This window comes from Halopseudomonas salina (assembly GCF_014637955.1).
Lineage (GTDB): Bacteria > Pseudomonadota > Gammaproteobacteria > Pseudomonadales > Pseudomonadaceae > Halopseudomonas > Halopseudomonas salina.
The window spans coordinates 795,464-836,512 of record NZ_BMFF01000001.1; the positions used below are offsets into that span (position 1 = coordinate 795,464).

General features: G+C 55.3%; 43 protein-coding genes and 1 pseudogene (1 of these 44 running past the window's edge). 8 read left to right on the forward strand and 36 right to left on the reverse strand.

The genetic code is table 11. The features are described from left to right. The 11 genes and pseudogenes from IEV54_RS03765 to pyrC all read right to left on the reverse strand — a co-directional run. Nucleotides 1-306: the 5' portion of a nitrate reductase gene (locus IEV54_RS03765; RefSeq protein ID WP_150277169.1), read on the reverse strand. 2,403 nt of this gene lie to the left of the window's left edge; 306 of the gene's 2,709 nt are visible here — the first part of the coding sequence; its start codon is at nt 304-306; its stop codon lies beyond the left edge, outside the window. A 71-nt stretch (nt 307-377) separates the two neighbouring features. Next, nucleotides 378-1,577 (reverse strand): annotated as a pseudogene (locus IEV54_RS03770) (NAD(P)/FAD-dependent oxidoreductase); the annotation flags it as partial. 312 nt (nt 1,578-1,889) lie between these two features. Beyond that, nucleotides 1,890-3,560, reverse strand: coding sequence for a bifunctional protein-serine/threonine kinase/phosphatase (locus IEV54_RS03775; RefSeq protein WP_150277167.1), 1,671 nt, complete (start codon nt 3,558-3,560; stop codon nt 1,890-1,892). A gap of 3 nt (nt 3,561-3,563) precedes the next feature. Then, complete coding sequence (locus tag IEV54_RS03780; RefSeq protein WP_150277166.1) at nt 3,564-4,775, reverse strand: nitrate/nitrite transporter; 1,212 nt, start codon at nt 4,773-4,775, stop codon at nt 3,564-3,566. 188 nt (nt 4,776-4,963) lie between these two features. Next, nucleotides 4,964-5,542, reverse strand: coding sequence for an ANTAR domain-containing response regulator (locus tag IEV54_RS03785; protein ID WP_150277165.1), 579 nt, complete (start codon nt 5,540-5,542; stop codon nt 4,964-4,966). A 31-nt stretch (nt 5,543-5,573) separates the two neighbouring features. Next, the gene (locus tag IEV54_RS03790; RefSeq protein WP_150277164.1) at nt 5,574-6,791 is read right to left on the reverse strand and encodes a CmpA/NrtA family ABC transporter substrate-binding protein; all 1,218 of its coding nucleotides are present in this window, start codon (nt 6,789-6,791) and stop codon (nt 5,574-5,576) included. A 151-nt stretch (nt 6,792-6,942) separates the two neighbouring features. After that, nucleotides 6,943-7,371, reverse strand: a complete 429-nt coding sequence (locus IEV54_RS03795) for a universal stress protein (RefSeq protein WP_150277163.1) — start codon at nt 7,369-7,371, stop codon at nt 6,943-6,945. Nucleotides 7,372-7,382: 11 nt separating this feature from the next. Next, the gene (locus tag IEV54_RS03800; RefSeq protein ID WP_150277162.1) at nt 7,383-9,974 is read right to left on the reverse strand and encodes a TRAP transporter permease; all 2,592 of its coding nucleotides are present in this window, start codon (nt 9,972-9,974) and stop codon (nt 7,383-7,385) included. Nucleotides 9,975-10,055: 81 nt separating this feature from the next. Then, a complete protein-coding gene (locus tag IEV54_RS03805; RefSeq protein ID WP_150277161.1) occupies nt 10,056-11,030 on the reverse strand; it encodes a TAXI family TRAP transporter solute-binding subunit in 975 nt (324 codons plus the stop codon). Between the two features lie 211 nt (nt 11,031-11,241). Further along, nucleotides 11,242-11,910: a ribonuclease T gene (rnt, locus tag IEV54_RS03810; protein WP_223825413.1), complete on the reverse strand. Its 669-nt coding sequence runs from the start codon at nt 11,908-11,910 to the stop codon at nt 11,242-11,244. 25 nt (nt 11,911-11,935) lie between these two features. Then, nucleotides 11,936-12,970, reverse strand: coding sequence for a dihydroorotase (gene pyrC / locus IEV54_RS03815; protein WP_150277160.1), 1,035 nt, complete (start codon nt 12,968-12,970; stop codon nt 11,936-11,938). A 135-nt stretch (nt 12,971-13,105) separates the two neighbouring features. On the opposite strand from pyrC, the gene IEV54_RS03820 reads away from it, so the two are divergent. The 4 genes from IEV54_RS03820 (at nt 13,106) to IEV54_RS03835 (ending at nt 16,772) form a co-directional block, all read left to right on the forward strand. After that, complete coding sequence (locus tag IEV54_RS03820) at nt 13,106-13,957, forward strand: flagellar protein MotY (protein ID WP_150277159.1); 852 nt, start codon at nt 13,106-13,108, stop codon at nt 13,955-13,957. A gap of 96 nt (nt 13,958-14,053) precedes the next feature. Beyond that, nucleotides 14,054-15,271 carry an argininosuccinate synthase gene (locus IEV54_RS03825; RefSeq protein WP_150277158.1) on the forward strand — a complete coding sequence of 406 codons (1,218 nt, stop codon included), beginning with the start codon at nt 14,054-14,056 and terminating at the stop codon, nt 15,269-15,271. 220 nt (nt 15,272-15,491) lie between these two features. Continuing rightward, complete coding sequence (gene gloA / locus IEV54_RS03830; RefSeq protein WP_150277157.1) at nt 15,492-15,884, forward strand: lactoylglutathione lyase; 393 nt, start codon at nt 15,492-15,494, stop codon at nt 15,882-15,884. Nucleotides 15,885-15,902: 18 nt separating this feature from the next. Further along, a complete protein-coding gene (locus tag IEV54_RS03835; RefSeq protein ID WP_150277156.1) occupies nt 15,903-16,772 on the forward strand; it encodes a nitrate- and nitrite sensing domain-containing protein in 870 nt (289 codons plus the stop codon). Here the strand turns inward: IEV54_RS03835 and IEV54_RS03840 are convergent. Beyond that, nucleotides 16,759-18,087: a deoxyguanosinetriphosphate triphosphohydrolase gene (locus tag IEV54_RS03840; RefSeq protein ID WP_150277155.1), complete on the reverse strand. Its 1,329-nt coding sequence runs from the start codon at nt 18,085-18,087 to the stop codon at nt 16,759-16,761. The two genes, IEV54_RS03835 and IEV54_RS03840, sit on opposite strands and share 14 nt — an antisense overlap. Nucleotides 18,088-18,244: 157 nt before the next feature. On the opposite strand from IEV54_RS03840, the gene IEV54_RS03845 reads away from it, so the two are divergent. Then, nucleotides 18,245-18,508: a glutaredoxin family protein gene (locus tag IEV54_RS03845; protein ID WP_150277154.1), complete on the forward strand. Its 264-nt coding sequence runs from the start codon at nt 18,245-18,247 to the stop codon at nt 18,506-18,508. 2 nt (nt 18,509-18,510) lie between these two features. Beyond that, a complete protein-coding gene (locus IEV54_RS03850; protein ID WP_150277153.1) occupies nt 18,511-18,963 on the forward strand; it encodes a YcgN family cysteine cluster protein in 453 nt (150 codons plus the stop codon). Nucleotides 18,964-19,215: 252 nt separating this feature from the next. Here the strand turns inward: IEV54_RS03850 and IEV54_RS03855 are convergent, their stop codons facing one another. The 12 genes from IEV54_RS03855 to metG form a co-directional block, all read right to left on the reverse strand. Then, nucleotides 19,216-19,944, reverse strand: a complete 729-nt coding sequence (locus IEV54_RS03855) for an MlaA family lipoprotein (protein ID WP_373286420.1) — start codon at nt 19,942-19,944, stop codon at nt 19,216-19,218. A gap of 26 nt (nt 19,945-19,970) precedes the next feature. Beyond that, nucleotides 19,971-21,266 (reverse strand): serine/threonine protein kinase, encoded by a 1,296-nt coding sequence (locus IEV54_RS03860; protein WP_150277151.1) that lies wholly within the window; start codon nt 21,264-21,266, stop codon nt 19,971-19,973. An 89-nt stretch (nt 21,267-21,355) separates the two neighbouring features. Next, complete coding sequence (locus IEV54_RS03865; protein ID WP_150277150.1) at nt 21,356-21,574, reverse strand: DUF2061 domain-containing protein; 219 nt, start codon at nt 21,572-21,574, stop codon at nt 21,356-21,358. 191 nt (nt 21,575-21,765) lie between these two features. After that, complete coding sequence (locus IEV54_RS03870) at nt 21,766-21,948, reverse strand: PA3496 family putative envelope integrity protein (RefSeq protein ID WP_150277149.1); 183 nt, start codon at nt 21,946-21,948, stop codon at nt 21,766-21,768. A gap of 111 nt (nt 21,949-22,059) precedes the next feature. Continuing rightward, nucleotides 22,060-22,692: an endonuclease III gene (gene nth / locus IEV54_RS03875; RefSeq protein WP_150277148.1), complete on the reverse strand. Its 633-nt coding sequence runs from the start codon at nt 22,690-22,692 to the stop codon at nt 22,060-22,062. 7 nt (nt 22,693-22,699) lie between these two features. Then, nucleotides 22,700-23,413 (reverse strand): electron transport complex subunit E, encoded by a 714-nt coding sequence (locus IEV54_RS03880; protein WP_150277147.1) that lies wholly within the window; start codon nt 23,411-23,413, stop codon nt 22,700-22,702. After that, the gene (gene rsxG / locus IEV54_RS03885) at nt 23,406-24,059 is read right to left on the reverse strand and encodes an electron transport complex subunit RsxG (RefSeq protein WP_150277146.1); all 654 of its coding nucleotides are present in this window, start codon (nt 24,057-24,059) and stop codon (nt 23,406-23,408) included. The genes IEV54_RS03880 and rsxG overlap by 8 nt, the downstream gene beginning before the upstream one ends. A 2-nt stretch (nt 24,060-24,061) precedes the next feature. Further along, on the reverse strand, nt 24,062-25,129 hold the full coding sequence (gene rsxD, locus IEV54_RS03890) for an electron transport complex subunit RsxD (protein ID WP_150277145.1): 1,068 nt from the start codon (nt 25,127-25,129) through the stop codon (nt 24,062-24,064). Continuing rightward, on the reverse strand, nt 25,129-27,483 hold the full coding sequence (gene rsxC / locus IEV54_RS03895; protein ID WP_150277144.1) for an electron transport complex subunit RsxC: 2,355 nt from the start codon (nt 27,481-27,483) through the stop codon (nt 25,129-25,131). Before rsxC ends, rsxD begins: the two co-directional genes overlap by 1 nt. Next, complete coding sequence (gene rsxB, locus IEV54_RS03900) at nt 27,483-28,061, reverse strand: electron transport complex subunit RsxB (RefSeq protein ID WP_150277143.1); 579 nt, start codon at nt 28,059-28,061, stop codon at nt 27,483-27,485. Before rsxB ends, rsxC begins: the two co-directional genes overlap by 1 nt. 2 nt (nt 28,062-28,063) lie before the next feature. Then, nucleotides 28,064-28,648 (reverse strand): electron transport complex subunit RsxA, encoded by a 585-nt coding sequence (rsxA, locus tag IEV54_RS03905; protein ID WP_150277142.1) that lies wholly within the window; start codon nt 28,646-28,648, stop codon nt 28,064-28,066. Nucleotides 28,649-28,687: 39 nt separating this feature from the next. After that, a complete protein-coding gene (gene metG, locus IEV54_RS03910; RefSeq protein WP_150277141.1) occupies nt 28,688-30,745 on the reverse strand; it encodes a methionine--tRNA ligase in 2,058 nt (685 codons plus the stop codon). Between the two features lie 318 nt (nt 30,746-31,063). On the opposite strand from metG, the gene IEV54_RS03915 reads away from it, so the two are divergent. Next, complete coding sequence (locus IEV54_RS03915) at nt 31,064-32,539, forward strand: ice-binding family protein (protein WP_150277140.1); 1,476 nt, start codon at nt 31,064-31,066, stop codon at nt 32,537-32,539. Nucleotides 32,540-32,638: 99 nt separating this feature from the next. On the opposite strand, the gene IEV54_RS03920 is transcribed toward IEV54_RS03915, so the two are convergent. Both IEV54_RS03920 and IEV54_RS03925 read right to left on the reverse strand, forming a co-directional pair. Continuing rightward, a complete protein-coding gene (locus IEV54_RS03920; protein WP_150277139.1) occupies nt 32,639-33,121 on the reverse strand; it encodes a YehS family protein in 483 nt (160 codons plus the stop codon). A gap of 117 nt (nt 33,122-33,238) precedes the next feature. Further along, nucleotides 33,239-33,487, reverse strand: coding sequence for a DUF3297 family protein (locus tag IEV54_RS03925; RefSeq protein WP_150277138.1), 249 nt, complete (start codon nt 33,485-33,487; stop codon nt 33,239-33,241). A gap of 178 nt (nt 33,488-33,665) precedes the next feature. On the opposite strand from IEV54_RS03925, the gene IEV54_RS03930 reads away from it, so the two are divergent. Beyond that, nucleotides 33,666-34,103, forward strand: coding sequence for a DUF3010 family protein (locus IEV54_RS03930; RefSeq protein WP_150277137.1), 438 nt, complete (start codon nt 33,666-33,668; stop codon nt 34,101-34,103). A gap of 52 nt (nt 34,104-34,155) precedes the next feature. Here the strand turns inward: IEV54_RS03930 and IEV54_RS03935 are convergent, their stop codons facing one another. The 10 genes from IEV54_RS03935 to IEV54_RS03975 all read right to left on the reverse strand — a co-directional run bounded on the left by IEV54_RS03935 (nt 34,156) and on the right by IEV54_RS03975 (nt 40,955). Continuing rightward, nucleotides 34,156-34,569, reverse strand: coding sequence for a GFA family protein (locus tag IEV54_RS03935; RefSeq protein ID WP_223825412.1), 414 nt, complete (start codon nt 34,567-34,569; stop codon nt 34,156-34,158). A gap of 89 nt (nt 34,570-34,658) precedes the next feature. Next, complete coding sequence (locus IEV54_RS03940; protein WP_150277135.1) at nt 34,659-34,973, reverse strand: HigA family addiction module antitoxin; 315 nt, start codon at nt 34,971-34,973, stop codon at nt 34,659-34,661. Nucleotides 34,974-34,983: 10 nt separating this feature from the next. Beyond that, complete coding sequence (locus IEV54_RS03945) at nt 34,984-35,406, reverse strand: hypothetical protein (RefSeq protein ID WP_188434307.1); 423 nt, start codon at nt 35,404-35,406, stop codon at nt 34,984-34,986. A gap of 400 nt (nt 35,407-35,806) precedes the next feature. Then, nucleotides 35,807-37,300, reverse strand: a complete 1,494-nt coding sequence (zapE, locus tag IEV54_RS03950) for a cell division protein ZapE (protein ID WP_150277134.1) — start codon at nt 37,298-37,300, stop codon at nt 35,807-35,809. Between the two features lie 377 nt (nt 37,301-37,677). Further along, nucleotides 37,678-38,274, reverse strand: coding sequence for a hypothetical protein (locus tag IEV54_RS17315; RefSeq protein ID WP_229734500.1), 597 nt, complete (start codon nt 38,272-38,274; stop codon nt 37,678-37,680). A gap of 86 nt (nt 38,275-38,360) precedes the next feature. Further along, nucleotides 38,361-38,720, reverse strand: a complete 360-nt coding sequence (locus IEV54_RS03955; protein ID WP_188434308.1) for a hypothetical protein — start codon at nt 38,718-38,720, stop codon at nt 38,361-38,363. An 80-nt stretch (nt 38,721-38,800) separates the two neighbouring features. After that, nucleotides 38,801-39,238 carry a hypothetical protein gene (locus IEV54_RS03960; protein ID WP_150279447.1) on the reverse strand — a complete coding sequence of 146 codons (438 nt, stop codon included), beginning with the start codon at nt 39,236-39,238 and terminating at the stop codon, nt 38,801-38,803. Nucleotides 39,239-39,313: 75 nt separating this feature from the next. After that, complete coding sequence (locus IEV54_RS03965) at nt 39,314-39,667, reverse strand: hypothetical protein (protein ID WP_150279446.1); 354 nt, start codon at nt 39,665-39,667, stop codon at nt 39,314-39,316. Nucleotides 39,668-40,112: 445 nt separating this feature from the next. Continuing rightward, on the reverse strand, nt 40,113-40,430 hold the full coding sequence (locus IEV54_RS03970) for a hypothetical protein (RefSeq protein WP_150279445.1): 318 nt from the start codon (nt 40,428-40,430) through the stop codon (nt 40,113-40,115). A gap of 90 nt (nt 40,431-40,520) precedes the next feature. Continuing rightward, nucleotides 40,521-40,955, reverse strand: a complete 435-nt coding sequence (locus IEV54_RS03975) for a hypothetical protein (protein WP_150279444.1) — start codon at nt 40,953-40,955, stop codon at nt 40,521-40,523. Nucleotides 40,956-41,049: the final 94 nt, after the last annotated feature.

Here is a 41,049-nt window from a genome sequence, read left to right on the forward strand (position 1 = left end):
AGCGACGCTGTCGGGGCCGAAGTCAGTAATCGTCTGGCCGAAAACCCGGGCGGCATGCTGCATGGCGGTATCCCAGTCGGTGCGGCTGCGCGCCATGCCCTTGCCCAGGCGCAGTTCCGGATAAAGGGCCCGTGCGGCCGGGTCGCCGGTTTTGTGCAGTGTTGATCCTTTGCTGCATAGTCGTCCGTAATTGGCGGGATGGGCGGGATCGCCGGTGACGCCATGAATGGTGTCTGCGTCATGCTCGATCAGCACGCCGCAACCGACGCCACAGTAGCAGCAGGTAGACGCTGTTGTGCGGCGCATCAGGCGGCAATCCCTACTTCAGACGGTGTGGCTTGGGAATTGGTATCACTGATGATGTTATGACAGACCGTTTTACCGAACATCAGAGCGTCACGAATCTTTCTGATGTTCCTGCGCTCCTTTATTAACTCAAGGTACCAGGTCGCATCAGCGGTATCTCCGAACAGGCAGGCGCCGATCAGAATGTCATCCTGGATGACCAGTTTCCGGTAACTGCCGGTGAGCTGGTCTGAAAGCGTGATGGCTTCGCAATTCTCACTTGCGCCGAAATCCCCCGTCGAGAACAGATCGATACCGGTAACCTTGAGTTTGGTGGCGGTGACCGAGCCCTGATAACGACCGTAGCCCAGCATCGCCAGATGGTTGGCACAGACCCGGGCCTGTTCGAACAAAGGCGCGACCAGTCCATAGGCAATGCCCCGGTGATTGGCGCATTCGCCGATAGCGTAAATTTTTGGATCGTAGGTCTGCATTGTGTCGCTGACCAGAATCCCCCGTTCACAGGCCAGTCCTGCGCTTTGCGCGAGTTCTGTGCGGGGGCGCACACCAGCGGCCATCACCACCAGATCGGCGCGTATTTCGCTGCCATCCTTGAAACGAACCGCAGCAACCCGGCCCTTACCGTCATCGATCAGCTCGCTGGTAAATTGCGGCAGGAGGAAGCGGATACCGCGTTGTTCCAGACTGCTCTGCAGCAGCTGCGCGGCGGTCAGATCCAGCTGACGGTCGAGCAGGCCTTTACCGATGTGCACCACAGTGACGTTCATCCCGCGCATGTTCAAACCGTTTGCCGCTTCCAGGCCGAGCAGTCCGCCACCGATGACTACCGCATGGGAGCGGGTTCTGGCAGTGCCCACCATCATCCGCGTGTCGGCAATGTCGCGATAGCCGATCACGCCAGCAAGATCGTTGCCTGGAATGGGTGGCATGAATGGGTTGGAGCCGGTTGCGAGTAGCAACCGGTCATAACCGGCTTCGGTGCCATCGTCCGCGGTCACCAGACGGCGCCGGCGATCGATGTTTACCACGCGTCTGCCTGTGTGCAGGGTCACGCCATTGTCTCGATACCAGTCCAGGTCGTTGAGAATGATGTCTTCGAAGCTCTGCTCTCCGGCTAGTACTGGTGAAAGCATGATGCGGTTGTAATTCGGATGTGGCTCGGCGCCGAATACAGTGATGTCGTACATGTCTGGCGCCAATTTGATCAGCTCTTCCAGGGTACGTACCCCGGCCATGCCGTTACCTACCATTACCAATTTGAGTTTCTGCATTCTCTGCCCCTTTTCGTGAGCGCAAAACAAAAAGGCGTCCCACCGCGCTATGCGGTAGGACGCCTTTGTCCGGTCCCCGATCGGTCGGGTAGCAGGCTGTCGCCGTTGACAGCTGCTGTATGTGAGTGGTGCCGGTACTTCGCAAAGCACCTTTGAGTGTACATATGCACAGGCTATGCCATCAGGCTTTAGACCATAAATCAAAGGCTTATGTGATTTGGAATAGCTGTTTTGCACTTGATTGTGGCGCTGCGCACTGGGCCGGTGCGCTGGTGACGCATGGGTGGTGTCAGGGAATGGCAATGGTCGTTTTCAGTAAAGCATCACCCCCAATAGCGCCAGATTCATGATCAGGGCGCCGATGGCGATTGCGCGCCATACCAGCAACGGCTCGCGTTCAAGCAGCGGCATGTGCTCGGTCTGCACGCTGTGGCGATCTCCCTGCTCCAATGCCAGCAACCACTGCTCGGCAGTTTCGTAGCGTCTGTGCGGATCGGGTTCAACGGCTTTGAGCAGGCATGCATCCAGCCAGGTGGGGAGATCATGCCGGTAGCGGCTTGGTGGGGTGGGTCGGGTAAACCGTGGGTGCTGGAATGCTTCGATCTCACCATAGGGGTAATGGCCGGTGATCAGGTAATAAAGGGTTACCCCGGTACTGTAGATATCCTGTTGCGGGCTGGGTTCGGCACCGCTGAATAGCTCAGGGGCGATGTAGCTGGGCGTGCCCGGGGGCTGGTGATTGGGCTCCCAGGTAGAAAGCCCGGGGCAGAACGCCATGCCATAATCCAGCAGTCGTAACACTCCATCTTCGCCACGGTGCAGGTTGTCGGGTTTGATATCGCGGTGCAGCAGATTGCGGCGGTGCATCATACCAACGGCGCGCACCAGCTCGGGGGCGAGTGTCTGTATCTGAGCCAGACTGAGCAGACCTTGCTCGCGCTTTTGCCTCTCCAGCGTTTTGCCAGGGTAGTCGCGCATCACGTAATACAGATGACGCCTGCCGGGCAGCGGATGCAGTTCTGGTACCTGTTGGGCTGCGCAGCGCCGCATGAACCATTCCTCCAGCACCAGATCGCGGTGGGCGCAGTTGTTGTCATGATGCTGTGCGGGCAGGGTTTTCAACAGCCAGCTCTGTTGTTGCGGATCTTTCACCCGATACACTATCGATTGGCGAGATTCTGCGAGTACCGCCTCAATATGCCAACTTTCAAACTGCTGTCCCGACCTGAGCCTGGGCGGCAGCGCGCGTTCGTTCAGTGGCACCAATGCGTCTGCCAGGCTGGTCTGCGGCAACTCCTCGATGCAAACCAGCAGGGCACTGGCGTTGTCCTGGCTACCGGCATCGTGGGCCAGTTGTATCAGCTGGCTGCAAGCCGTGGCCGGGTCTTCGTTGGCCATCATGCAGCGACCAATGCACGTATCGTCACTGGTCGACCAGACGCCGTCACTGACCACCAGCAAACGATCACCAGCACGCAACTCGCCCTCCAGATAATCCATCACCAGGTGCTCGTCCAGGCCAAGCGCTCGTTTGAGCACGTGCTGCATGCCAGGCTGTTCCCACACATGGTCGCTGGTCAGGCGTCGCAATTGGCCGTTACGAAGCAGATAGGCTCGGCAGTCACCTATGTGTGCAATGGTGTAGCGTTGGCCCCTCAATACCAGGGCGGTCAGGGTAGTCAGTAGCGGCTGCCCGCCACCGTTGGCCCGCAGCCATCGGTTGTGGGCTTTCAATAGCCGCTCCAGCGCCTGGGTTACCGACCAGGTTTCCGGGGTGGAGTAATAATCAAGCGCCAACGCCTGCAATGTGGCACGGGCCGCCAGACCCCCGTCCGGGCACTGGCTGACACCATCGGCAACAGCCATCAGGTGCCCCTTGCTGACCGCAAGGTGGGGCGCCGGCGTGACTATGCGAATAGCATCCTGGTTTTCCTGACGAGGCCCGGTGGCGCTGGATTCGCCGACACGCAACTGCAGGGTCATTGTTTATATCCGTGCCGTGGTCATGGCCGAAGATCCCCAGGTGGTCCGCCAGCGGCGCTTTACACCCACCAGCCCGAGCAGGGCAAGCAGACCCAGTGCGGCGAACATCCATAGCCCCAGTTGATAGTCTCCCGTGTGCTGTTTGATCGTGCCCAGGCCTGCGGCCAATACAAAGCCGCCAACACCACCTGCCATACCGATAAGACCGGTCATCACACCGATTTCGCGGTGGAAGCGCTGTGGCACCAGCTGGAATACCGCGCCGTTTCCTGCTCCCAGGCCCAGCATTGCAGTGACAAAAAGCGCTAGTGCGGCGACCGAACTGGATAAATTGAAACCCACCAGTGCGATGCACACTGAGGCTGTCCCGTACATACACAGTAGTGATCGAATACCGCCGATCCGATCCGCCAGTGCGCCACCAAGCGGACGCATCAGGCTGCCGGCCATGACGCAGGCAGCGGTGTAATAACCGGCAATCACCGGATTGAGCCCGTACTGGTCACTGAAATAACCGGGCAGCGCGCTGGCCAATCCAATAAAGCCGCCAAAGGTAATGCTGTAGAAAAACATGAACCACCAGCTGTCCTTGTCGTTCAGCGCGATCAGATAATCGCTGCCTGTTTTGGGCTTGGGGCGGTCAGGTGCGTTTTTTGCGATCAGTGTGAAGATAATCAGCGTCGCGACCAATGGAATTAGTGCCAGACCGAATACATTCTGCCAGCCGAACAGGTAAGCAAGCCCCGGCGCGAAAAGCGCCGCCAGCACCGTGCCGGAATTGCCCGCGCCGGCGATTCCCAGAGCCTTGCCTTGATGCTCTGGCGGATACCACTGGGAAGCCAGGGGCAAAGCCACGGCAAATGCAGCGCCGGCGAAGCCCAGACCCAGGCCCAGCAGCAGCGTGTCGTGGTAACTGTCTACCCCGATCAGCCATGCTGCACTGAGGCTTACGATCACCACTAGCTGACCAATTATGCCCGCGCTCTTGGGTGACATGCGGTCTGCGAGAAAGCCCATCAGTAGTCGCAGCAGGGCGCCAGCCAGAATGGGTGTTGCGACCATCATGCCCCGTTCCTGTGCAGTCAGGCTCAGATCTGTCGCGATTTGCACAGCGAGAGGGCCCAGTAGATACCAGACCATGAAGCTGAGATCGAAATAGAGAAATGCCGCAAACAGGGTGGGGGTATGGCCGGCCTTCCAGAAACTGTTGTTCATCGATTAGTCCTCAATGTGTGCGCTGATCGCTATTTCAGGGCGCTTGCCCAGTGTCAGTAGGCAAAAAAAAACGCCATCCCCATTCCAGAACCGGGGTTCTGAACGGAGATGACGTCGTTGTCTTGGGGCAACCGCCATTGGCTACCTGCGTGATATGAAGCAGGATGCATGCCAGTTGGGTTAAAAGTTCAATTGCCGAGCATTTCGCTCATCGCTATGATCTGCTCGGCTACCTGACAAAGCTTCTGCTGACGGCTCATGGCCTGGCGGCGCATCAGGGTGTGAGCTTCTGCCTCGTCGCAGTTTTTCATCTTCATGAGCAGGCCCTTGGCCTTTTCGATGCGTTTGCGTTCATTGAGTTGTCGTTCGCGCTCCTGCAATTCCGTGCGCAGCCTCTGATCGGTCTCGAATCGGGCCATCGCCACGTCGAGAATTGCGCGCAGTCGCGTGCTCTGAATGCCCTCGACAATATAAGCGCTGACCCCGGACTGAATAGCCATACGCATCACGCCCTGGTCGTGCTCATCGGTGAACATCACGATAGGACGGGGCAGATCGCGTGTCACCATACAAACCTGTTCCATTACGTCGCGTCCTGGTGAGTCACAATCGATCAACACCACGTCGGGCTTGCACTCCTGGACCCGGGCGGGCAAATCCACCGAGAGTCCGGACTCATCGAGTACTTCAAACCCAGCCTCACTGAGCGAGTCGCGCAAGCGACCCAGTTTTCGGGCCGTGTCGTCGATAAGCAAAATGCGCATCATGCGCCGCTGTCTCCGGAATATGGATAGTGGCTCACCGTATACCCTCCAGGCAGCCAGTTGTGTTGCGCGCATGCAGAGCAAAGCTTGCCGCATATTCGGCCGGCTTGGAGCCGTCCCAAGCTACGTCGTCCAGCAAAGTGCTGCTGCGCATATCGTCATCGGGCACTTCGATACCCAGAAGACTGGCGGCTTCACGATAGATCTTCAGTTGCTGTACCTGGGATGCCACAGCCAGATAATCGGGATCTTCGCGCAGCAGGCCCCAGCGACGGAACTGAGTCATGAACCACATGCCGTCCGACAGGTAAGGCATATTCACCTGTCCGCCGTTATGAAAGCGCAGCGGATGGCTATCCTGCCAGGTGTGACCGTTACCGTCAGCGTATTGACCGAGCATTCTCGGAAGCAGTGTATCCGCCGGTATGTTCAGGTAGTCCGGACTGCTGATCAGCTGTGCTGTACTGCGCCGGTTCTCGTCACTCTGGTCGATGAAGCGGCTTGCATCCAGAACCGCCATCACCAGAGCTCTTGCGGTATTAGGGTACTGATCGACAAATTCGGCAGTAGTGGTGAGGGCTTTTTCCGGGTGATCAGGCCAGATCGACTGGCTGGTCGCCAGCGTAAATCCCTGATTCTCTTCGATGGCATGCGCACCCCAAGGTTCACCGGCGCAGAATCCGTCAATGCGGGAGGCCTGCAGGTGTTGCACCATTAGTGAGGGGGGGACTACCAGCGACTCGACATCCCGCAGGGGGTGTATTCCCTTGGCTGCCAGCCAGTAGTAAAGCCACATGGCATGGGTGCCAGTCGGGTAAGTCTGCGCAAAGCGCAGGCGCGCACTGCCATGGTGCACTTTGGACGCCAGTGCGTCAGCATCGGTCACTCCGCAGCGCTGCATCTGCGCTGAAAGATTGATGCTTTGGCCGTTCTGATTTAGCCCCATGAGTATCGACATGGGTGTACATTGCGCGCCCAACCCAAGGTGTACGTCATATACCAGGCCATAAGGGCTCTGGGCAGCGTCGAGCTCGCCGCACAGAATCCGGTCGCGCAGTACTGACCATGATGCCTGTCGCTGCAACTCCAGTGTCAGGCCGTAAGGTTGGCCAAACCCCTGGGTGGCGGCGACTATCAACGATGCCGAGTCGGTGAGCGGCAGATAGCCGATATTCAGCAGACCCTTTTCCGGGCCGTCGCTGCCAGCCACCCAGGCCAGAGCGTCGGCTCGTGGACCACTGCTGTCTTGCATGATTGTTCTCCAGATCAAAGCCGGGACAAACAAAAACGCCGTGCTCAGGATCGATTGGTTCGATCCGGATCACGACGCCGTTGTCGCTTGATGCCAGCCCACTAAGGGCGTTTTCAAGCAAAAAAGCAATTTTTATGCCAGCAAGGATCGTTTAACGCACCACCATCACCGAGCGTTTGGACTGCTGTACCACACGCGTTGCGTTGGTACCGAGAATATAATCCTCGGCACGCTTGCGCTTGTGCGAGGCCATTACGATCAGATCAACCTTGAGTTGCTTGGCGACCCGCAGAATGGCTTCGTAGGTTTTGCCGTCGGTGACAATGCGTTGCACCTGAACTTCCTGTGGAATCTTTTCCAGAACGAACTCTTTCAGTCGCTGAGAAACCGCTTGCTCTGCCTTTTCGGTATATTCACGGGGGAAAAACCCACCCACCAGCGGTAACCCAAAATCCGGGATCACCGTCACGATATGCAGCGAGGCGCCGTAATCGCGGCATAGTTGCAAGGCGGTAGGTAAGGCTTTGATCCAGGAGCCATCATGGTTGAGATCTATGGGTAGCAGGATTTTCTTGTACATGGCTGGCCTCCTCAGGCGTGGACCGGTTGATCAGGTTGCCTGCGTCGCCATTGCAGACCGATGATCAGCATGAAAAGCACTAAGGCCGGAATCCACATCCATTCCTTGGCCACTCGGTCAACCGGCGCGAGAATCTCGGTTATTTCCTGGTCGAAATCAAACCCCAGATCCGCAGCAAGACTGCCATAGGTAACCATATCGACTATTGTTCGGTCGCCATCCTGTATGAGGGTGAGCCCCAGCTCATCCAGTCGCTCCTGGCCTGTCTCGCCGTCAGGAACGGGCACCAGCAGATAGAATTGCCGCGGCGTGCCTATATCGTCCAGACCCTCGATCTGCATCCGCAGATTGCTGCCCTCATCTACCCGGTTCAGAGCCTGGGCAATTTCTGCGGGCGGTATCGACTGATAGGGGTCGTGGACGATATCCATCCAGAAGCCCGGACGAAAGAGCGTGAAGGCCACCAGAAGCAGCAGAATGTTTTCGTACCAGCGGTTGCGCACGATCATGAAGCCCTGGGTGCCGGCCGCGAATATAAGCATGGCCACAGTAGCGACGACAAAGATCAATAAGCCTTTCCACAATCCGACATCGATCAACAACAGATCAGTATTGAAGATGAACAGGAAGGGCAGGGCGGCGGTACGCAAGCTGTAATAGAACGCCTGAAAGCCGGTGCGAATCGGGTCGCCGTTGGACACCGCAGCTGCCGCAAAGGAAGCCAGACCAACAGGTGGTGTCACATCAGCCATTATTCCGAAGTAGAACACGAACAGGTGAACCGCGATCAGCGGGACTATCAGACCGTTCTGTTGGCCCAGCGTCACGATTACCGGTGCCAGTAGTGCGGACACCACGATGTAGTTCGCCGTAGTGGGTAGCCCCATGCCCAGTATCAGACTCAAGACCGCAGTGAGCATCAGCATCAGCATCAGATTGCCCATCGACATGATCTCGACCAGGTCGGCGAGCACCAGCCCAACGCCTGTCTGCGCAACGGCGCCAACGATAATGCCTGCCGTGGCGGTGGCGATACCGATACCGATCATGTTGCGCGCACCTGACACCAATCCCTGCCACAGATCATCAAGTCCGTGATGCAGGTCATTGGCCAGCTTGCTCTGACCGCGGAACATGGCAATCAAGGGTCGCTGGGTGAGAATGATCACGATCATCAACACTGTCGCCCAGAAAGCGGAAAGACCGGGGGAGAGTCGCTCAACCATCAGGCACCAGACCAGCACGATCACCGGAAGAATAAAGTGCAGGCCGGACATGACCGTAGGGCGGGTCTGCGGGAGCTTGACCACGGGTGAGTTGGGATCGTCCAGTTCCAGTTCGGGGTACTGCGATCCGACTTTCAACAGCCCAATGTAAACCACCAACAATGCGGCACCTATTACCCAGCCGGCGCTCTCGCCCAACAGGGGTTTGAGCCAGCCCAAGCCGTAATACACGGCAAATGACAATGCCATGAGCAAGATGAGGCCGGTCAGAAAACCGATCATCTTGCGTACCAGCGGACGTGGCGGATTACTGCTTTCCAGGCCCTGCATGCCGGCTTTCATTGCTTCCAGGTGAACGATATAAACCAGGGCTATGTAGGAAATCAATGCAGGTAGAAACGCGTGTTTGATTACCTCGACGTAGGAAATACCCACGTACTCGACCATCAGAAACGCCGCTGCGCCCATGACGGGTGGCATGATCTGACCGTTTACGGAAGAGGCCACTTCAACGGCCCCGGCTTTTTCCGAGGAGAAACCGACTCGTTTCATCATGGGTATGGTGAAGGTGCCCGTTGTAACGACGTTGGCAATCGAGGAGCCGGAGATCAGGCCTGTCATGGCGGAGGCGACTACGGCTGCCTTGGCAGGCCCGCCCTTGTAGTGGCCGAGCAGGGAGAAGGCCACCTTGATGAAGTAGTTGCCTGCGCCAGCCTTGTCGAGCAATGCACCAAAGAGCACAAAAAGGAACACAAAGCTGGTCGATACACCAAGGGCAATGCCGAACACCCCCTGGGTGGTTAGCCATTGGTGGTTGGCCAGTGCATCGACACTCACCCCGCGGTGGGCGAGGATGCCCGGCATATATGGACCACCAACGGAGTAGACGATGAATACCAGGGCCACAATCATCAGCGGCGGGCCCAGGGCGCGGCGGGTAGCTTCCAGCAGAAGGACCAGGCCGATAAGCGCAACGACCACGTCAATCGTTGTCGGGTTGCCCGGTCTGGTGGAAAGCTGGGTATAGAAAATATAGATGTACGCTGCGCAGAAGGAGGCTGCAAAGGCCAGGATCCAGTCTGGTATGGGTACGCGATCGCGTGGCGAATGTTTTAACGCCGGGAAGGACAGAAATCCGAGAAAAACGGCAAAGGCCAAATGAATGGAGCGGGCCTCTGTGCTGTTGAATACGCCAAAGCCGACGATAAAGGGCAATGGAGAGGCAATCCAGAGCTGAAAAAGGGACCAGGCCGCGGCTACGGAAACAATCAGTTTGCCAGGGAATCCTTTGGGCTTGCGGGCACCGGTATCACTGGTGGCGACCAGCTCCTCAAGCTCACTGCTGAGATTGTCGCGCTTGGTAGTTTGTTCGCTCATGATCGTCCTTGCTGTTCGTTTTACTTCTTCTAAGAGGAACAGGCTTGGCCGCCGGATGTATGACCGGCGGCCAATACATCATTACATCCAGCCGCGTTCCTTGTAGTAACGCACGGCTCCCTCATGCAGGGGAATGGATAGGCCTTCCTTGATCATTTCCTCTTCCTTCAATGTGGCGAAGGCAGGGTGCAGTCGCTTGAAGCGATCAAAGTTTTCGAATACAGCCTTGACCGTGTGATACACCATGTCGTCAGGCACCTTGCTTGACGTCACCAGCGTGGCGCGTACGCCAAAGGTCTGCACATCATCCTCATTGCCGCGGTAGATGCCGCCGGGTATCGTGGCCTTGGCATAGTAGGGGCGTTCTTCGATCAGTTCGTCGATCTCATCACCTGTGACTGACACAATCACCGAGTCGACCGTGGTGGTTGCTTCCTGAATCGAGCCATTGGGGTGCCCGGCAACATAGACCATCGCATCAATGTTGTTATCGCCCAGCGCTGCGGCCTGCTCTGCTGCGTCCAGCTCGGAAACCAGGGCGAAATCATCACGTGTCCAGTCGAGTGCTTCCATCACGACTTCCATGGTGTCACGCTGACCGGAGCCGGGGTTGCCCAGATTGACTCGCTTGCCCTTCAGATCCTTGACGTTCTTGATGTTGGCGTCTTGACGGGCAACGACCGTCAGCGGCTCACCATGCAGAGCAAACATGGCACGCATTTCTTCATAGGCGCCCGCTTCCTCAAAGCCTTCCACGCCGGCGTAAGCCTTGTATTGCACGTCTGACTGCACTACACCCATCTGCATGTCGTTATTGCGGATTGCGTTGACGTTGGCAACGGAGCCACCGCTAGATGGAGCGTTGCAGCGAATGCCATGTTCATTGGCATTGCGGTTTATCAGGCGGCACACCGACTGGCCCACAACGTAATAGACGCCAGTCTGGCCGCCGGTACCGATGGTGAGAAATTTCTCCTGGGCTATCGCAGGTGCTGAGGATATTGCAGCAAGGCCAATGGCCGCTGAAAACAGCAGTGTAAGGGATTGTCGCTTCATGAGAGGGTAGCTCCTTCTTTTGGTTTTTTATCGCCGGCAGCCGCGTTAGGCGGCGCCGATATCACGTTGCGGCTGGGCCGGGTGGCCCATCCAACAGCGTTAACGGATACGATTGTTGAAGTGTAGCGGACTGTTGCGCATCTATCTGAAAATAGCGCCCGCTGGTACGGCGGGCAAGTTATTGATTCGGATAGATGTGTAGAGTTGTGAATCAGTCGAGTGGCCAGCCGCCCATTTCGCGCCACCGATTGACGACGCTGCAGAACAGCTCGGCGGTTTTTTCGGTGTCATAGCGTGCGGAATGAGCCTCGCGGCCATCGAACTCGATGTCGGCGGCGGAACAGGCCTTGGCCAGCACCGTCTGGCCGAACGCCAGGCCGCCCAGCGTGGCGGTGTCAAAGCAGGAAAACGGGTGAAAGGGATTGCGCTTTATCTGCGTGCGCTCAACAGCGGCATTGAGAAACCCCAGGTCGAAGAATGCATTGTGCCCAACCAGCACCGCACGATTACAGCCGGCGGATTTGACCGCTTTGCGCACGTGTTTGAAGATGTCCGTCAGGGCGTGCTCTTCGGTCACTGCCATGCGCAGGGGATGATCCAGCTTGATTCCGGTAAATTCCAGTGCGGCTGCTTCTACATTTGCTCCGGCAAAGGGCTCTACGCGAAAGAAGTGCGTATCCCCAGGGTAGATCATGCCCTCTTCATCCATCTCGACAATAGTGGCGGCAATTTCCAGCAGCGCATCGGTAGCGCTGTTGAAGCCGCCGGTCTCCACGTCTACCACCACCGGTAAAAAACCACGGAAGCGATAAGCCATTGGCGACTTGGGCCCTTTACTTGCGGGTTGCTGGTCTTCGGTGTCGAACTCAAACTCGCTCACAAGCGATCCTTAATATGGTTGGCGGTCAAGCGACGCGCCATTGCAGGGTCTCGCCAGCGCGCAGCGGAACGATAACCTGATCACCCAGGGGCAGGGTTTCAGGTGCAGTCCAGGAGTCGCGCACCAGGGTGATCCGGTCTGTATTGCGCGGCATACCGTAGAAATCAGGGCCATGCAGGCTGGCAAAACCCTCGAGCTTGTCGAGAATGCCCAGGTGGTCAAAGGTTTCGGCATACATCTCGATGGCAGCAAAGGCGGTATAGCAGCCGGCGCAACCACAGGCTGCCTCTTTGGCATGCCGGGCGTGGGGCGCGGAATCGGTTCCCAGGAAAAACTTGCTGGAACCGGAAGCCACGGCATCACACAGCGCTTGCTGATGGCGTTGGCGCTTGAGAATCGGCAGGCAGAAGAAATGCGGACGAATCCCGCCAGCCAGCATGTGGTTGCGGTTGTACTGCAGATGATGCGCAGTAATGGTGGCGGCAACGCGGCCTGATGCGCTTTGTACAAAATCCACTGCATCGGCTGTGGTTATGTGCTCGAAGACCACCTTCAGGGTCGGATAGCGTTCGACCACCCCCACCAGTTGTTGGTCGATGAAAGCCTTTTCGCGATCAAAGATATCAACGTCGGCATGGGTTACCTCACCATGAACCAGCAAAGGCATTCCCACCTCCGCCATGGCTTCCAGGGCTGGATAAATATTCTCCAGCGCAGTGACGCCTGACTGCGAGTTGGTGGTTGCGCCGGCAGGGTAGAGCTTGGCGGCGACGGCCTGACCCGCTGCCCAGGCTTCGCGGATAATCTGCGGGCTGGTCTGGTCAGTAAGGTAGAGCACCATCAGTGGAGTGAAGTTAGAGCCAGCAGGACGAGCGGACAATATGCGCGCCTTGTAGGCGTCGGCCTGTTGGCCGTCGCGCACTGGTGGTACCAGGTTTGGCATCACTATTGCTCTGGCAAATACGCGAGAGGCATCGGCTACGGTGTCAGGTAATACATCATTGTCGCGCAGATGTATGTGCCAGTCGTCCGGCCTGATCAGGGTGATGCGGTCGGTCATCAGCGGGTATTCCAGAGAATTTGAATGGGCTAATGCTACCGGAAGCGCCCCGGATTTTACACACCGACGGGGTAAAGTTTTCCGCCTTCTCGCCGATGTAACCCATTGAGAAGAGTTCATCTTTCGGAGAAACCCGTGGCTCGAGCCTGTATTGCATTACTGCTGACGGTGGCCCTGCCTGCCCATGCGCTGACATTTCAGACGCGCATGGAAGAGGTGGAATGGTCGGTCGAGGGCGACAAGTTCGAATGTCGCCTGACCCAGCCGGTCAGCGGTTATGGCGACGCCGTGTTCGTCAGGCGCGCAGGGGAGCGCCCGGTATTCGAGCTCAAGGCTTGGAACAACCTCATGCGGCCCGGTCAGGCGCAGCTCTACAATGACGCGCCCATGTGGCAGCCCCAGGCGCGGGCCCGGTTGCTGGGCTACACGGCTGTATCTGACGAGCAGGTTGCCATACGCGTTCCACAGCAGCAGGCAGGTCAGATGCTCGCGGGCCTGGCAAGTGGGTTGCACCCGACAATTCAGCGCGCTGCCTGGGCCAATGCAGTGGAGCCAGTGCGAGTGGTGGTATCCAGTATCGGTTATCAGCAGGCCTGGACTGATTTCCAGAAATGCAGCGCCGGATTGCTGCCAATGAATTTCGATCAGATTTCCAATAGTGTTGTCAGCTTTGCCAGCGGCGGGACTCACCTATCAGCCAGCGCCAAACAGCTGCTTGATACGGCGCTGGAATATCTCCAGGCCGACGAGGAAATAACCGGTATCGTGCTTGAAGGCCATTCGGACAACGTCGGTAACCGGCTCGACAATCGGGAGTTGGCTCGCCAGAGAGCTCTGGCTGTGCGCAATTACCTTGTAGAGCGCGGAGTGGCAGAAGAGCTGTTCAGCCTGCGTTTCCACGGTGATCGCTACCCGGTTGCCAGCAACCGCAGTGCTGAAGGCCGGGCGCTGAACCGTCGCGTAAACCTGAAACTCGAAAAGAGCTGATCTATCTCCCCTGTGATTCCTCCCGGCTGGGCGCTAGAATAGCGCTTTGCCCGTCGCCCCGTGCGTGGCGTTGATCAATTTTCAAGGGAGCGCGTAATGTCTGATGTGAAAAAAGTCGTCCTGGCCTATTCCGGTGGTCTGGATACCTCGGTAATTCTCAAGTGGTTGCAAGATACCCATGACTGCGAAGTCGTGACCTTCACCGCTGACCTGGGGCAGGGCGAAGAGGTCGAGCCAGCACGTGCCAAGGCCAAGGCCATGGGCGTGAAGGAGATCTACATCGACGATCTGCGCGAAGAGTTCGTGCGTGATTTCGTGTTTCCGATGTTCCGCGCCAATACCGTCTATGAAGGCGAGTACCTGCTGGGTACATCCATTGCGCGCCCGCTGATCGCCAAGCGCCTGATCGAGATCGCCAACGAGACCGGCGCCGACGCTATCTCCCATGGTGCGACCGGCAAGGGCAACGACCAGGTGCGTTTCGAACTGGGCGCCTATGCGCTCAAACCGGGCGTCAAGGTGATTGCACCCTGGCGTGAATGGGACCTGCTGTCGCGCGAGAAGCTGATGGATTACGCGGAAAAGCACGGCATACCGATCGAGCGTCACGGCAAGAAAAAGTCTCCTTACTCCATGGATGCCAACCTGCTGCACATTTCCTATGAAGGCGGCGTGTTGGAAGACACCTGGACCGAACATGAAGAAGACATGTGGAAGTGGACCAAGTCGCCAGAGAACGCTCCCGACTCCCCAACCTATATCGAGCTGACCTATCGTAAAGGTGATATCAGCGCCATCGACGGCAAGGAGATGTCTCCCGCTACCGTGCTTGCCGAACTTAACCGCATCGGCGGTGAGAACGGCATTGGCCGTCTGGATATCGTCGAGAACCGTTTTGTCGGCATGAAGTCCCGCGGCTGCTACGAAACCCCTGGCGGCACCATCATGCTCAAGGGCCACCGCGCCATCGAATCCATTACCCTGGATCGCGAAGTCGCACACCTGAAAGACAGCCTGATGCCCAAGTATGCCGAGCTGATCTATAACGGTTTCTGGTGGAGCCCCGAGCGGGTGATGATGCAGCAGATGATCGATGCATCCCAGGCCAACGTGAACGGCGTAGTCCGTCTGAAGCTGTACAAGGGCAACGTGATCGTTACCGGCCGCAAGTCTGATGATTCCCTGTTCGACGCTGCCATTGCCACATTCGAAGACGACGCTGGCGCCTACGACCAGGCCGATGCCGCAGGCTTTATCAAACTCAATGCATTGCGTATGCGTATTGCAGCGAGCAAGGGGCGTAAGCTGCTATAACCCCAGCGGCAAGCGGCAAGCGGCAAGCGGCAAGTTGTCCGGGGTGGCTTGAAGATTTTTGTCTCAGCCTGGCAGAAGTATTTGCCAGGCAGAGAAAAAGCCCCATGCTGATCAAGCTTGTAGCTTGTAGCTTGTAGCTTGTAGCTTGTAGCTTGTAGCTTGTAGCTTGTAGCTTGTAGCTTGTAGCTTGTAGCTTGCCGCTCAACCGAAGGTTGCCATCATGCGCATTCTCCATACCATGCTCCGCGTCGGTAACCTGGACGCGTCAATCGCGTTCTATACCGAGGTGCTGGGCATGACTCTTCTTCGCCGTAAGGATAACGAAGAGGGGCGTTTCACTCTGGCTTTTGTCGGTTACGGCAACGAAGCTGAAAATGCCGTACTTGAACTGACCTACAATTGGGACATCGACCACTATGATCTGGGCGATGGCTATGGCCATATCGCGATCGAGGTGCTGGATGTCTACAAGGCCTGTGAGCAGATCAAGGCAGCAGGCGGCAATGTGGTACGTGAAGCAGGACCAATGAAGCACGGCACTCGCGTATTGGCGTTTGTCGAAGATCCGGATGGATATCGGATAGAACTGTTATCAGGCCGCTCTGAGGTTTAAGCGGCTGCGGGAGGCGTGATGGTCTGGTGGCTGCTCACAGGGATTGGGGTGCTGGTCGGGCTGCTGTTTGCACGCGCCCGGCAAAAACGACGTGCTGCCAGATTACGCCTGGAGGCGCGCATGCGAGCCATCAGTCAATTGCGGTTGCTACGTGAATTGCTGGAGCAAACACAGCGGCATCGGGGTCTCTGTTTTGGTGTCATGTCGGGCGCCCATGCCCTGGAAAGTGATCGCTGGACCGTAAATGCCCACGTCACAAGGTTGCTTGAGCGTACCGAGGGTCATCGCGCGAATCTGGCCTGGCACGACTCATGGCGCCAGGTGATTCCCCTGTGGGAGCAGATAGAACAGGCGCGCCACGCGGGAGACCCGCTCAAGGTGTTGCAACTGCACCACGATCTGACCAGCCTGATACTTGCCACAATTGAAGCCCTGGGCCATCGCCATGACCTCATATGCCTCGGCGGTTTGGCGCCGCAACCCGAAGGGCTCTGGCTTGACCTGTTAAAGAATGCCGAATTGCTTGGCAAGACCAGAGCGGTGGGCACGGGCATCGCCGCACGTCGGCACAATAATGAGGTGCAGCACCAGGAGCTCGAGCGCCTTTGCCAGCTTGTCCACCAACAGCTGTATCTGGCACCTGCCAAATTGAGCGTTGAGCCTACTCTGCGAGATGCCCTGGCTAAACCAGTGCGCGAGGCAGAAGACAGGGTCGATGAACTACTCCAGGCTATAGACGTTCTGTTGCGTGATCCTTCTCATCGCGCCTTGCGTGCCAGAGAGTTTTTCAATATCGCCACACAGGCCGTCAGCGCCTACTACATGCTCGCTGATCTGCTGCTTGAGCACTTGCGCCTCGACACCGAGCGGGCTCTCAGGCAGGGCTGACACCACGAATCCGTGCGGCCATATCGGCGGCATACAGGTCAGTCATGCCGGCAATGAAGTCGATTACCCGCAGGTAACTGCGATACAGATCCCAGTCAGGTTTGGGCACATTGTTGCCCATCAGGTCGAGAATCCGCTGGTGTTTGAAACTCAGATTCTGGCCTGCATGCTGCTCGTTGACCGCACCGCAGAAAGCGTCCAGTAGAGTCTCAAGCGTGCTGTAGGCGCCGATCTCATGCAGGGTCTTGCGCTTGTCCTGGAATATTCTTTCGCGGGCCATGTTCTTGGCTTCGAGCACGCAGCGCCGAGCATTGGGGTGCATATGCTCGACAAGGTCGCCTTTCAAGGTGCCAGCCAGCAATGCCGTCTGTTGATTGATGAAAGCCTCCGCCGCAGCGTTGACCAGATGCTCGATCGCCTTTCCGCGCAGAATAGCCAGACGCCGGCGGGTGGAGTCCTTTGCGCCGAGCTGGCGATAGGTTTCCGGGAGGTCATCGCCAACCAACTGCAGCAACAGGTGCTCAACCTCGGAATAATCCAGCAGCTCCATCTCCATGCCATCTTCCAGGTCGATCAAGCCGTAACATATGTCATCGGCTGCTTCGACCAGGTAGACCAGTGGATGGCGAGCCCAGCACTGCTCGGCCTGCAGGGGTAAGCCCAACTTGCCGGCAATCTGCTCAAGCAATGGATACTCGGCCTGATAGCAGCCGAATTTGTGTTTCTTGTATCCCTGGCTGTCAGCGTGGCGAGCCGTCCAGGGGTATTTCAGGTAGGCGCCAAGCGTCGCGTAGGTCAGGCGCATACCGCCTTCGAACTGGTGGTACTCCAGCTCGGTCAGCACACGGAAACCCTGAGAGTTACCCTCGAAGCTGAGAAAGTCCAGACGCTGCGCGTCCGTCAACGGCTCCAGCCAGCCCTTGCGGTCAGCCTGGTGAAACCAGTGTCGGATCGCGTCTTCACCGGAATGGCCAAAGGGCGGGTTGCCTATGTCATGGGCCAGACAGGCGGCCTGCACGATCACTCCGATGTCGGCGGGCTCGCACCAGGCGGGTAATTCCCCCCTGAGCATCTCGGCTACACGCATACCCAGTGAACGCCCAACGCAACCGACTTCCAGGCTGTGCGTCAGGCGAGTATGAATATGATCATTGCTTGATACCGGATGCACCTGAGTCTTTTTGCCCAGCCGGCGAAAAGCGCCAGAAAAAATAACCCGGTCATGGTCCTTGTGAAAGGGCGTGCGGCCCAACTCTTCGTTACTCGCAACCGGTTTGCCCAGTCGCTCGCGGCACAGCAGTGTTTCCCAATCCATTCTTGTCTCCATGCAGGGTCTTGAGTATGTTGCATGGCGCCGGAGCTGCCAAGCATCAGCTGGGCTGTCTGGTCATGTTCTGTCGGGCGCTTCCGGGTTACCATATGCCCGGCAATAACGGCCATCTTCTCATTTGCTAATTCTGACACTACCGCCCATGAACGCTGTTCCTGATCTGACGCTTTACGGTACCACCGCCTGCCACCTGTGCGAGGCCGCGACTCTTGAGTTGGCGCCCCTGCAAGGTAACGGACTACGCCCCCGCGAGCAGGATATTACCGAAAGCGATGCGATGATGGAGCGATATCAATTGCGCATACCAGTATTACGCCGAGAAGACACCGGTGCGGAGTTGGACTGGCCCTTCGACCTGGCCAGTGCAATGGTCTTTCTTGCCGATGTGCTGGGCGAGGAGAACTGATCATGGCACAACGTGTAGAGCCGTTCTGGCAGCGCAAGACCCTGGAGGAAATGGACCAGGCAGAGTGGGAGTCAATCTGTGACGGCTGTGGTTTATGCTGTCTGCAGAAGCTGGAAGACGAAGACGATGCCAACGCCATCTACTACACCCGCATCGCCTGCAAATTGCTTGATCTGAACACCTGCCGGTGCAGCAACTACGCTGACCGCGTGCGTTACGTACCCGACTGCATCCAGCTCACCCCGGGCGATGCCGCCAAATTCGGCTGGCTACCACCCACCTGTGGATATCGCCGCATAGCCGAAGGCAATGAACTGCCTCCCTGGCACCACCTGATCTGCGGCGACCCGGACGCCGTTCACGGCGCAGGCATTTCCCAGGCTGGCCGCATGAAAGCCGAAGACGCCGTCCCGGAAGATGACTGGGAAGAGCACATCATCTTCAGAGTCGGCTAGGCCCGGCTAGGCCCGGCGAGCCGGGAGCGGCAAGCCACAAGCCACAAGCTGCAAGCTACAAGCTACAAGCTGCAAGCTACAAGCTGCAAGCCACAAGCTACAAGCTAAAGCCGGAGCCAACCCAGATCCGAAACCGGCTTTCACTCAGACTGCTTCCAGCTTCCAGCCAAAAAGCCCACCTCGAAGCTCCAACCCCCAACCAACTCGGACAACTTGCCGCTTGAAGCTTGAGGCTTGCAGCTTGCAACTGCCTCACTGGCTGATTTGCAACTCACGTAGCTTGGTATACAGATACCGCACCTGATCGTATTCAAAGGGGCTGTCGAGGGCGCCGTAGCGGAATTCATTCTGATAGCGCAAATCCACAGCTTGAAGAGCCCAGAGCGAAGGATTGTTGTTTTTCACTTCACGGTTGTTGAGAAATTCCACGTAGTCTTCAAACGTCCAGTCCACTGCCTGTCCAGTAGCATCGCGCAGGGAGGAGGGCCCGAGGAACGGTAGAACCAGATAGGGTCCTGGTGGCACCTTGTAGTATCCCAGTGTCTGACCAAAGTCCTCCTTCTGTTGTGGCAGCCCCATTTTCTTTGCCACATCAAACAGGCCCAGAACACCCAGTGTGCTGTTGAACAGCAGGCGGGCTGTTGTGCGCATGCTCTTGCGCACCTTGCCCTGTAAAAGACTGTTGCCCAGATTGGGAACATCTCCCAAATTATTGAAAACGTTGGAAACACCCGTCCGAACAAAGCTGGGTGTAGCCCACTCATAGGTATTCACCACAGGCAGATAGACCAGGTCGTCAAAGCGCGCGTTGAACCTGTAGATACGGCGGTTGAATCCCTCAATCGGATCCTGGACATTCAACGCACGAAGGCTGGAACGCTCAAACTGATAACCCTTACCCTCGTGAATAACAATGCCTTCAAGCGGATCGGTATATTCGGGTACGTTTTGTTGAGCGTGCAGGCTACCCGCCGCACACATGCAAACAAGGCTGATTGCAATCCGGCTCATGGTTTGGCTCCTTCGAGAAAACTCAACATGCGTGCAGTCACCTCCTGGTGTTGCAAGTTTCCGCCGTGGCCACCCCGTGGGAAGAGGTACGCACGCTCTCCAAAGGTGTCGGCGAGGTAGCGATAGTCTTCCCGGGTCAGAATGAAGTCATCAGCATTGGTAATCACCGCCATGCGCGTGTTTCCGGAAATATGATCATCAATGCTTTGCAGGCTGGTTTCAAAAGCCATGTCTTCAATGGTCTTCTCGGCATTGCGGCTTTGCCAGTCAGGCCACAGTTGGTTACGCACATAACAGCTGAAATCACAGAACAGGGCTCGGCGCAGGTAGGGAGTAAGCGAAGTGCTGACTGTAATACGCTGGTTAGTAGGAGCGTATCGTCCTTTGTCGTTGATCAGGTCGGCCATGAAATTGAGATCCGCCGCAGCAAAGCGAAAGACGGCGCCGACCAGCATGGCCATTTCCGCATCGGACAGCGCCTCTTCAGAGGTCTGAATGCCTTCAAATACGGTGCTCTCGATATCACTATCACCGCGCTGCGCAAAATAACGCGAGAGCTTGTCGAAAATGTGTTCGTAGAAACTTTCGGTACTGTCTACACCCGGCACGTTGGTGTGGGATAGCGCATCCAGGCGCCTGATCGAGTCGTACAGATTCACGGGCGGATTGAGCATCAGTACTCGGGTAAAGTCGAATTGACCCAGGTGTTCATCAAGTTCGCTGACGAAGGCCGCGTTCATTGCTCCCAAGCTGAACCCCACCATCCTGAACTCTGTTGCCTCCAGCCCGGTTTTGTTGCGTGCATGCTCCAGGGCTACAGACATTGCCGTGTGCAGATCGCGCGCATCCCTCTGGCCCAGGCCTGGCAGGCCGCTGGTGGAAGCCGAAGCAATGAAGTCGAAGTTGGTCGGTGAAGACATGACAATCACGTGCATACCGGCCTGCCAATACAGCGCTTTCAGGTAGTCCAGACGCGCGCTGTCATAACCCGAGCCGCTACCGGCCAGAAGAAAGACCAGGGGTGCAGGCTCGTCATGCCAGGCAACGCGAAAGCCCATTTTACTGTAGAACTCAAAAGCAGGTGGGAGTGTGCGGTCCGGTATCACCCTGACCCGCAGGTCTTCCTGCTGAATATCTGGTTCACTAGGTACTGTGGCACGCAGAGGCTCTGGCGTTCCTCCGATAGTAGATAGAAAGGCGTTGATGTCCGGATAGCTGAAATCGTCGGCGCTTACCGCTGGTGCACCAAGCGTAACAGTGGCGAAGAAAAGGGAGAGAAGGAGTCTGGGCATCGAGCTATTCCGTGGCGGGTTCACAAGTAGTACCCAAAATACGGCAATTAGTTCCTCAACGCCCTTAAAATTGCGTAATTCAGGTTATTTCAGGCACGAATGACTGAGCGAAACCGACCAGCAAAATTGACACCACCGCGCTGCTCTATCCGCTTCCAGATCTTTTCATGAAAGTGAAAGGCGACCGTATTGACTGCCGGCTCCACGAGAGCAACCGCACCCCCGATCAGCAAGCTGCCGGTCATTGCGTATACAACGGCAAAGGCAATGAAAAAATGCATAATCGCGAAGGTTGTTGTCTTGATCATGATATACCCCAAATCCTGTTAATGGGAATCATTCCCGTATGAACAGAGAGTATACGAATCACTGAAGCTGTCAAAACAGAATTATACGATGGGTTTGATTATGTTTATCTATAAGGGTCAGCGGTGTGATAGATATTTATATCTGATCACGCCGCCGCTGTCGAAGTCGCTAGCGCAACTGCTCGGCAGAATTACTCCTCGAAATCAAAGTCCAGTAACTGCTTTTGCAAGCGGCGCTCTTCAAGGTAGTTATCTATCAGTCGGCGCTTGGTCAGACTGTTCTTGGAATTGCTTGAAGAATCCGTATCAGGCGTATCGTCCTCTTCCACGAAATCGTCGTCGTCCAGCTCTATCTCGGTTTTTGCTTTGGCCATGACTCAACTCCACAGTGACGTTGCCATTTGCGCACCTTATAGCGGCTGATCGAGCCAAGCGGAAATAGATTTTTTCAATCATGAGTACAGCTGAGGGCGAAGGTTTTGCTACTAGGAGGTTTTGTGCTTGTATTCGCACAGATCTTCAATGCGACAACTCCCGCACTGTGGCGTGCGCGCCTTGCAGACGTAGCGTCCGTGGAGGATCAACCAATGGTGGGCATCTACCAGAAAATCCTTAGGTACATGTTTCATCAGTCCGTCTTCAACCTCGCGAACGTTCTTCCCCTTGGCGATGCCCGTACGATTACTGACGCGGAAAATATGCGTATCCACGGCCATGGCCGAATGACCAAAAGCTGTGTTGAGGACGACGTTTGCGGTCTTGCGACCCACGCCGGGGAGAGCCTCCAGGGCCTCGCGGTTATCGGGCACCTGGCTGTCATGGTTTTCCATGAGCAGGCGGCAGGTTTCAATCACATTGCGTGCCTTGCTATTGAACAGCCCGATGGTCTTGATGTATTCCGAGAGGCCTGCCACACCAAGACTGAAAATGGCCTCGGGTGTATTGGCCACCGGGTAGAGTCTGGCAGTGGCCTTGTTCACGCCTACATCGGTAGCCTGTGCAGACAATATGACGGCAATCAATAGCTCGAAGGGGGTGCTGTAGTGCAGCTCGGTAGTCGGGGTCGGATTGTCCTCGCGCAACCGCTGAAAGATTTCCAGGCGTTTTTGCTTGTTCATATCCTGCTCAGTTCACCGTGCCAGTTACGCGCACCCGCTTGCCGCCCGCAGCGGGCTTTGCCGCCCTTGCCGCAGCCCGCTCCTTCACAATGCCGTCAATCACGTTCTTGAGGGCAATCAACAGACCCATGAACAGGAAAGCACCGGGCGGCAGGATCACGAAAAGCACATCCTTGTAGTTGGGGAACACAACAATCCGCCAGTCAGCTGCAATGGGTCCCAACAGCAGGTCCATACCGGCAAAGAGAGTGCCATAGCCCACCAGCTCTCGCAGCATGCCCAGGACCAGCAGCACCAGGGCGAACCCCAGGCCCATCATGAAACCGTCCACAACCGAGGGCAGGATCGGATGCTTGGAGGCATAGGCATCGGCCCGGCCCAGAATCGCGCAGTTGGTGACGATCAACGGAATGAAGATGCCCAGGATCAGGAACAGTTCGTAGGTATACGCCTGCATCAGCAATTCGATACAGGTGGTCAGCGCGGCAATTATCATCACAAAGGCAGGCAGCCGGACGGCATCGGTCACAGCGCTGCGTATGATCGACACCGCCAGGTTGGAACCGACAAGAACCAGAATGGTGGCGATACCCAGCCCGAGGCCATTCACTGCCGTGCTGCTAACGCCCAGCAGGGGGCAGAGCCCCAGCAGCTGCACCAGCCCCGGATTGTTATGCCAAAGCCCTTGAGCGGTAATCTGGGAGAGTTTGGTGCTAGCCATTGGCAGGCTCCTGTTCGGTTGTTTCCAGCAGCGTGGCGCGATGTTCTTCGAAGTAATGCAATGCGCGATAAACTGCCTGGACTACGGCCCTGGGTGTGATTGTTGCTCCGACAAACTGGTCGAATGCACCGTCGTCCTTGCGTACGCCCCAGTTTTCAGGGGCGGGCATGGTCAGGCTTGTGCCGTTGAATTCCAGTATCCAGTCGCTCTTGGCCAGCTCCACCTTATCACCCAGGCCGGGTGTCTCACGGTGACTGGTCACGCGTACGCCTGCGATTTCGCCGTCGGCACGAATACCCACCAACAGATCGATACGCCCACTGTAGCCATCGGGCGCTACCGCCGGCAGGATTACAGCTACTACTTCGCCGTCTACACGGCCACGGTAGGCTTCGCTCGGAGCTGGCAGGCTCAGAAATGCCTTGTCGCTGACGACAAATGTGTCATCCAGCAAGTCGTTGTCATGCTGCTCCTCGGGAAGGATTTGCGTTAGGGCGCTCATCTGGATGCGGCGCTTTTCTTCGGCAATACGTTCTGCTGTGCCTTGCTGGGTAACGGCGATCAACCCCACGGTAAACATCGCAAATACCCCGAGGATGATGCTGTTGCGAACAACCGAGCTGCCAGCGGTAAGCGGATTTTGCATGGTCAGTCCACCTTGCCCATGCCGCGCTCAGCCTTGCGATGGCCGTATGTGCGCGGAGTGGTGTAATAGTCGATGGTGGGCGCGGCCAGGTTCATCAGCAGCACAGCGAAGGCAACTGCGTCCGGGTAGCCGCCCCAGGCGCGGATGATATACACCAGCACGCCAACACCCATACCGAATACCAGTCGTCCCAGCTTGCTGGTTGCCCCGGATACTGGATCGGTGACAATGAAAAATGCCCCCAGCATGGCGGCGCCGCTGAACAGGTGGAACAGTGGCGACCCGTTGGAGCCGGAACCCGATCCACCCCAGAACAACAGACTCATGACAAATAGCGCGCCGAGCATGCCAACGGGTGCGTGCCAGGTGAATATTTTTTTGTAAATCAGCAATAAGCCGCCGGCCAGGTAGGCAAGATTGACCCACTCCCAGACATTGCCCCCGAAGGCGCCGAAAACAGGCTGCTGCGATGCAAGCTCTGCCATGGTCAGGCTGTCGTTGTTTTTCAGAACGTCCAGCGGTGTAGCTGCCGTCCAGCCATCGATCGCTTGAACGCCAATTGAGAAAACACGCTGCAGAGACTCAAGTAACCCCAGGGTGGCCTGCACGTCCGGCAATGCTTCACCTACGCCACGCCAGGCTGGCCAGGTGGTCATCTCCACTGGAAAGGAGATGAGCACTACTGCGTATCCGAGCATGGCCGGATTGAATGGGTTCTGCCCCAGGCCGCCATATAGCTGTTTGCCAAACACAATCGCAAAGCTGGTAGCAATCAGCACCAACCACCAGGGTGACAGGGGTGGCAAAGCCAAGGCCAGGAGCCAGGCGGTAACCAGCGCGCTGCCGTCACTGATAAAGAAGTTGATCGGACGCTTGCGTATTCGCAGGATCAGCACTTCGGCACCCAAAGCAAAAGCGCTTGCCAGCACTATGTTGATCAATGTGCCCCAGCCAAAGAACCAGGTCATTGCCAGCACACCGGGAAGCGTCGCAGCCAGAACCCAGAGCATGATGGTCTGCGTGCGATTGTTGCCCTTGGCGTGGGGCGAGGTCATACGCACCAGAGCCATCAGTCGGTCTCCTTGCTGGCCATGTGATCGGCGAAGGCCTTGGCAGCGCTATCCAGCGCTTTTCTGGCCTCGGTCAGTTCGGCTTCCAGTTGCTGGTTATCAGGCCCATCTTGCAGGGCTCGCTCCGCTTTCCTGAACGCAGCTTTGGCCATCGCCATGTCAGTTTTCAGTTGTCGCGTGGTGTCGTCTATCGGTTTCTTGTCGACTCGCTCACGGGCAGGCGGTGGGACTGTGCTGTTGGCCTCGGACTGTTCGACCTTTTGCAAGGCGTCGTTCAGTTTTGACCTGGCGCCTTCCACCCCAGCTTGCAGCGATGGGTCGCTGGGGTTCTCTGCCAGTGACCGCTCCGCCTTCTTCAGCTCTGCCTTTGCCATCGCGGCATCCAGCTTGGCCTTCTTTATGTTCTCGTCTACCGGTTTCTTCGGCGTATCGACCTGGGGTAGGCGTGCCTCTGCGGTTGCCACCTGTTCACGCAGGGCATGGATTTCCTTTTGCTGCTCCTCGGTTGGCGACTCACCAGCGGCGCGCTCTGCTTTCTTGAGGGAAGCGCGGATCATGGCCGCCTCGATCTTCAGCCGCTTGGCTTCGTCATCCGCCCCGGAGGAGGGAGGCGGGGCCGTCTTGACCGATGTCTCACCGAGTGCCTCATCATAGGCACGTTGAGTTTGCTCGCAGGCGTTTTCCAGCTCGGGTATCTGGGCTTTGAGTTCGTCACTGTCGGGATTGCTCGCCAACTGCTTGCGGGCCTTTTTAAGCGCCATCTGGGCGGTAGCAGCGGCGATCTTCAATTGCTTCTGATCTGCAGTGAGCCCGGTGGGCTTGTTGGCTTCCAAACGGGCAACATCGGGTTGTTCTTCGCCGGACACACTGGCTGCGTTCACCGCCTGTTGTTCCTTGGCCGCCTTCATCCGCGCTGCCTTCTCGGCACGCGCCTGGCGTTCCAGCTCCTTTTGCTCCGCTTCACGTTCCAGACGCTGCAGGCGATGCTCGAAGCGTTGTTTGGAATGGTCTGCCTTGTGCTGCTGTAGATCCAGCGCGCGAATTTCCGCCTTGGATGCACGGTAGTACTGCACTAGTGGAATGCTGCTGGGGCAAACGTAGGAGCAGGCCCCGCACTCGATGCAGTCAAACAGGTTGAGTCTTTTGAGCTGGTCGTAGTCCTTACCCATCGCAAACCAGTGCAACTGTTGGGGTAGCAGAGCGGCGGGGCAGACTTCCGAGCATAAGCCGCAGCGAATGCAGGGCTGTGCTGCGGGGGGCGGCGGCAGTTCATCGCGGGTACCGGCGAGCAGGCAGTTACTTGTCTTGATCACCGGGGCGTCAAGGCTCTGGAGGGTAAATCCCATCATCGGCCCGCCCATGACCAGGCGATAAAGCTTGTCTGGCTGCACACCTGCAAACTCCAGCAGATCACGGATCGGCGTGCCAATCAGAGCCAGTACATTGGTCGGACGGCTCAGGGCTGCGCCTGTCAGGGTAGTCACCCGGCTGATCAGCGGCTGACCGAGAATAACCGCATCATGGATCGCGATCATGGTGCCGATGTTCTGGCACACCATGCCGATATCGGCCGGCAGTCCCCCGCTGGGTACTTCCTTGCCGGTCAGGATCTGAATCAGCTGCTTCTCGCCGCCCGAGGGGTATTTTGTCGGGAAGGACACCACCTGCATGGCCTTATCGCCCACGGCTCGGCGCATGGCCTCGAGGGCTTCGGGTTTGTTGTCCTCAATACCGATTAGGACTTCGTCCGGTTTGAGGATGTGCATAAGGATCTCGATACCGGAGACCACTTCCGGCGCCCGGTAACGCATCGCTGTATCGTCAGCGGTAATGTATGGCTCGCATTCGGTACCGTTGATGATCAGGGTGTGGATTTTCTGCTCCGGCCGAGCCTTGAGCTTTACGGACGTCGGAAAACCAGCGCCGCCCATACCACTGATACCCGCGGTGCGGATAATTTCAAGCAGAGAAGGCGCTTCGAGTTGGCGATAGTCAACAATGGGCTGCAAGGTCGTCCATTGGTCTCTGCCATCGCTTTCCAGGGTTATAGCCCATTCTTCCAGCCCTGAAGCGTGGGGGAAGGCTGCCGGACCGATTGCGGTGACCGTGCCTGAGGTTGGGGCATGCAGAGCTGAACTCACCATACCGCTGGCTTCGGCCAGCATCTGGCCCTTGAGCACAGAGTCGCCCACCGCCACTACGGGCTCTGAGCGCGCGCCAATGTGCTGCAGTAGCGGCAAAATCAGACGCTTGGGCAGTGGTGGCGTCTCCAGGCCGCGCTGCACGGACTGGTGTTTGTTTTCCTCGGGGTGAATGCCGCCGTGGATATCCCAGATACGAATCGGCTGTTCCATCAGAGGGCTCCCCGGTCAGTAGCAATCAAGCCTTGCGGCGGCAGGGGGTAGTCCCATTTCCAGTTCTGCGTGGTAGTGGGTAGTGGCACCATATCGATGCAGTCAACCGGACAGGGCTCAACACACAGATCGCAACCGGTGCACTCGTCGACTATAACGGTATGCATCTGCTTGGCCGCCCCCAGGATCGCATCCACCGGGCAGGCCTGAATGCACTTGGTGCAGCCAATGCACTCGGCTTCGCGAATATAGGCAACGGTACGCGGCTTTTCTTCGCCGTGTTCAGCGTCCAGAGGCAGCACTTCCACATCCAGCAGATCAGCCAGGGCCTGGATCGTTGATTCGCCGCCTGGCGGACACTTGTTTATCGGCTCGCCGCCATTGGCGATGCCTTCAGCGTACGGCTTGCAGCCAGGGTGACCACACTGACCACACTGCGTCTGCGGCAGCAGGGCGTTGATCTGGTCAACAATGGGGTCGCCTTCGACCCGAAAACGGATGGCCGCGTAACCGAGTATCGCGCCAAAGATCAACGCCAGTATGAGCAGGACCAGGATTGCAGTTATGACGACAGACATGCCTACAACCTTATCAAGCCGGTGAAGCCCATGAACGCCAGGGACATCAGCCCGGCAGTGATCATACCGATGGCTGCGCCGCGGAACGGGGCGGGCACATCGGCAATGGCGATGCGTTCACGCAGGCCGGCAAACAGAATCAGGATCAAGGAGAAGCCCAGCGCTGCGCCCAGCCCGTATACCGCAGACTTCATGAAGGTCTGCTCGGCACGGTTGGTGTTCAGCAGCGCCACACCCAGCACCGCGCAGTTGGTGGTGATCAGTGGCAGGAAAATGCCCAGTACGCGATACAGCAGCGGGCTGGTCTTGTGTACGACCATCTCGGTGAACTGCACGACCACGGCGATCACCAGGATGAACGAAATGGTGCGCAGAAATTCCAGCTCGAAGGGCACCAGAATGTACTGGAAGGTCAGGTAGCTGAGGATCGACGCCAGCGTCAGCACAAAAGTCGTCGCCATCGACATGCCAATGGCCGTCTCCAGCTTGCTTGATACGCCCATGAAAGGGCACAGCCCGAGAAACTGTACGAGTACGAAATTGTTGACCAGTATGGTACTGACCAGGATGAGGGCAAATTCCGTCATTTTACCTAACCATAGTGTGATCGCTGGGAAACGCTGGTCTTACTTTACCCGCTGGCCTGGCTTGGCGCCCGCATCGGGGCTGAGCAGGTAAATCTCTTCGCCACCGGGACCTGCGGCAAGCACCATACCCTCGGACACGCCAAATTTCATCTTGCGCGCAGCCAGGTTGGCTACATACAGCGTCAGCCTGCCTTCCAGCTTGCCCGGATCCGGGTAAGCGCTCTTGATTCCGGAGAACACATTGCGCTTGGCGTCACCAATATCCAAGGTCAGACGCAGCAACTTGTCTGCGCCCTCGACGAACTCGGCTTTTTCGATCAATGCCACGCGCAGATCCACTGCCGCAAAGGTGTTGAAATCGATCTCCTCGGCAATCGGTTCCTTTGTCAGCTCACCATTGCCCGCAGCAGCGGGGGCGCTTTCACTGGCGGCGGCTTCCAGATCTTCCTTGGAGGCTTCGACCATGGCTTCAATCTTGGCTGGCTCGATACGAGTCAGCAGTGGGCGGAACGCGTTGAGCTGGTGATCGGCCAGCAGTGTCTCGTGGCTGCTCCAGGTCAATTCCGGCACATTCAGGAAAGCTTCGGCATCAGCTGCAAGCTTCGGCAGTACCGGCTTGAGAAAGATCACCAACTGGCGGAACAGGTTGATACCCAGGGAGCAGATGGCTTGTACTTCGTCCTGCTTGCCTTCCACCTTGTTCAGGGACCAGGGCGCCTTGTCGGCGATCCAGGCGTTGGCTCTGTCCGCCAGGCCCATGATTTCGCGCATAGCCCTGGAAAAGTCACGCTTTTCGTAGGCCTCGGCAATGCTCGGCGCAGCCGCAGCAAAGGCTTCAGTCAGCTCTGGTGCGGGGTTGGCCGCAACCATGACACCGCCATTGCCCTTGTGAATAAAGCCGGCGCAGCGGCTGGCAATGTTCACAACCTTACCAACCAGATCCGAATTCACTTTCTGTACAAAGTCATCCAGGCTCAAGTCCATGTCTTCCACGCCGCGGCTCAGCTTGGCCGCGTAGTAGTAGCGCAGGTATTCCGGGGACAGATGGTCCAGATAGGTGCGCGCCTTGATAAAGGTGCCGCGGGACTTGGACATCTTCTGTCCGTTCACCGTCAGATACCCGTGCACATTCACCGCGGTTGGCTTGCGAAAGCCTGCACCCTCGAGCATGGCCGGCCAGAACAGCGTATGGAAGTTGATGATGTCCTTGCCGATGAAGTGATACAGCTCGGCCTCGGAATCGGCAGCCCAGAAGGCATCAAAGCTCAGCTCCGGATGCCGCTCGCACAGATTCTTGAAACTGGCCATGTAGCCAATAGGCGCATCCAGCCATACATAGAAGTACTTGCCCGGCTCACCGGGAATCTCGAAGCCGAAGTAGGGGGCATCACGACTGATGTCCCACTCGTGCAGCCCGGAGTCCAGCCACTCGGCAATCTTGTTCGCGACTGCATCTTGCAGAGTGCCGCTGCGCGTCCACTCCTTGAGCATGTCACTGAAGTCCTGCAGACGGAAAAAGAAATGCTTGGAATCCTTCAATACCGGCGTCGCGCCGGAGATCGCCGAGCGCGGGTTCTTCAGCTCGGTCGGTTCATAGGTCGCGCCGCACTTCTCGCAGTTGTCACCGTACTGGTCTTCTGCCGCACATTTGGGGCAGGTGCCCTTGATGAAGCGGTCGGCAAGAAACATCTCCTTCTCGGGATCAAAATACTGGGTCACCGAGCGCGTGCTGATATGGCCAGCTTCTTTCAGGCGCGCATAGATTAGCTCGGAGAAGTATTTGTTCTCCTCCGAATGTGTGGAGTGGTAGTTGTCAAAGTTGACCAGAAAATCGGCGAAATCCGCTGTGTGTTCGGCTTTTACGTTGTCAATCAACTGCTCGGAGGTAATGCCTTCCTTCTCTGCCCGCAACATGATCGCCGAACCATGGGCATCGTCGGCACACACGTAAATGCACCGATTACCGCGCAGCTTCTGAAAGCGCACCCAGATGTCAGTCTGGATGTATTCAAGCATGTGCCCCAAATGGATCGAGCCATTGGCATAGGGCAGGGCGCTGGTGACGAGGATCTGGCGAGGTGTCGTGAGGCTGGGCATGGACATTCGGCTTCTGTTGAGGACGGATGAAAAAGGGGTGAATGATAGCAGAGTAGGTGGGGTGGGGGTATCACAGCAGCCCGGCAGAGTTCCTGATGAGTCTCCATGAAATAACCCACCTATTTACTCGGATAGCGCGTATAACTGATTCGGTAAGCGAATATTGCGCCAGACTCCCATCCCGACGCCATCTCCCAATCCTGAATTTTACTGATAACAATCAGGGATTGAGCGCGTCTGTTTCAGATTCGAGTTTCCTCATCACCGAAAGCGGTTGCCGATTATCGGGCAGCCAGCATTCGACCATAGGTAATCTCCATGAAAAAATCTCTTCCTATCGCCAGGTTACTGGCGGTCAGCGCTATCGTGCTCTCAGGTCTTGCTCTGGCAGGCTGTCTGGGTGGCGGCGGTGGCAGCAGCTCTGATGTTGCAGCCCCGACCACGCCAGCCCTGGTGCAAATCGCGGACTCCGACCTGATCCAGGCAGTCCGCCCGATCAGCGGCAGCACCAGCGTCGACAGCAACAAGAATCTGGCTGTTACCTTCAACCAGGATATGGACGGCAGCACGATCAACAGCACCTCATTCCTGTTGCAAGGCGAAAGCGGTCCAGCGGTCATCGGTGCGGTCTCATATGATGCGCCCACACGCACTGCTATCTTCAACCCGGACAGTGGTCTGACAGATGACACTCTGTATACAGCTACTCTGACTACCGACGTCGAAGATGCTCTAGGCGTCGCCTTGGAAGAAGATCTCAGCTGGCAGTTCACTACGGGCAGCACGGCAGATGCAGTTGCACCTACGGTCAGCTTCAGTACTGCTGATGGCGCAACGGATGTGCCGGTCAATCGGGATATCACCGCTGTGTTTTCCGAGAGCGTAGATCCCACCACGGTAACTGCTGACAGCTTTACGCTGGAAACAGCAGGCGTGTTGGTTTCAGGTACGGTGAGCTATACCGGTAGCACTGCGGTTTTCAATCCGACCGCAGCCCTGTTGCCTGGTACCCTGTACACCGCGACCCTGACCACCGCGATAACTGACCTGGCCAATCCGGCCAATGCTTTGGCAGCAAACCAGAGTGTGGATTTCACCACAGCTGTCGCGCAGGCGCTTGCTCAAGGCCCGGATCCGGTCCCATTGGGTACTGCCGGCAACTTCGTGATTCTGTCCAAGACCGGTATCACTACAACCGGCGTCACCGCTATCACGGGTGATATCGGCGTAAGTCCGATCGACGAAGCTGCAATCACTGGCTTCGCGCAGACACGTGACTCGTCCAACACCTTCTCCGAATCTGGACTGGTAACGGGCAAGATCTACGCCGCCAACATGGCTTCACCCACACCGACCAACCTGACCACTGCGATCAGCGATATGGAGCTGGCCTTCAATAACGCGGCAGGGCGCAGCAACCCAACGGCCACTGAAGTGGGTGCCGGTGATATCAGCAATGAGATCTTCGCTCCCGGTTTGTACAAGTGGGGCACCGAAGTAAGTGCATCAGCTGATTTCACCTTTGATGGCGGCGCCAACGATGTGTGGATCATGCAGATTTCACAGGATCTTCTGCTGGGTACTGGCGTAGCCGTGCAACTGACAGGCGGCGCCCGGGCTGAAAACATCTTCTGGCAGGTGTCTGGTCAAGCGACACTGCGCACAGGCGCAACACTCAAAGGTATTTTGCTGAGCAAGACCCAGATCGTGATGGAAACGGGTGCTACCTTTAACGGTCGTGCACTTGCACAGACTCTGGTAACACTGGATGCGGTAACGGCTACTCAGCCCTGAGCCTGGTAGTCATAAATGAAAAAAGGACCCCTCGGGGTCCTTTTTTATTGCTCTGGCTCAATACAAACACCAACAGAACAGACTGAAGCACACCGGATTTTACTCCAGCTCCGGGTCAATCTCGCCGGGTCTTAATTGAAGTTGAATGCCGAGCAAAAACTTGCGCAGGATCTGATCCTGGCATTCACGATAATTCTTATTGCCGGGCTTGCGAAAAAAAGCACTTAATTCGTGCTTGCTTAAACGAAAGTCGGCTAGCTCCAATACATGCAGAACGTCTTCAGCCTGTAAATTGAGCGCAATCCGCAGCTTTTGCAAAACCATATTATTGTTAAGCCGCTCTTCCAGGGGTGGTTGCACTCCATCACGCTTGCCACGCTTGAAGATAATCAGGCCATTCAGAAAAGCGACCATGCTGCGGTCGTTGAGCTTGAGGAAACCATCGTCATCCTCTCTCTTCAACCAGCCAGCTACTTGCTCTAGCGTTACGTCAGTATCTGCCAAGGCACATATGTCGATTACGGCACTGTCTTTCAAATCAAACGTATAACGTAAGCGGCGCAAAATATCATTGTTGGTCAAAATGCATTCCCTGGTCTTGGATAAGCCTACGTTTACAGAAGGTAGCTTGGGGCTTGGATTGTACTGATATAAGACGTTATTGCTCGGTGGATGCGGAGGCCAGAAACAGCACAACACTCAGCTGTAAAAGGCTTCAACCTTGCCCTTCAATGTGATCAGCAACGGCTGACCGCGACGATCCAGCGCCTTGGGAGAAGGGGATTTTATCCAGCCTTCACTGATGCAATACTCCTCCACATTGGTGCGTTCTTTGCCGTTCAGCTTGATACCAACATTATGTTCGAAAATGGCTTCCACATAATGCGGGCTGCGTGGATTGGTCGACAATCTATCGGGTAAGGGAGGTAGCGAATCAGTATCGGTCATGCGAAGGTCCTGCGCTGGAATTGGGTCAAACATCTTAGACAGTAAGGAACGAGCACTCAAGCACCCCAACCAGGTTTTCAGCGCCGCAAATCCGGGCAGTCGGCAATTTGGCGGCAACATCCATAGCGCCCAGGGATTTTGCGCTACAATGCGCGGATCTAGCCAAATCGGGTGCTCTATGAAAGTGTGTGGCGTTGAAATCAACAGTAATGATGTGAATCTATGTTTGTTGTCCCTGTCTGACGACATCTTTGAGCTGCCGGATTTCCGCTCCAGGCGGCTGACGTTGACAGACATCAACAGCACACGCGAGCTGCGCTATTTTCAGCAGACCTTTGCCAAGCTGATGCAGGATTACCAGGTGGATAGGGTGGTTATTCGCCAGCGACCGATGAAAGGTAAATTTGCCGGCGGTGCGGTTGGTTTCAAGCTGGAAGCGGCAATCGAACTGATCAGCGACCTGGACGTGATAATCCTGTCCACGACCGACATCAAGGAATCACTGAAGCGCAACCCGATACAGATTGACTACGCCGAAACCGACCTCAAGGTCTACCAGGAGGTTGCTTTCAATACGGCCTATGCGTATCTGATGAAAGACAAATACGCCGCCTAGGCAGCCTGAGAGCGCCAACCCCGCAGAAGATCAGACGCTGAACTGAAACCCGCTATTTGGCTTTTTGCGGAACATATGCTGCCTCGAACTGGGGCAGGTCGTCGTTGATGGACCACCAATTGGCTTTTGACCCAGTATAGAAATGAGCCGCAGGCCTTGCTGCCAACGGCTCATTGATGAGCCCCGCTCGGATGCGAAGCACACCAGGCAGAGTGTCTTTTTTGCTGTAGATCGGCGACCCGCATTTACCGCAAAAAACCCTCTGTTTACCCGGCGACGCCTCGAAAGATCGAAGCAATTCAGCTCCGCCGTCCAACAGGAAAGTGGTTTCCTTCACAGGTGTATTTGTAGCGAAGGCTGTGCCTTGTGCTTTGCGGCATTGGGAACAATGGCACACCTGAATGGGCTCCAGCTCCCCTTGAATCCGGAAGTGAACCCCACCGCACAAGCAATTGCCTGTATACACGCGCATCTCCTGTTCTGGACTAACGCCCGCCATCACCGGTGACAGAACCGCAGCGAAGCGGAGGTTTTGGCATACGGTGCATGGCTTGGTTATGCAGCATGTAGGGGCTTGATCCGATCCACTTCTTCTTTGATCGTCTGAGCCGCCGTCCAAAGATCAACAGAACGCTGCGCATTCAGCCAGAACTCTGGTGAATTACCAAACAAACGGGCAAGCCGAAGCGCCATTTCAGGACTGACAGCACGGCGTTCGCGCAGTAATTCATTAATTGACTGGCGAGAAACACCCAGAGATTCAGCCAACCCGGCAACGGATAGCCCATAGTCCGGAAGGAAATCCTCCCTCAGCATCTCGCCAGGATGAGTTGGCTTGCGCTGCATGCCGGCAGTATTAAGAATAGCCATAGTCATCACCTCACTCAGTGGTAGTCACACACTTCGACTTCATACGCATCGCCATCTTCAAAACGGAAACATATCCGGTTAGGGTTTTAAAGAGAAACTCTGCGCTATGAAAATAGTTAAACTCATTTCCGAGCTTTTGGCATGCGTGAACTAATGAGCCTGAGGAAAATAGCTCGCGATGAAATTCTGGAACTCTGTCTTCAATACGCCCGATTTTAATTTCTTGCTCGGGTGCTATTAGGCACAAAAATGGAGCTACTTTCTCAAAGCTAATTGGCAGGATTGCATGAAGGCCATGGCACGCCGTCATTAGAATAACCAGCTCGTTATTAAGCTTGATGTTTAAAATCCTAAGGCTATCAATGACCGATTCCCAGTCAATAAGCTCTCCAGTTATACCAATATCTAAACCGCGCTCTTGGGATCCGTGCATGTCAAAGTGGATAATTGGCCTAAGCCCTTTATCAATTCCGTAAATTATTTCCTCTAGTAGCTGAAAGTAACCGTCGCCGCTATTTATCCGTGCGTGCGAAAAATTAAAGTCACCTCCATCAGCGTCCGCCGAGGATTACGAAACACTTCTGCCTTGGCGTTGCGGGCAAGTACCCACTTACTGATCTAAAGCGATCCACGCAGATGGGGTTTATGGATCGCTTACTTTTTACGACGCTTGTTGGAAAACTCACTATCTGCAAAAGTAAGTTGATGGCTCATGATGGGTTCTTTCTGAGTTATCATTTGTGGCAGATTATTTCATATTAGGGACTTATTCGCATGTTCCCTAGGTAAAAATCTGCCATAGGTTCAATGGTTTACAAGGTAAAGAGCTTTCGTCATTGCCGTCCCCATTCCTTTCCACCCATTTCTACCAACCGAGACGCGGCTCGTCGAAAGGAAAAGACGAGATCATTGGCGGCCGATAATTGTGCCAGTGACACGCCACTTCGACCCGTCGCCGACCACTCAAATTGGTCACCCTCTTTGGTGCGAATCATGGTCGTCGCAAAGGAACTCGAGTTCCCCCCCTTCTCACTGACAAACAACTCTTCATTTCCATCACTGCTTTCAACTTGCACTTCAAACTCGACAAATAATTCATCGAGCGGGACTTTTGCCGCTAGCACCAAGCGGGTGCGAGATTCATAACACACGTCAATGAGGGTCACGAATCGTCGCGCTTCGTCGAGGTGATTGGCGTCTAATTGCGGCACCTGGTCCATGATGAGGACCTGAAATCGGTCGCAGAGGGAAATATAATCGGCCGCGCCGAGTGGTTGGTAGCATAACTCGGAAAAGTCAAACCAGGCGCACCGGTCATTCAATCGGGCGACCTGGATGGTGCGACCGAAGGGTACGCGAATGGCCTCGGCCTCAGTTCCGGATGCAGTGCCACCAAATATTTCTTTCAACTGCGCCTGCATGTTGTTATCACTATTATTAACGCCGTGAACATCCTTGTTTGACCAAAAATAGGATTGACCATCAGCTCGAGTTTCGAGTCGATAATCCTTGGCGGAATCCTCCATGGAGATAATGTCGAACGTGTGTTTTAACATGTCTATGAATGGCAAAAAGAGGGATCGGTTAATGCCTCCCTCATACAAGGCATCGGGGGAGCGATTCGAGGTGGCCACCACCACGACATTCCAATCCAATAATAATAAAAAAAGTCGTTTCAAAATCATGGCATCGGCAACGTCTGTTACTTGAAATTCATCGAAACAGAGGAGTTGGGCTTCCTGTGCCAATTGCTGCGCAATGATGGGTATCGCATCATCTCGTGGGTGCTTCTGTTTGTAGACAAAGATTCGATGATGGACGTCTAGCATGAATTCATGAAAGTGGACGCGGCGTTTGGTAATTTTTACGTGTTTGAAGCTGTGGCTGTCATTATTACAGCAAGAATCATCAGGAACATTAACCGACGCGTAAAAGAGATCCATTAGAAAGCTCTTGCCGACCCCGACCGGTCCATGAATGTACATGCCTCGCGGTGGTGGACCAAAAGACCACAAATGGAATTTCTTTCGAAGAAAGGACTGAGCGGATGCCAAGGATCGCGTCAGTAACAGTAACAGCGGACTGCTGCTTGTAGAGCTGCTCTCTGTCGGTCTGTCGGTGCGCACGGGTACTGGTTGGAGCGAGGAAAGAGACTCATGCAGGGCATCGAGTTTTGCCGCCAGAGCGACTTGCGCGTCATCTCGTCGCATCTCCTCCACATCCACCTTGCGTTCATACGCCGCTGTCACGGGGCCTGTCGGGAGGGACCGCCGAGCAACGCGATGTTGTGCTGCCATATTCTTCATCACCATCTTCATCATCAACATGGTGAGTTTATCAACATGGTAAGGAAAGTACGATCAAGTCCGCTTCTTCCCGCTTCTTTCGATTGTCTCAGGTCTAGGGACTTATTCGCAATTTACCTCGTCGGTTTCCCCAAGATCTTCGAGGAGTTGCGAAAGCGTATAAGAGACCCTTTCCTCCTCTCGGGTTTCCGCATCTAGTAAATCACACAGAAGCCCAGTCAGAGCTTACTCTTGCCAGGGTCGTTTACGTGTGAGTCGGCTAGCCACCACATCATCTAATGCATCGAAATGCCTTAGGAGCAGTCGGATCGTGCGAGGTGATAACACTAGATCTATTCCTCTATATGTTTAACGCTAAGAGAAGCGGCGGCTGAAAGCCGTCCGCCTTACGCTATTTGTTAAACGTGGTTCGTTTCCCGCACTAAGTGCCGGACTTGGATTGGCGCATTTTCTTCCATCGGAGCGATCACATGAATGAGCTCTCGTGATTCAGCGAGCTCCACCAGGTGCTCTGACAATAGGATCTCAATCCTCTCCAAATATTCAGGTACTTTCTTATGGAAGGCCAATGAACTCTTCCCTTTCGAAAACGGATTCTGCGAGTGAAGCATAGCTCCACATTTATCGTATAGCCGTTCGAACTGTTTTCTCGTGAGGTATCCACCTTGCAATCTCTTCCAACCTTGCCGATTAGAACCGTCTATTGGGACTGGGTAGAACTCAGGATTAATGCCTTCAATCTTGCGCAAGATCCTTGCTGCATGCCAATCCTTCGCAATATCGCTTCTCACAGACCGATAGGCCTCTTGGTATGACACGAGCGTGGAGAACGCAATCAGCTCAAGCAATTTCCGTAACTGAAGGGCTTCCGATTCAATCGTGGTCTGAAGATAGGTGCAGTGTGTTTTTCCGGACGTAAAGTCACGCAGTGTTTCTACCCTATAGCGACACTCCAACATCATCGAAGCATATTTTCTGCGAGCTCTGCTTTCCATGCTTCACCGTTTAACGCCCGCAGCACGCGCGGCTTTGTAATGAAGGCGCAGCCGCAATGAAATAGCCGTCGCTGTGCCTGCGATTGTTATAGGTTTGCGCGGTACTTTGCATGACATTCTTTTATATCTTGTACCGCGCCTAGCAAGCCTTGCTCTTTTATGATTGGCCAAATGTCTCGAAGAAAGCACCTTGCCTCAGATAAGGGTAGTGCTAACATTTCTTCGGGCAGCCAGTCGTCATTCATCGCAAATTCGATGGTACTTGCAATGTCTTGATAAATTTTTCTGGCGTTCTCATCAGGTAGCTCGTTTAGCTGTTGCCATGCGCCATCATATTCAATGAGTTCTTTGATACGTGCAGAGCCTGGTGAATTTTCGTTCTCCCAGCGATTAGATCTAACGGCCTCTCTAATCATTGAGATTATTGCCTCCTGAGCCTGATCCATCTGATTACCTATAACGCGGAGCTTTGCGGCAATTTTGTAGCCGCGAAGCGGTGGAGAAATTGTCCGACAAAAGCGAATTGTTATAACCCGATCTTAAAGGCATCACTTGTGACTCTGGCCTTCGTGACTATCCAAGAATTCTCGTTGCGCAAAATACTAAGACTGAATAGATAGGAGTTCTCCTCATATCGGCAGCTCGCTGTTGTGTCGGCAACCGTTTCATTAAATGACGAAGTTATAGAAGATTCAAATTCACAGCCTAGCAATTTGCCTTCAGAATCCAGAGCCTTAACTATATAGTCAGCAGTATTCAGCTCGTTTATTATTGGTTCAGCAAAATACTCTTCTAATTTGGTCCAGTCACGCTCATCGAATATTTCTGCTTGTAGCGAGCGGCTAAAAATAGCTAGCTCATCGTAATATTTTGATGAGCTGAGGGTCGCGAAAATCAAGAAAATAATGATCAGAGTGATCTGAATCCAAAAAATAATGCCTGATATTTGAAGAAATTTTTTCATGATTTATAACGCCCGCCATAAACGGCGCGAGGAACGAGCGTCCGGCGACCGCAGGGAGCGTATTTAATGGCTTGGTTATGTGTACTCACTGAAATCAGCCTCTTCCTTCGTGAACTCGCCGCTTGCTAGCAGTACACGCTCGATGTCAGCAATTACTTGAACATTATTTTCAGGCGCAAGAATGAAAAAAGCCCATATATCATCATCCAGTTCATATTCACCATTTTCATACCGCCAAAATGAAACAAATTCATCCGTAGCTATTGCGATAGCAGCTGCGTCTAGGGATGGGTGTCGCGCAGGCTTAGCATGCAGCCCTTGAGCGAGAATGCTCTGTACATCAGGGAAGCTGGCGCCACGATGCTCTCCCCAGAACTCCACTAAAAGCTCTTTCGATTTGTACCCAGGTCTTACTCGAAATTTCTCCATGCTCTATTTACACATAACGCCCGGCACACGTGCCGATTTGTAGCCGCGGAGCGGCGGAGAATCGGTCACTGTGCTGCCGATTGTTATGTTTGCCACCTAACATCCTAACTTCCACCGAACGTTTTTACGGCAAGCCATGGGAGTACCAGGATAAGCGACGCCAGCGAAAGCAACCGACCCGCCCGACTACTAGCGGGGTAGTTTATTTTCATTTCTGCGTAAAAGGGCCAAAACTGAAGCCAGCCTTTAACTCTTCCATGCTTCTGCTCCGAGGAATGAAGCACATACATAGTCAGGAACAGCCACACGGCTCCAAAGAGTAGCGACAGGATTGCGAGCACGCCTAGGATTTTTTCCATGCTAAACATAACGTGTGAACTCATGGGCCGGTTTGTAGCCGCGGAGCGGCGGAGAAGTGGTCCCGTGCAGTGACTTGTTAATAGGCTTAACCTCCAAACTTCTGCCTTGCGTAAAGCAGGCCCAGTATTGGGATAAAGGCCACCGCAACGAGTAGGAAAGCAAATTCTGACTCTGATAAAAACCCAAGAGCCCACGAAACTGTCACAACCATCAGCGCAAAGGCCAGAACAATAAGGCTCCAACCCACAACAGCGGCGAATGCCTGAGGATTTTTGGCCTTAGATTCATCCCATCCAGCAATGAGCTTTCGCTTCTGCTTGAATGCGACAAGATAGCCGAGTACCCCACAAGGTATTGCCCCTGTGAAAAGTACTATCATCGCCGCTATCTCTGTTTCAGACATGCTCAAATAGCCCTATAAGCCTATTAACGTTTGGTTAAGGGGCGGCTTTAGCCCGTCCCAGTGAGCGCAGCGAACGGTTTGAACCAGTTGTTAGATGTTAACTGCACGCTTACCTCTTAATGTTTCAAATATTTTTATTGATACAGGTGCGTTAAATTCTTTTCCACGCAATGAAAATATGAAGAAAAATATAAGACTTACTAGATAGTAGCCTGCTGATATTAGCATGATTATTGTTTTTGATAGGCCGCTAGATATTATTGGAATAGTAAACTCTCCGTCTCTGGCTACAATTAATAAGGCGGAATTTATTAATCCAAGCGCCAAGACAAGTAATAGTATTGATATTGTAAGATCGAATATTTTTAGGGCGGTGAGGCTTGCGAAGTTAAGTGAGCGTTTTCTGAAGACAAAGTACAGTATTGCTGGGGTAACTAATAGAAGCCATACAGAAATGTAATTCGATGCGAATAAAAAAGCCGGTATTGCAGCCGATAACAGGCGTTCTTTTTTACTGACGAACATAGGTAATTCCGTTTAACGCCCGCAGCACGCGCAGCTTTGTAGTGAAGGCGAAGCCGCAACGAAAAAGCTGTCGCTGTGCCTGCGATTGTTAGCA

Coding starts and splice junctions, on each gene's coding strand:
- IEV54_RS03930 (WP_150277137.1), top strand. CDS start 33,666: ATGAAAGTGTGTGGCGTTGAAATCAACAGTAATGATGTGAATCTATGT.
- zapE (WP_150277134.1), bottom strand. CDS start 37,300: ATGTTGATGATGAAGATGGTGATGAAGAATATGGCAGCACAACATCGC.
- rsxD (WP_150277145.1), bottom strand. CDS start 25,129: ATGGCTCTGGTGCGTATGACCTCGCCCCACGCCAAGGGCAACAATCGC.
- IEV54_RS03840 (WP_150277155.1), bottom strand. CDS start 18,087: ATGGATTGGGAAACACTGCTGTGCCGCGAGCGACTGGGCAAACCGGTT.
- IEV54_RS03860 (WP_150277151.1), bottom strand. CDS start 21,266: ATGCCCAGACTCCTTCTCTCCCTTTTCTTCGCCACTGTTACGCTTGGT.
- IEV54_RS03865 (WP_150277150.1), bottom strand. CDS start 21,574: ATGATCAAGACAACAACCTTCGCGATTATGCATTTTTTCATTGCCTTT.
- IEV54_RS03800 (WP_150277162.1), bottom strand. CDS start 9,974: ATGAGCGAACAAACTACCAAGCGCGACAATCTCAGCAGTGAGCTTGAG.
- IEV54_RS03975 (WP_150279444.1), bottom strand. CDS start 40,955: ATGTTCGTCAGTAAAAAAGAACGCCTGTTATCGGCTGCAATACCGGCT.
- rsxG (WP_150277146.1), bottom strand. CDS start 24,059: ATGCAAAATCCGCTTACCGCTGGCAGCTCGGTTGTTCGCAACAGCATC.
- gloA (WP_150277157.1), top strand. CDS start 15,492: ATGCGCATTCTCCATACCATGCTCCGCGTCGGTAACCTGGACGCGTCA.
- IEV54_RS17315 (WP_229734500.1), bottom strand. CDS start 38,274: ATGGAAAGCAGAGCTCGCAGAAAATATGCTTCGATGATGTTGGAGTGT.
- IEV54_RS03795 (WP_150277163.1), bottom strand. CDS start 7,371: ATGTACAAGAAAATCCTGCTACCCATAGATCTCAACCATGATGGCTCC.
- IEV54_RS03825 (WP_150277158.1), top strand. CDS start 14,054: ATGTCTGATGTGAAAAAAGTCGTCCTGGCCTATTCCGGTGGTCTGGAT.
- IEV54_RS03970 (WP_150279445.1), bottom strand. CDS start 40,430: ATGTCTGAAACAGAGATAGCGGCGATGATAGTACTTTTCACAGGGGCA.
- rsxB (WP_150277143.1), bottom strand. CDS start 28,061: ATGTCTGTCGTCATAACTGCAATCCTGGTCCTGCTCATACTGGCGTTG.
- IEV54_RS03870 (WP_150277149.1), bottom strand. CDS start 21,948: ATGGCCAAAGCAAAAACCGAGATAGAGCTGGACGACGACGATTTCGTG.
- IEV54_RS03835 (WP_150277156.1), top strand. CDS start 15,903: ATGGTCTGGTGGCTGCTCACAGGGATTGGGGTGCTGGTCGGGCTGCTG.
- rsxC (WP_150277144.1), bottom strand. CDS start 27,483: ATGGAACAGCCGATTCGTATCTGGGATATCCACGGCGGCATTCACCCC.
- IEV54_RS03965 (WP_150279446.1), bottom strand. CDS start 39,667: ATGGAGAAATTTCGAGTAAGACCTGGGTACAAATCGAAAGAGCTTTTA.
- IEV54_RS03805 (WP_150277161.1), bottom strand. CDS start 11,030: ATGAAGCGACAATCCCTTACACTGCTGTTTTCAGCGGCCATTGGCCTT.
- IEV54_RS03780 (WP_150277166.1), bottom strand. CDS start 4,775: ATGAACAACAGTTTCTGGAAGGCCGGCCATACCCCCACCCTGTTTGCG.
- IEV54_RS03790 (WP_150277164.1), bottom strand. CDS start 6,791: ATGCAAGACAGCAGTGGTCCACGAGCCGACGCTCTGGCCTGGGTGGCT.
- IEV54_RS03915 (WP_150277140.1), top strand. CDS start 31,064: ATGAAAAAATCTCTTCCTATCGCCAGGTTACTGGCGGTCAGCGCTATC.
- IEV54_RS03960 (WP_150279447.1), bottom strand. CDS start 39,238: ATGAAAAAATTTCTTCAAATATCAGGCATTATTTTTTGGATTCAGATC.
- IEV54_RS03955 (WP_188434308.1), bottom strand. CDS start 38,720: ATGGATCAGGCTCAGGAGGCAATAATCTCAATGATTAGAGAGGCCGTT.
- IEV54_RS03945 (WP_188434307.1), bottom strand. CDS start 35,406: ATGCACGGATCCCAAGAGCGCGGTTTAGATATTGGTATAACTGGAGAG.
- IEV54_RS03850 (WP_150277153.1), top strand. CDS start 18,511: ATGGCACAACGTGTAGAGCCGTTCTGGCAGCGCAAGACCCTGGAGGAA.
- IEV54_RS03880 (WP_150277147.1), bottom strand. CDS start 23,413: ATGGCTAGCACCAAACTCTCCCAGATTACCGCTCAAGGGCTTTGGCAT.
- IEV54_RS03775 (WP_150277167.1), bottom strand. CDS start 3,560: ATGACCCTGCAGTTGCGTGTCGGCGAATCCAGCGCCACCGGGCCTCGT.
- pyrC (WP_150277160.1), bottom strand. CDS start 12,970: ATGACCGACCGCATCACCCTGATCAGGCCGGACGACTGGCACATACAT.
- IEV54_RS03925 (WP_150277138.1), bottom strand. CDS start 33,487: ATGACCGATACTGATTCGCTACCTCCCTTACCCGATAGATTGTCGACC.
- rsxA (WP_150277142.1), bottom strand. CDS start 28,648: ATGACGGAATTTGCCCTCATCCTGGTCAGTACCATACTGGTCAACAAT.
- IEV54_RS03940 (WP_150277135.1), bottom strand. CDS start 34,973: ATGGCTATTCTTAATACTGCCGGCATGCAGCGCAAGCCAACTCATCCT.
- metG (WP_150277141.1), bottom strand. CDS start 30,745: ATGCCCAGCCTCACGACACCTCGCCAGATCCTCGTCACCAGCGCCCTG.
- nth (WP_150277148.1), bottom strand. CDS start 22,692: ATGAACAAGCAAAAACGCCTGGAAATCTTTCAGCGGTTGCGCGAGGAC.
- IEV54_RS03785 (WP_150277165.1), bottom strand. CDS start 5,542: ATGATGCGCATTTTGCTTATCGACGACACGGCCCGAAAACTGGGTCGC.
- IEV54_RS03855 (WP_373286420.1), bottom strand. CDS start 19,944: ATGTGTGCGGCGGGTAGCCTGCACGCTCAACAAAACGTACCCGAATAT.
- IEV54_RS03845 (WP_150277154.1), top strand. CDS start 18,245: ATGAACGCTGTTCCTGATCTGACGCTTTACGGTACCACCGCCTGCCAC.